The sequence below is a fragment of the Natronorubrum halalkaliphilum genome, from assembly GCF_009834785.1.
GTDB lineage: Archaea > Halobacteriota > Halobacteria > Halobacteriales > Natrialbaceae > Natronorubrum > Natronorubrum halalkaliphilum.
The window spans coordinates 1-55,582 of sequence record NZ_WUYX01000029.1 but is presented as its reverse complement, the minus strand read 5'-3'; the positions used below and the strand labels follow the sequence as shown (position 1 = coordinate 55,582).

Annotated in this window: 57 protein-coding genes and 3 tRNA genes; 22 read left to right on the top strand and 38 right to left on the bottom strand. The window is 64.0% G+C overall.

What is annotated here, in order from left to right; genetic code table 11:
- The first annotated feature begins 207 nt into the window (after positions 1 to 207).
- The 4 genes from GS429_RS09550 to GS429_RS09535 all read left to right on the top strand — a co-directional run bounded on the left by GS429_RS09550 (position 208) and on the right by GS429_RS09535 (position 3,729).
- Positions 208 to 1,284: an Mrp/NBP35 family ATP-binding protein gene (locus GS429_RS09550; RefSeq protein ID WP_160064962.1), complete on the top strand. Its 1,077-nt coding sequence runs from the start codon at positions 208 to 210 to the stop codon at positions 1,282 to 1,284.
- A complete protein-coding gene (locus tag GS429_RS09545) occupies positions 1,281 to 1,631 on the top strand; it encodes a DUF7976 family protein (protein WP_160064960.1) in 351 nt (116 codons plus the stop codon). The genes GS429_RS09550 and GS429_RS09545 overlap by 4 nt, the downstream gene beginning before the upstream one ends.
- A gap of 260 nt (positions 1,632 to 1,891) precedes the next feature.
- Positions 1,892 to 2,911 (top strand): helix-hairpin-helix domain-containing protein, encoded by a 1,020-nt coding sequence (locus tag GS429_RS09540; protein ID WP_160064958.1) that lies wholly within the window; start codon positions 1,892 to 1,894, stop codon positions 2,909 to 2,911.
- 137 nt (positions 2,912 to 3,048) lie between these two features.
- Entirely contained in the window at positions 3,049 to 3,729 is a 681-nt protein-coding gene (locus tag GS429_RS09535) for a uracil-DNA glycosylase (protein WP_328821323.1), read from the top strand.
- A gap of 42 nt (positions 3,730 to 3,771) precedes the next feature.
- Here the strand turns inward: GS429_RS09535 and GS429_RS09530 are convergent, their stop codons facing one another.
- Positions 3,772 to 4,011 (bottom strand): hypothetical protein, encoded by a 240-nt coding sequence (locus GS429_RS09530; protein ID WP_160064956.1) that lies wholly within the window; start codon positions 4,009 to 4,011, stop codon positions 3,772 to 3,774.
- 139 nt (positions 4,012 to 4,150) lie between these two features.
- Between GS429_RS09530 and GS429_RS09525 the strand changes: the two genes are divergently transcribed.
- Both GS429_RS09525 and GS429_RS09520 read left to right on the top strand, forming a co-directional pair.
- Entirely contained in the window at positions 4,151 to 4,924 is a 774-nt protein-coding gene (locus GS429_RS09525; RefSeq protein ID WP_160064954.1) for a hypothetical protein, read from the top strand.
- Between the two features lie 56 nt (positions 4,925 to 4,980).
- Positions 4,981 to 5,064, top strand: a tRNA-Ser gene (locus tag GS429_RS09520).
- Positions 5,065 to 5,272: 208 nt separating this feature from the next.
- Here GS429_RS09520 and citE read toward each other — a convergent pair.
- The 5 genes from citE to glmS form a co-directional block, all read right to left on the bottom strand.
- Positions 5,273 to 6,316, bottom strand: coding sequence for an L-malyl-CoA/beta-methylmalyl-CoA lyase (citE, locus tag GS429_RS09515; RefSeq protein WP_160064952.1), 1,044 nt, complete (start codon positions 6,314 to 6,316; stop codon positions 5,273 to 5,275).
- Between the two features lie 79 nt (positions 6,317 to 6,395).
- On the bottom strand, positions 6,396 to 7,517 hold the full coding sequence (gene mch / locus GS429_RS09510; protein WP_160064950.1) for a 2-methylfumaryl-CoA hydratase: 1,122 nt from the start codon (positions 7,515 to 7,517) through the stop codon (positions 6,396 to 6,398).
- A complete protein-coding gene (locus tag GS429_RS09505) occupies positions 7,510 to 8,793 on the bottom strand; it encodes a methylaspartate ammonia-lyase (RefSeq protein WP_160064948.1) in 1,284 nt (427 codons plus the stop codon). The genes mch and GS429_RS09505 overlap by 8 nt, the downstream gene beginning before the upstream one ends.
- On the bottom strand, positions 8,790 to 10,229 hold the full coding sequence (locus tag GS429_RS09500) for a methylaspartate mutase subunit E (RefSeq protein WP_160064946.1): 1,440 nt from the start codon (positions 10,227 to 10,229) through the stop codon (positions 8,790 to 8,792). Before GS429_RS09500 ends, GS429_RS09505 begins: the two co-directional genes overlap by 4 nt.
- Entirely contained in the window at positions 10,230 to 10,685 is a 456-nt protein-coding gene (gene glmS / locus GS429_RS09495; RefSeq protein ID WP_160064944.1) for a methylaspartate mutase subunit S, read from the bottom strand.
- 139 nt (positions 10,686 to 10,824) lie between these two features.
- Between glmS and mct the strand changes: the two genes are divergently transcribed.
- A complete protein-coding gene (gene mct / locus GS429_RS09490; protein WP_160064942.1) occupies positions 10,825 to 12,006 on the top strand; it encodes a succinyl-CoA:mesaconate CoA-transferase in 1,182 nt (393 codons plus the stop codon).
- Between the two features lie 212 nt (positions 12,007 to 12,218).
- Here the strand turns inward: mct and GS429_RS09485 are convergent, their stop codons facing one another.
- Entirely contained in the window at positions 12,219 to 12,392 is a 174-nt protein-coding gene (locus GS429_RS09485; RefSeq protein ID WP_160064940.1) for a hypothetical protein, read from the bottom strand.
- 361 nt (positions 12,393 to 12,753) lie between these two features.
- On the opposite strand from GS429_RS09485, the gene GS429_RS09480 reads away from it, so the two are divergent.
- From GS429_RS09480 to GS429_RS09455, 6 genes are all read left to right on the top strand, one after another.
- Positions 12,754 to 13,074, top strand: a complete 321-nt coding sequence (locus GS429_RS09480) for a DUF5785 family protein (RefSeq protein ID WP_160064938.1) — start codon at positions 12,754 to 12,756, stop codon at positions 13,072 to 13,074.
- Between the two features lie 96 nt (positions 13,075 to 13,170).
- A complete protein-coding gene (locus GS429_RS09475; RefSeq protein ID WP_328821322.1) occupies positions 13,171 to 13,932 on the top strand; it encodes a GTP cyclohydrolase III in 762 nt (253 codons plus the stop codon).
- Between the two features lie 116 nt (positions 13,933 to 14,048).
- On the top strand, positions 14,049 to 14,663 hold the full coding sequence (locus GS429_RS09470; RefSeq protein ID WP_160064936.1) for a CBS domain-containing protein: 615 nt from the start codon (positions 14,049 to 14,051) through the stop codon (positions 14,661 to 14,663).
- A 139-nt stretch (positions 14,664 to 14,802) separates the two neighbouring features.
- Positions 14,803 to 16,029: a phosphoglycerate kinase gene (locus GS429_RS09465; RefSeq protein WP_160064934.1), complete on the top strand. Its 1,227-nt coding sequence runs from the start codon at positions 14,803 to 14,805 to the stop codon at positions 16,027 to 16,029.
- Positions 15,995 to 16,519 carry a GNAT family N-acetyltransferase gene (locus GS429_RS09460; RefSeq protein ID WP_160064932.1) on the top strand — a complete coding sequence of 175 codons (525 nt, stop codon included), beginning with the start codon at positions 15,995 to 15,997 and terminating at the stop codon, positions 16,517 to 16,519. Before GS429_RS09465 ends, GS429_RS09460 begins: the two co-directional genes overlap by 35 nt.
- A gap of 11 nt (positions 16,520 to 16,530) precedes the next feature.
- Positions 16,531 to 16,604, top strand: a tRNA-Thr gene (locus tag GS429_RS09455).
- A 425-nt stretch (positions 16,605 to 17,029) separates the two neighbouring features.
- On the opposite strand, the gene GS429_RS21815 is transcribed toward GS429_RS09455, so the two are convergent.
- Complete coding sequence (locus tag GS429_RS21815; RefSeq protein WP_201293993.1) at positions 17,030 to 18,655, bottom strand: COG1361 family protein; 1,626 nt, start codon at positions 18,653 to 18,655, stop codon at positions 17,030 to 17,032.
- A 348-nt stretch (positions 18,656 to 19,003) separates the two neighbouring features.
- On the bottom strand, positions 19,004 to 19,630 hold the full coding sequence (locus GS429_RS09445) for a universal stress protein (RefSeq protein ID WP_160064930.1): 627 nt from the start codon (positions 19,628 to 19,630) through the stop codon (positions 19,004 to 19,006).
- Between the two features lie 327 nt (positions 19,631 to 19,957).
- Here GS429_RS09445 and GS429_RS09440 point away from each other — a divergent pair, with 327 nt between their 5' ends.
- Positions 19,958 to 21,538 (top strand): long-chain-fatty-acid--CoA ligase, encoded by a 1,581-nt coding sequence (locus GS429_RS09440; RefSeq protein ID WP_160064928.1) that lies wholly within the window; start codon positions 19,958 to 19,960, stop codon positions 21,536 to 21,538.
- On the top strand, positions 21,538 to 22,338 hold the full coding sequence (locus GS429_RS09435) for an enoyl-CoA hydratase/isomerase family protein (RefSeq protein ID WP_160064926.1): 801 nt from the start codon (positions 21,538 to 21,540) through the stop codon (positions 22,336 to 22,338). The genes GS429_RS09440 and GS429_RS09435 overlap by 1 nt, the downstream gene beginning before the upstream one ends.
- Before the next feature lie 111 nt (positions 22,339 to 22,449).
- On the opposite strand, the gene GS429_RS09430 is transcribed toward GS429_RS09435, so the two are convergent.
- Positions 22,450 to 23,775: a P-loop NTPase gene (locus GS429_RS09430; protein ID WP_160064924.1), complete on the bottom strand. Its 1,326-nt coding sequence runs from the start codon at positions 23,773 to 23,775 to the stop codon at positions 22,450 to 22,452.
- Between the two features lie 207 nt (positions 23,776 to 23,982).
- Between GS429_RS09430 and GS429_RS09425 the strand changes: the two genes are divergently transcribed.
- Positions 23,983 to 24,246 carry a HalOD1 output domain-containing protein gene (locus GS429_RS09425; protein ID WP_160064922.1) on the top strand — a complete coding sequence of 88 codons (264 nt, stop codon included), beginning with the start codon at positions 23,983 to 23,985 and terminating at the stop codon, positions 24,244 to 24,246.
- A gap of 110 nt (positions 24,247 to 24,356) precedes the next feature.
- Here the strand turns inward: GS429_RS09425 and GS429_RS09420 are convergent, their stop codons facing one another.
- The 3 genes from GS429_RS09420 to GS429_RS09410 form a co-directional block, all read right to left on the bottom strand.
- A complete protein-coding gene (locus tag GS429_RS09420; protein ID WP_160064920.1) occupies positions 24,357 to 25,022 on the bottom strand; it encodes an MBL fold metallo-hydrolase in 666 nt (221 codons plus the stop codon).
- A gap of 171 nt (positions 25,023 to 25,193) precedes the next feature.
- Positions 25,194 to 25,409 carry a DUF7130 family rubredoxin-like protein gene (locus tag GS429_RS09415; RefSeq protein WP_160064918.1) on the bottom strand — a complete coding sequence of 72 codons (216 nt, stop codon included), beginning with the start codon at positions 25,407 to 25,409 and terminating at the stop codon, positions 25,194 to 25,196.
- 355 nt (positions 25,410 to 25,764) lie between these two features.
- Positions 25,765 to 25,838, bottom strand: a tRNA-Lys gene (locus GS429_RS09410).
- Positions 25,839 to 26,009: 171 nt separating this feature from the next.
- Between GS429_RS09410 and GS429_RS09405 the strand changes: the two genes are divergently transcribed.
- The gene (locus GS429_RS09405) at positions 26,010 to 27,458 is read left to right on the top strand and encodes a DHH family phosphoesterase (protein ID WP_160064916.1); all 1,449 of its coding nucleotides are present in this window, start codon (positions 26,010 to 26,012) and stop codon (positions 27,456 to 27,458) included.
- A gap of 118 nt (positions 27,459 to 27,576) precedes the next feature.
- Here the strand turns inward: GS429_RS09405 and GS429_RS09400 are convergent, their stop codons facing one another.
- The 13 genes from GS429_RS09400 to GS429_RS09340 form a co-directional block, all read right to left on the bottom strand.
- Entirely contained in the window at positions 27,577 to 27,870 is a 294-nt protein-coding gene (locus GS429_RS09400) for a PRC-barrel domain-containing protein (RefSeq protein ID WP_160064914.1), read from the bottom strand.
- Between the two features lie 92 nt (positions 27,871 to 27,962).
- A complete protein-coding gene (locus GS429_RS09395; protein ID WP_160064912.1) occupies positions 27,963 to 28,922 on the bottom strand; it encodes a helix-turn-helix transcriptional regulator in 960 nt (319 codons plus the stop codon).
- A 291-nt stretch (positions 28,923 to 29,213) separates the two neighbouring features.
- The gene (locus tag GS429_RS09390) at positions 29,214 to 30,344 is read right to left on the bottom strand and encodes a phosphotransacetylase family protein (RefSeq protein WP_160064910.1); all 1,131 of its coding nucleotides are present in this window, start codon (positions 30,342 to 30,344) and stop codon (positions 29,214 to 29,216) included.
- Complete coding sequence (locus GS429_RS09385; RefSeq protein ID WP_160064908.1) at positions 30,341 to 32,437, bottom strand: acetate--CoA ligase family protein; 2,097 nt, start codon at positions 32,435 to 32,437, stop codon at positions 30,341 to 30,343. The genes GS429_RS09390 and GS429_RS09385 overlap by 4 nt, the downstream gene beginning before the upstream one ends.
- Positions 32,438 to 32,699: 262 nt before the next feature.
- The gene (locus GS429_RS09380) at positions 32,700 to 33,839 is read right to left on the bottom strand and encodes a metal ABC transporter permease (protein WP_160064906.1); all 1,140 of its coding nucleotides are present in this window, start codon (positions 33,837 to 33,839) and stop codon (positions 32,700 to 32,702) included.
- Positions 33,840 to 33,842: 3 nt separating this feature from the next.
- Entirely contained in the window at positions 33,843 to 34,583 is a 741-nt protein-coding gene (locus GS429_RS09375; protein ID WP_090306966.1) for a metal ABC transporter ATP-binding protein, read from the bottom strand.
- 132 nt (positions 34,584 to 34,715) lie between these two features.
- Positions 34,716 to 36,095, bottom strand: a complete 1,380-nt coding sequence (locus tag GS429_RS09370) for a metal ABC transporter substrate-binding protein (protein ID WP_160064904.1) — start codon at positions 36,093 to 36,095, stop codon at positions 34,716 to 34,718.
- A 202-nt stretch (positions 36,096 to 36,297) separates the two neighbouring features.
- On the bottom strand, positions 36,298 to 36,879 hold the full coding sequence (locus tag GS429_RS09365) for a hypothetical protein (RefSeq protein ID WP_328821321.1): 582 nt from the start codon (positions 36,877 to 36,879) through the stop codon (positions 36,298 to 36,300).
- Between the two features lie 247 nt (positions 36,880 to 37,126).
- The gene (locus GS429_RS09360) at positions 37,127 to 37,603 is read right to left on the bottom strand and encodes a YbaK/EbsC family protein (protein ID WP_160064900.1); all 477 of its coding nucleotides are present in this window, start codon (positions 37,601 to 37,603) and stop codon (positions 37,127 to 37,129) included.
- A gap of 33 nt (positions 37,604 to 37,636) precedes the next feature.
- Entirely contained in the window at positions 37,637 to 38,059 is a 423-nt protein-coding gene (locus GS429_RS09355) for a DUF7988 family protein (protein WP_328821320.1), read from the bottom strand.
- Between the two features lie 105 nt (positions 38,060 to 38,164).
- Complete coding sequence (locus tag GS429_RS09350; RefSeq protein WP_160064898.1) at positions 38,165 to 39,337, bottom strand: YihY/virulence factor BrkB family protein; 1,173 nt, start codon at positions 39,335 to 39,337, stop codon at positions 38,165 to 38,167.
- Positions 39,338 to 39,442: 105 nt separating this feature from the next.
- Positions 39,443 to 40,465 carry a carbohydrate kinase family protein gene (locus tag GS429_RS09345; protein WP_160064896.1) on the bottom strand — a complete coding sequence of 341 codons (1,023 nt, stop codon included), beginning with the start codon at positions 40,463 to 40,465 and terminating at the stop codon, positions 39,443 to 39,445.
- Positions 40,466 to 40,632: 167 nt separating this feature from the next.
- On the bottom strand, positions 40,633 to 42,102 hold the full coding sequence (locus GS429_RS09340; protein ID WP_160064894.1) for an aldehyde dehydrogenase family protein: 1,470 nt from the start codon (positions 42,100 to 42,102) through the stop codon (positions 40,633 to 40,635).
- A gap of 205 nt (positions 42,103 to 42,307) precedes the next feature.
- On the opposite strand from GS429_RS09340, the gene dpsA reads away from it, so the two are divergent.
- Positions 42,308 to 42,853 carry a DNA starvation/stationary phase protection protein DpsA gene (dpsA, locus tag GS429_RS09335; protein WP_160064892.1) on the top strand — a complete coding sequence of 182 codons (546 nt, stop codon included), beginning with the start codon at positions 42,308 to 42,310 and terminating at the stop codon, positions 42,851 to 42,853.
- 195 nt (positions 42,854 to 43,048) lie between these two features.
- On the opposite strand, the gene GS429_RS21810 is transcribed toward dpsA, so the two are convergent.
- Positions 43,049 to 43,222: a hypothetical protein gene (locus GS429_RS21810; RefSeq protein WP_201293992.1), complete on the bottom strand. Its 174-nt coding sequence runs from the start codon at positions 43,220 to 43,222 to the stop codon at positions 43,049 to 43,051.
- 117 nt (positions 43,223 to 43,339) lie between these two features.
- Between GS429_RS21810 and GS429_RS09330 the strand changes: the two genes are divergently transcribed.
- Together GS429_RS09330 and GS429_RS09325 are read left to right on the top strand one after the other, a co-directional pair.
- Complete coding sequence (locus GS429_RS09330; RefSeq protein WP_160064890.1) at positions 43,340 to 43,879, top strand: macro domain-containing protein; 540 nt, start codon at positions 43,340 to 43,342, stop codon at positions 43,877 to 43,879.
- Between the two features lie 118 nt (positions 43,880 to 43,997).
- Complete coding sequence (locus GS429_RS09325) at positions 43,998 to 44,465, top strand: universal stress protein (protein WP_235920782.1); 468 nt, start codon at positions 43,998 to 44,000, stop codon at positions 44,463 to 44,465.
- 81 nt (positions 44,466 to 44,546) lie between these two features.
- Here GS429_RS09325 and purM read toward each other — a convergent pair whose 3' ends face one another.
- The 7 genes from purM to GS429_RS09290 all read right to left on the bottom strand — a co-directional run bounded on the left by purM (position 44,547) and on the right by GS429_RS09290 (position 51,080).
- The gene (gene purM / locus GS429_RS09320; protein ID WP_160064888.1) at positions 44,547 to 45,542 is read right to left on the bottom strand and encodes a phosphoribosylformylglycinamidine cyclo-ligase; all 996 of its coding nucleotides are present in this window, start codon (positions 45,540 to 45,542) and stop codon (positions 44,547 to 44,549) included.
- Between the two features lie 72 nt (positions 45,543 to 45,614).
- Positions 45,615 to 45,914 carry a winged helix-turn-helix domain-containing protein gene (locus GS429_RS09315; protein ID WP_160064886.1) on the bottom strand — a complete coding sequence of 100 codons (300 nt, stop codon included), beginning with the start codon at positions 45,912 to 45,914 and terminating at the stop codon, positions 45,615 to 45,617.
- A gap of 13 nt (positions 45,915 to 45,927) precedes the next feature.
- A complete protein-coding gene (locus tag GS429_RS09310; protein WP_160064884.1) occupies positions 45,928 to 46,599 on the bottom strand; it encodes a hypothetical protein in 672 nt (223 codons plus the stop codon).
- A complete protein-coding gene (locus GS429_RS09305; RefSeq protein ID WP_160064882.1) occupies positions 46,596 to 47,588 on the bottom strand; it encodes an ABC transporter ATP-binding protein in 993 nt (330 codons plus the stop codon). The genes GS429_RS09310 and GS429_RS09305 overlap by 4 nt, the downstream gene beginning before the upstream one ends.
- A gap of 2 nt (positions 47,589 to 47,590) precedes the next feature.
- Complete coding sequence (locus GS429_RS09300) at positions 47,591 to 48,424, bottom strand: ABC transporter permease (protein WP_160064880.1); 834 nt, start codon at positions 48,422 to 48,424, stop codon at positions 47,591 to 47,593.
- 245 nt (positions 48,425 to 48,669) lie between these two features.
- Entirely contained in the window at positions 48,670 to 49,308 is a 639-nt protein-coding gene (locus GS429_RS09295) for a zinc metalloprotease (RefSeq protein WP_160064878.1), read from the bottom strand.
- Complete coding sequence (locus GS429_RS09290; protein WP_160064876.1) at positions 49,305 to 51,080, bottom strand: TraB/GumN family protein; 1,776 nt, start codon at positions 51,078 to 51,080, stop codon at positions 49,305 to 49,307. The genes GS429_RS09295 and GS429_RS09290 overlap by 4 nt, the downstream gene beginning before the upstream one ends.
- Before the next feature lie 369 nt (positions 51,081 to 51,449).
- Between GS429_RS09290 and GS429_RS09285 the strand changes: the two genes are divergently transcribed.
- Positions 51,450 to 51,896, top strand: a complete 447-nt coding sequence (locus GS429_RS09285; RefSeq protein WP_160064874.1) for an acyl-CoA thioesterase — start codon at positions 51,450 to 51,452, stop codon at positions 51,894 to 51,896.
- 21 nt (positions 51,897 to 51,917) lie between these two features.
- Here GS429_RS09285 and GS429_RS09280 read toward each other — a convergent pair whose 3' ends face one another.
- The 4 genes from GS429_RS09280 to GS429_RS09265 all read right to left on the bottom strand — a co-directional run bounded on the left by GS429_RS09280 (position 51,918) and on the right by GS429_RS09265 (position 54,754).
- On the bottom strand, positions 51,918 to 52,970 hold the full coding sequence (locus GS429_RS09280) for a S66 family peptidase (RefSeq protein WP_160064872.1): 1,053 nt from the start codon (positions 52,968 to 52,970) through the stop codon (positions 51,918 to 51,920).
- Positions 52,971 to 53,089: 119 nt separating this feature from the next.
- Positions 53,090 to 53,326 carry a glycine zipper 2TM domain-containing protein gene (locus GS429_RS09275; protein ID WP_160064870.1) on the bottom strand — a complete coding sequence of 79 codons (237 nt, stop codon included), beginning with the start codon at positions 53,324 to 53,326 and terminating at the stop codon, positions 53,090 to 53,092.
- Between the two features lie 125 nt (positions 53,327 to 53,451).
- Complete coding sequence (locus GS429_RS09270; protein WP_160064868.1) at positions 53,452 to 54,237, bottom strand: HAD-IIA family hydrolase; 786 nt, start codon at positions 54,235 to 54,237, stop codon at positions 53,452 to 53,454.
- A 106-nt stretch (positions 54,238 to 54,343) separates the two neighbouring features.
- Positions 54,344 to 54,754, bottom strand: coding sequence for an SHOCT domain-containing protein (locus tag GS429_RS09265; protein ID WP_160064866.1), 411 nt, complete (start codon positions 54,752 to 54,754; stop codon positions 54,344 to 54,346).
- 159 nt (positions 54,755 to 54,913) lie between these two features.
- Here GS429_RS09265 and GS429_RS09260 point away from each other — a divergent pair, with 159 nt between their 5' ends.
- On the top strand, positions 54,914 to 55,384 hold the full coding sequence (locus GS429_RS09260) for a DUF7992 family protein (RefSeq protein WP_160064863.1): 471 nt from the start codon (positions 54,914 to 54,916) through the stop codon (positions 55,382 to 55,384).
- Positions 55,385 to 55,582: the final 198 nt, after the last annotated feature.

The following is a 55,582-nucleotide window of genomic DNA, read 5'->3' as shown; positions in this document are numbered from 1 at the left end:
ATGTCCCGGAGAACCACAGCGGGTCCTGACTTCGCCAGCGGTAATAGGACCCAGCCCGTATGACTACGGCTGGTTACCGAACTCGAGGACCCATCCCGCGACCGACCGGACAACACGGCTTCGAACGTCGGTGAGACCAACCGCGAGACGACGCGACGGACGGTACGCGAACACAACCCTTTTCGACGCTGGGAAGAACCTACAGGCATGGACGAAGCCGCCGTTCGCGACCGCCTTCGGACGGTCGAAGATCCGGAACTCGGCGACGATATCGTGTCGCTTGGACTCGTCAACGACATCAGCGTCGACGGCGAGCAGGTCGATATCGACCTCGCACTCGGTGCCCCCTACTCACCGACCGAAAGCGATATCGCCGGCGAGATCCGCGAACTCTTCCTCGAGGAGGGCGTCGATCCGGAGCTCTCCGCGAGCATTCCCGACCGGGACGACTTCGAAGGGGAGGACCAGGTACTGCCGAATGTCAAGAACGTTATCGCCGTCGCCTCCGGGAAGGGCGGCGTCGGCAAGTCGACCGTCGCGGTCAACCTCGCCGCCGGCCTCTCACAGCTCGGTGCACACGTCGGGCTCTTCGACGCCGACGTCTACGGCCCGAACGTGCCGCGGATGGTCGACGCCGACGAGCCGCCGATGGCCACCGAGGACGAAACGCTCGTCCCCCCGGAGAAGTACGGCGTGAAGCTGATGAGCATGGCCTTCTTGACCGGCGAGGACGATCCGGTCATCTGGCGCGGCCCGATGGTCCACAAGGTCATCACCCAGCTCACCGAGGACGTCGAGTGGGGTCACCTCGATTATCTCGTCATCGATCTCCCGCCGGGGACCGGCGACACGCAGCTGACGATGCTTCAGACGATGCCCGTTACGGGTGCCGTGATCGTCACGACGCCCCAGGACGTCGCGCTGGACGACGCCCGCAAGGGCCTCGAAATGTTCGCCAAGCACGACACCGTCGTGCTCGGAATCGCCGAGAACATGTCGACGTTCGCCTGCCCCGACTGCGGCGGCGAACACGACATCTTCGGCTCCGGCGGCGGCCGAGAGTTCGCCGACGAACACGAGATGCCGTTCTTGGGGTCGATCCCCCTCGATCCGGTCGTCCGAGAGGGCGGCGACGGCGGGAAGCCGACGGTGCTCGAGGACGAAAGCGCGACGGGTGATGCGTTCCGAACGATCACCGAGAACGTCGCGAACAACACGGGGATCGTCCACCGCCGCGGCGTGTCACAGACCAGACGCAACGAAGCGGTTTCGACCGACCAATGACCACGAACGGAGATTCCGGTGTCGAAGCGGAAGCGAAAGCAGGATCGGAAGCAGAATCGGGATCGGAAGCAAAAGCGGACACGGAAGCGGAACCCGAACCCGAAGACACCGACGCCGCCGATAGCGGCCCCGACCCCGCGTTCGATCCCGACCCTGAACGCGTCGCCGCGCTGCGCGAGGTCGCCGACGATGTCCGCGCCGAGACCAGCGAGAGCAAACAGCTCGCGAACATTCTCTACCGGACCAGCGACCTCTACGACCCCAACGAGGAGACGACGCCCGAAGAGATCATCCGCAACGTCAAGTTCATTCTCGAGGTCACCGAACGCGGCGGGCTCGAGCGCTGAACGCGACGCAACGTTCGACCGACCGTTGACACCGCCACACCGACAGAGGAGTCCACTCTGTCCACCTCTGTCAACCACTGTCCTCTCGACTGATGTTCCGTCCAGTGACTCCTGGGTCGGGACTAAGAACGCTCTGTACCATCGAATGGTCTCTAATGGCAATACAAACCGTTTAGGGGTGTTGCTTATCCTCTATGGGTGTGTTCGTTTGGGTAGGACCCAGCAGCGAGGGACTCACCTCGTCACTGACACCACTTCCAATGACTAATACAACCACACCAATCGAAGCCACGTTCGAACTGCAGCGCCAGTCGATCAAACAGAGCCAGCAACTGTTCGAGCAGGGACTCGAGTTTCAGGAAAACATCGCCGAAACGACCCTGCAGAATGGATTCGCGGCACAGCGAAGCGCCCAGCGTCAGGGCACCGAACTCACCCGACAGTTCTTCGACGCCCACCTCGAGGCCCTCGAGTCGGCGCTCGACGCCGAGACGTTCGACGTTCGCTCGACCGTCGACCAGCAGTTCGAAGACGGAACCCAGCAGACCCAGGAACTGTGGAACGACCAGTTCGAACAGGGGATGAAACAGACGCAACAGCTGCTGAACGAGCAGTTCGAACAGGGGGCGGCGCTGTTCCAGCAGTTGCTCCACGCCCAGTTCGACGCCCTCGAGTCGGCCCTCGACGAGGACGGGGTCGACGTTCGCTCGACCGTCGACCGGCAGTTCGAGGCGTTCGAACGGAACCAGGACGAAGCCTGGGCGGAGTTCGAGTCGGACTTCCTCGAGGCGGTCGATGGCCTCACCGACCAGCAGAAGACGCTGCTCGCGGAGTCGACCGAGTCGTTCCTCGAGGCTCAGCAGGAGACCGAACAGCAGACCATCGAAGGCGTCCGGCAAGCCGAAGAAACCGCCGAAACCGTCCAGCAGCAGACGGAAGAGGTCATGCAGACGACCCAGCAACAGAGCGAGATGCTCGTCGAAGCGACACAGGAGGGGACACAGGATCTCGTCGGTGAGGCGGCCGAAGCCACCGACGAGATGGCCGCCGAAACCGCGGACGCGATCGAAACCGCAGCCGAAGGCGGGACCGAGGTCGTCGAGGAGAATCTACAGGCCCTCGAGGGCGTCGGTCAGACCTACGCCGACCGCCTCGCCGAGGCCGGCATCGAGACGATCGACGACCTCGCCGATGCACAGGCGAGTGCCATCGCGGCGGCCGCGAATATTTCGGAAGCACAGGCGACGAACTGGGTCGAGGCCGCTCAGTCGCAGTCGTAGGGCGGTCGGTCGAATCGCTGTCCGTGCAGTCTGGAGCCTCGATTTCTCACCGTTTTCCTAACCGAATACCAACGGGTGCGTCGTGAACAGGCCGACACGAACGCGTCGCTTTTGGGGCTCTGCCCCGAGAGGCGAGTGTGGACGCGAATCAGCGATCTCGAGCGAACCCCTACGGTATGGACGAGGAGTGCCGGAACTGTCCGGCGCTCTGTGAGACGCGTACGCAGGTCGTCCACGGCTACGGCGACGTCGGCGCGGACTTTCTGTTCATCGGCGAACGACCGACGCCGACCGCCGACGAGGTGGGCGTCCCGCTTGCGGTCTCCGATGATGGGACTGCTGACGGCAGGAATGGCAATGAAAACGGAGACGCCGCCTCAGGAACCACCCTCCGGCGAATGCTCGAACGCCTCGGCCTCTGCGATTCGACCTCGCCGCCGGAGCAGCCCTGTCTCGAGAACGTCTACCTGACGAACCTCACCCGCTGTCGCGACCCCCAGCGGAAGCCGACCGACGAGGAGATCGGCAACTGCGACCCCTACCTCAACGCCGAGATTCGGATGATCAACCCCGAGATCCTGATTCCGGTCGGCGAACGGGCGCTGACGGAACTCGGGACGGAGTACACGACGACGCCGGTCGACGAACTCGACGTGACGGCGGATCACGGACAGCGCATTCGCGGCCGCGGGTTCGAACTCGTCCCCATGATCGACCCGCGCGAACAGTCCGACGCACAGACCCAGGCGTGGCTCGAGGCGTTCGTCGCGCTCATGGCGTCGGACTATCGACAGACGAAGGGGCAGCGAGATCGGTAGTTAACGTGGAGCCGCGTACGATTGGTGCGGAAAAGGTCCGGACTACCAGTAGGGGCCTTCCAGCCACCGCTTGGAGCGCACGCCGAGTGCGATCAGTGTGCCGACGACGAGAACCACGACCGCGAGGACACCGAGCGTCGGGAGGAAGTACTCGCCGCCGGTCTGGAGCAGGTAGCCATCCACGACCCCCCAGAGCCCGAGCACCGCCAGTCCGGCGATGGTCAGGGTCCCGAGCAGTCCGACCGAACCGGGAATCGACCGCGTGACTGATTGATCGTCCATACCGGATGTCTGCCGCCCCATCACTATAATTCGTCCGCCATCGCTCGTCGGTCCGGTCGCTGTTGTCTGATTTCGAGCTATCTACGTAGCGAGCGCCGGAAGCGCCGCGTTCAAGGGTCGCGCACTCGGAGACTGAACCATGATCGTCGTCGTTCCGGTCGATCCACCCCGGGAGGGACTCGTGTCGTCGTCGCTCGTCGACCAAACGCCGCTTTCGGCCGCCGAAGCGCTCGCGCTCTACGAGGCGAGCGTCGTCGACGTCCTTCGGGCCGTCGCGGCCAGCGGCGGCGACCTGCTGGTCAACTACCGCGACGCGGAGACGCTGCCCCGGTCGGTCGCCGACGGCGACGGCGACCCCGAAGCCGAAGTCCGCGCGCTGGCCGTCGACGCCCTCGGCGACTTTGACGAAGACACCGACGCCACGACCGACGGCGGCGTCCGATTCGAACGACAGGTCGGCTCGAGTCGCGCCGCCCGGGTGGGCAACACCGTCACCCACCTGCTCGAGCAAGAGGCGGCGAACAGCGTCGGGGTTCTCGAGCCGACGGCGTCGCTCGTCGGACGGACCCAGGTCGACGGCGCGGCGATGTCGATCCGCCGGAACGAGGTCGTCCTCGGGCCGTCATCGGACGGTCGCGTCTATCTCGCGGCCGTTAGCGAGCCGATCGACTTCACCGACGCGTACGCAGTTCCCGAAATGTCCACGCTGGCTACCCGGGCGGACGCGGCGGGGCTCAGCGTCGGGTTCGCCCCGATGCTTCCGTCCGTGGCGACGCCTGCGGGGCTTCGGTCGACGGTCGCCCTGCTCGAGGCCCGACGGACCGCGGCAAAACCCGGTGCCGAGGCGACGGCCGCATTCGTGGACGAACTGGGGCTGACGATCGGGGACGAAGAATCGCTCGAGCGGGAGTGAGTTCCGCGACGGGAGACCGACAACCCTTTTTGAACGGACGGAAAAGGAAGCGGTGAGGTGGGGTGGCAGAGCGGCCTAACGCGCCTGCCTTGAGAGCAGGTGGCTGTCAAGCCTCATGGGTTCAAATCCCATCCCCACCGTTTTTCCGCGACCAACGCAATGGCCGTAGCCATTCGAGACGGCCGGGGTCGTGAGTATGCAACGAAACGATGGAACTCGAGAGGACGAGTGCCGGCCGTTGTGGCAGGCTTTATAGTCGCTTTGCGCCCGCTCTCGAGGCTGTGTGCACGAACAAAAGCACTGCGAGCGTCGAACCGGACGCCAATCGACGCGAGACGTTATTGGTCGCTATTGATAGGACAACTCGAGGTCGCGCGCTCGGCTCAGCAGCTCCTCGTCGTAGTAGTCCTCGGTCTGTTCTGGCCGGGTCTCGTCTATCGCGCGGACCTGCTGGACCGTGTTTCGGAACACTTTGAACGTGGCCTCGTCGACCATCTGGCCGTCCAGCGTGACCGCGCCGGTGCCCTCGCGTTTGGCCTCGTTGAACCGTTCGATTTTGCTCACGTCGCGCTCGAGTTCGTCCTCGTTCGGCATGTGGATGGTGTTCGCCTGAATTGTCTGTTTGGGATACAGCGACCAGGAGCCGTCGAGACCGAGGTGGGCCTCGTGTTCGACCTGGTCCGCGTAGGCGTCGGCGTTGTAGTAGGTCAAACCGGCGCGCTCCTTGAACAGATCGTCGAAGGGGCCGCCGATACAGAGCAAGTCGCCGGCGCTGGCCTCGTTCGAGAGCGCCTCGAGCAGCCCGTCCCAGCGCGGACGACCGTCGCCCAGGTCTCGAGCGCCGAGTTCGGCCGCGTAGTCGACGGGGCCGAAGACGAGTGCGGTGAGCCGGGATTCCGCGCCGAATTTGGAGATTTCGCGCAGGTCCGAGCGGGCGCGTCCGGTCTCGACGATGATCGAGAGCCGGATCGAGCCCTCGTCGTACCCGTGTGCGTCCTCGGCTTCCGCGACGGCTTCGGCGGCGCGCTCGACGTCCTCGATGCGACCGACCTTGGGGACGACGACGCCGTCGATGTGGTCGCCGATTTCGCCGACGAGTTGGTCGATCTGCTCGCGACCGCGGTCGCGGAAGGAGGCGTCCTCGTAGCTCCACTCGACGCGGGGCCAGATTTCGCCGGCGAACTCGTGTTCGGGGACGAGATCGATCGTGTTCTCGAGGCCCTCATCTTTCATGTTCGGCGCGGTGCCGTCTTCCATGTCGGGGACGAGCCAGTCGGGAGCCTGGAACCCCTCAGCTTCGAGGCCCGAGCGCAGGTACTTCGCCGAATCGTCTTTGGGAACGGCGGCCGGTGCGGTCTGGAAGGTTCGGCAGAGTCGGATGTCTTCGGTCATGGCTTGTGAGTAGGTGTGGTGTGAACGTATGTGTCGTCTGTCGTTTGTCGTCTATCGTCTGGGTGGTAATCGACTGGAGTCAGTTCGGACGCTTCCGAATCTCCGCGGTTCGGGTACCCGAGTAAACTGGTTCGTCGTTCTGGTTGAACGCGATATGTTCGAACCGGACGGTACCGGCCTCGTCGCTCGAGGCACCGCTCTCGGCCTCGAGTACGCGCGTAAAGGCGTAGACGGTGTCGCCCACGGCGACGAACGTGTGGAACGATTCGTCATCGAAGCCGACCTCGCGCCACGTCTCCTCGTCGGATCGGGCGTGGCCCAGCGCGGTCGACCGGGTGACGTCCCCGTAGGTGACGATGTCGCCCGACGGCGAGTCGGCCATGACGTCGACGTTGTGGTGCTGTTTGGCCGTGTTCAACGTTGACAACGGCAGGGAGGCGACGGTGACGTCGTCCTGCGTGCGGCCGCGCTCGTGGCGGTAGGCCACTGCGGCGTTCTCGTCGGCGGCCGTCTCGAGTGCCTCGGCGAAGTCCTCGTAGTAGCCACCGTCGGGAGTAATGAACTCGTCGGAGAGTTCGGGACCGTCGTCTGCCTCGGCGGCAGCAGCACCGCTTCCGTCCGTTGCAACGGGATCACGCCGCGGGATCATGTTCGTGCGCTCGTAGGAACAGAGCACGTCGCCCGTCTCGGCGTCTTTCCCGCGGGTCCGCCAGGAGACGATGCCGTACTCGGGACGGGAACTCGAGGTCGCCCGGTTGACGACCTCGCTCTCGACGTGGAGTTCGGTGCCGGCGTAGACGGGTGCCTCGGGGAACCGGACGTCGGTTCGCCCGAGGAAGTAGCCGCCCTTCTCGCTTAGATCCTCGACGGTGATGCCGAGCGTGGCGGCGGTGAGGTAGTCCGGGTGGATCGGGGGATCCTCGAACCCGCGGGCGCGTGCGGCGTCAGTCCGCCAGTAGGCGGGGTCGTGGTTCAGGGTCTGACTCATCCACTGTTCGTTGCCGAACCGGGTGAGCGTGAGTCCGGGGTCGTGTTCGATGACGTCGCCTTCTTCGAAGTTCTCGAAGTAGTTTCCCTTCTCCTTGGTCTCTGCCTGCTCAAGCGCCTGTGCGAACGTGTCGGGATCTGTCCAATCAATCGATCGCGGTTCGCTTCGCTCTCCGCTCCCGTTGTCGGAATCCCGTTGTGATTCCCTAGTCATCTGCGGTAATTTCGTCGGTGTCGGTCGGCTGCTGTTCGCGTTCGCGGTTCCGTCGCGCGATCGTTCGGCGCATCTCGTTTTCGACGATCATGTACCCTTCGTCGAAGCCCATGCCGGGCTTTGCGAGCACCTGCGCCGCGTTCGTCGCGAGCGCGACGTGGGCGCAGGCACGTGCGGACGTTTCCGTCTCGTTGCAGGTCCCGCCGAGGTAGGCTCGAGTCTCGGTTCCTTCGCAGTAGCGGACGGCCTGCCCACTGCGGTGAATCCCGCCCAGATCGGGGGTCTTGATCTGGACGATGTCGGCCGCCTCGTCGTCGACGAACGCCCTGACGTCCTCGAACGTGTTACACCACTCGTCGGCGACGATATCGACCGAAACGCCCGCGTCTGCGAGCCCCTCGCGGAGTTCGACCATCGCCTCGATCTGCGCTTCGCGGTCGCCGACGTCCATCGGGCCCTCGATCTGGAGCGGGTACGGCGCGGCGGCGTCCTCGAGGCCGGCGAAGTAGTCGACGACCTCCTCGCGATCGTAGGGCGCTCCGAAGACCTCTCCGATCATGCCGTAGACGTCGATGTGGAACCGCGGTTCGTAGCCGTCGGGGCCGAGTTCCTGGGACCGCTCGGTGAGCCACTCGACGTACTCGAGTAAGGTCTCGCCGCGCTCGCCGATCTTTTCGACGCTGTTGATCAGCGCGTGTGGCAGGACGGGGACGCCCTTGACGAACATCTTTTCCGTGTTGTTGTACCGGTCGTCACCGGACTGGCCGAAGACGGGCACCGGCTCCGTCGCGGGGTCGGTGCCGAGCGCGTCGGCCATCACGTCCGTCTGCGTCGTGTTCTCGGCTTCCGCTGCGGCGGCCAGAAGCGCCTGCGAGACGCCGTACCGGATCGCCGTGTGGAGCCGATCACCGTCGACCTGCAGCTCCTCGAGCAGTTCCGCGTTCGCGAGGAACTCGGTCGCATCCCGCCCCTCGAGTTCGTCGGCGACGGCTCCCCCGATGACGGGAGCGTACGCCTCGGCCTGAAACAGCGGATCGCGGCCGCCGGTGCCGGAGTACTGGACCGCCGCGCAGTCGCCGCGGACGACGGTGCTGTCTGCGAGTTCGATATCGACGATAATCGATTCGCCGGCCTGGCGAATCTCGTCGAAGCCGTCGGTGACGGGCTCGCCGTCGTAAGTGAACCCGTCCTGCTGTGCGCCCTGCTTGATCGCGCGCTGGTCGTCGAAGAAGAACCCGGAGAATCCGGGCGTGGCGTGGACTCCTGTAATCTTCATAGTTTGAGCTCTCCCTGCGGTCGGCCGATGAGTTTTCCGTCGCTGATCGCGTCGACGTCGTCCGCGACCATGCGGAACGACTGTTCGCGGCCCTCGGTATCCGCACGCTGGGACAGGCGGGCCTTGTGAATCTCCTTGATATCGTCGTCCATCGCGAGGTCGGCCCACTCGAAGATTCGGACGCGACCGTCGTCGTCCCGCGCCGGCAACACGGCTCCCGCCGCGCTGTCGCTGGGGGCAAAGGGCACGTCGAGCGCGCCGGAATCGAACGCCTTGAGCGTCCCCTGTACGACGTCGCCGTCGCCGTGCTCGAAGATGGTGTCCATCAGACACCGCGTCTCGCGTTCGATCAGGTCCTGTTCCTCGGCGATGCCGTCGATGTCGATCTTCTGCTCGATCGCCATGTCGATGACCTGCCGCGTGGTTCGCAGGCCGGCGGAGTTCGCCTCCTTCGTCGGGACGCCCTGGAACTCCTGGGGGGACTTGGTGATGACCTTGTCCGGTTGAGCGATGGCGGCGGTCATCCCCCCGAGGCTGATGACGCCGTTGGCGCGAGCCTCGTCCGGCGGGAAGCCGCCCATCCACTCGTGAAAGACCGTCGTGACGCACACCTCGTCGGGCAGGTACTCGTCGCCCAGCTTCTTCAGGGCGTTTAGGGCGGCGACGTCTTGGACGACGTTCCCGACCTGCCCGTAGCCGAGCGTGATCGAACGCACGCCCTGGGTCGCCGCGAGCTGGCCCTCGACGATCATGATCGCGATCGCGATCGAGGGCGGAACGAGGGTCCCCGTGAGCGGGCCGAACGGCTCGCGGTTGATCCGAACGCCGCGTTCGGTGTACGCCCCCGCGAGCCGATCGACGAACTGCCACTTCTCGATGGTCTCCTCGAGCCCGTGGCGTTTCGTGTACGGAATGTTGTACGAAATCGGACCGCCCTCGAAACTCTGGAAGCCGCCCGCGAAGGTGATCGCCGCGAGGAGGCGTGCGTCCGGCGTCCCGTGGCGCACCTCGATCGGCGCGTCGATCGCGTCGATTAGCTTCCGGCAGCCGTCGATGCCGTGGTTGACCGCCGGAAAGCCGTTGAGCGTGTCGTCGCCCGTCTCGCGGGCCTTCTCGAGGCCCTGCTGGGCTTTTCCGTACTCGTTGTCGCGCGTGTACGAGTCGATCGTGGTCGGCAGGAGATCGGCTTTCCCCTCCTCGTGGAGGTACCGGAGGAGTTCGATCTGGTCGTCGAGCCGGGGAACCCCGGCTCGTGGTTGCAAGAGCGGTTTGTCGGCCGACTCGAGGACGTCCGCGAATCGCTTGTGTGCGGGCAGCGATTCGTGGTACTCGATAGCGTCCTCGAAGTCGACGTCCGCGCCGGTATCCCAGCCGGACCGAATTTCTTCGTCGATGCGCCGTAGCTCGTCGGACGGAATACGTTCGTCTCGTATCATCTAGGAACTGATAGTAGCACGTTCCGACTCGGTCGGTGTGATCTGGAGGTCCTGCCGGAGCGCCTCGATGGCGTCTTCGGGATCGGTCTCGGAATCGAAGACGCGATCGAAGCCCAGCTCCCGGAACGTCCGCCGGGTCTGGTCGAACTCGTCTTGCCCGACGGCGAGGTTGCCGCCGATGTAGGTGACGGCGTCGACGTCTGCCGCCTCGAGAACCTCGTGGAAGCCCTGGCAGTCCTGCTCGGCGTGGCCGTAGAGCGAGGAAACCAGTACGGCCTCGGCGTCGTGGTCTACCGCCGCCTCGGCGAACTCCTCTTGGGAGGTCTGGACACCGAGGTTGATGACGTCGAAGCCCGCTGCGCTGAAGGCCTGCTCTAGGATTGTGATTCCAACGACGTGGGCGTCGGAGCCGATCACGCCGAGGACGACCGTTTGGGACATCGTATTCGGAATCATGATGGATGGGGCTATAAAGTTAATGATCTTCCATGATAATACTCCTTAAACATCCTAACAGCGTCCCTATGTGACACTGTGTCAAAGTTCATGATCTATGGTAAAGGTTTAGGTACTCTCATCTGAAACGGGGCTGTACATGGGAGCGCTTTCGAACCTGCGCGTGCTGGATCTGACTCAGGTGCTCGCCGGGCCGTACTGTACGATGCTACTCGCCGATATGGGTGCAGACGTCGTCAAGATCGAGCGGCCAGGCGGAGACATGATTCGCTCGAACCCCCCCTTCGTCGACGACCCCGAGGGCGAAGCCTACGGCGGCTACTTCCAGAGCGTCAACCGGGGCAAGAAGAGCATCGAACTGAACCTCGGCGACGAAGACGATCGCGCGGACTTCCTTTCGCTCGTCGAAGAAGCCGACATCGTCGTCGAGAACTACCGCTCGGGGACGATGGAGAAGTACGATCTCGGTTATGAAACCTTGACCGAGTACAACGAGGAGCTTATCTACTCCTCGATCCGCGGCTTCGGCGACCCGCGCACGGGCGAGACCCACCGACAGGGCCAACCCTCCTTCGACCTCATCGCCCAGGCGCTGGGCGGCGTCATGGAGACCACCGGCCAACCGGACGGTCCACCGACGAAAACCGGCCCCGGCGTCGGCGACCTCTTTACGGCCACCCTGAACTGCATCGGCATCTTAGCTGCGGTCAACCACCGCGAACAGACCGGCGAGGGCCAGTACGTCGACACCGCCATGTACGACTCGATGCTCAGCTTCACCGAGCGCGCTATCTACCAGCAGTCCTACACCGGCGAGGCCCCCACCCGCGGCGGGAACTCCCACCCCACGCTGTTTCCCTACAACGCCTTCGAGACCGACGACGGCTACGCCGTCATCGCCGCCTTCAACAACAACCACTGGGCCGAACTCTGCAACGTGATGGACCGCGAGGACCTGGCCGAGGCGTATCCGACCACGCCCGAACGACTCGAGAACCGCGACTCCCTCCGGGCGGAACTCGCCGACTGGGCGGTCGAGCAGACGAACGAGGAACTCGTGAGCAAACTCGAGGGGCGCGTGCCCGCAGCCAAGGTCCAGACCACCGAAGAAATCTTCGAGGATCCACACGTTCACGCTCGAGACATGCTCGTCCCCGTTGAACAGCCCGGCGCCGACCGCGAGGTCGAGATCGCCGGGAATCCGATCAAGATGAGCGAGACGACGCCACGGCCGCGCGGACGGGCGCCGTTACTGGACGAACACCGCGAGGACGTGCTGGGTGAGAGCGAAGAGAAGGCGGAGACGACGGCGGACGACTGATACGGACTGCTGTCCCGATTTTCCGGTGCGACCCAGGACGGTTGCGGTTGAACCGGCACTGGCGGATGGCGGCCGGACGAGTCGACTTCGGGCGTTTTTGTAACTGCTGCCAAAGCCGGAGATCAGCCCGGATCAGCGAGACGAACACGAAAGAGCCGCCGGACCTGGAGACGGAAAATCGAACAGCAAGACACGCTCCCTCGAGCCCGCTGCTACTCGGACTCGAGCGTCTCGGGACTGACTCGGCAGCCGCAGGGACTCGCAACGCCCTCGAGCGGTTCGCTGACGGTCACCGTCACGACGGGGGATCCGCAGGCCGAACAGACGGGAAACGAAGACCCGTCGGATTCGTCGACTGATGACTCCTCGGAGGTCTCGATGGTCACGTCCGGTCACCGCCGGGAGCACTGGTGAGTGGTGAACCGAGAGTGCGAACGAACTGCCGTGCGGGATGAGTATCTCCCGCCGTATTGGCTGTGATCATGGCTTCGAACGGTCGGACTGAAGCGGTGCGTCTCAGCGCTTCCCGTACCCGACAGGATTCGGTCCCCTCGCCGCTCGAGGAGTGGCGTCCGTTCTAATTGCTGACTTGTATTAACTTATATCCACCGCTAACTGTTCGGAATCCGTAAGGAAAAGTCGGACCCGTTTCCAAATCGACGGCGAACGCGGAGCGGCCACCGGTCCGAATCCGACTCGCGGCTGCGGAGAGTAATCCTTTTGCGGGACCCCTACGCACGTCGAGGTATGGACTGGCCACACGATCCCGACGGCGAGGAAGGGAGCGAAGGGATGCGCAAGTACGATATGCGGATCATCGCCGACAAAGTCGACGACGAGGAGGACTTTCCGCTGAACCGCGACGAGTTCGTCGAGGAACACGGTGACGACCCGATCCGAATCAACTACCAGACGGTCGTCCCGATGCGTGAGATCTTCGACTACGTCGAGGTCGAGGAGTTCGAGACGATTCTCGACATGCACAAGGCAGTCGGCAAGGCGATGCGCGCCGGTGACTTCTGGGAGTACCACCCGAAGGGTGCAGACCCCGAAACGAAACACGCGTAACTACGCACTCGACGCGGAAACCGCAGCTTTCTCGACCCCATCACGAATCTGGATTACGTATCGCTTATACGATGGCGTTCGAAAGACTCAGTCACCGTGACTAATACGCAGGTTACGCTCGTTCAGATCGACAACTACGGGCCGTGGACGGTGACCCCGGAACCTCGCAGAGAGGCCGACCTCCAGACGCTGCAGTCTCGGCTCTACGCCGACATCTCCCAGTTCGTCGGTAACCGCGACGGCTACGTCTTCTTCACTCGCTTCGACAACATGATCGCCGTCACGAACGGTTGCTCGCTCGAGGACCACGAACTCCTACAGGAGTCCGTCGGCAACCGCTACCCCGTAACGCTCAGCCTCGGCGTGGCGACCGGCACCAGTCCGGTACAGGCGCTCGCCGACGCGACCGAACGCGTCCAGGCGGCCGGCAGCGCACAGGACAAGGACCGACGGGAGTGTCTCGACGGCCGAGTCATCGAGGATCCCCACCGAACCGACGAGGACCTCCAGATCGCTCACTTCGATGTCGTCAACGCGACGGGCAACTACACGGACGAACTCAACGCCTTCGACACGTTCATCGAAATCGAGCAGGGGTACGCCGAACTCATGCGACACATGCGCTACGCCCACGATAGCCTCTCCTTTTTCGTCGGCGGCGACAACATCATCGTCGTCTGCCCCGACCTCGAGGAAGACGACTACGAGGAGGCGATCCACCACGTCGACGAGGCCGTCGACGTCGAACTGCAGGTCGGCGTCGGCCGCGGGAAGAGCGCCCACGACGCCGGCTTCGCCGCGAAACACGCCCTCGAAACCTGTCGGGCCGACGGCACTCGAGTCGAACTCGAGTGGTAACCCGCCCGCGACTCGGCCGATAGACGACTCGAGACGTCGAATTACCAATCTTCGATCTGGATTTGCTTAAGTGTGGCGGGGGTAGCTTTTAGCCTGTCTGTGGGTAATGTTCACACATGGAATCAGAACTGTCGGTCAGGGACGTCCTGACGAACGAATACGTCGGTGTCAGCGAGTCAGACACCGTTCGCGGCGCAGTGTCGCTCATGCGCGAGGAACGAGCGAGTTGCGTACTCGTCGTCCGCGGGTCGGAACCGGTCGGCATCATGACCGAGTGGGACGTACTCGGCGTCGTCGACGACGCCCACGACCCGGGTGAGACGACCGTCGGCGACGTGATGACGTCGCCCGTTATCACGTTCGATCCGAACCGGTCGCTGACCGACGCGGCGAACACGATGGCCCGCGAGAACATCCGTAACGTCGTGGTCGAGGGCGACGACGGCGTGTTGGGACTGGTCACCCAGCGAGACGTCATCGCCGCTGCGGGTTCCTTCCAGGCTACCATGACACCGACGCGCTCGAACACGCCGCCGATCGAACAGGACCGACCGGCCGACGAGCGCGCGATCCAGTCCGCGGCATCCCCCGAAGACGTCGAGACACAGGTGCTCCCGAACGGCGGCGACGAGTACACGACGCAGGGCGTTTGCGAGGCCTGTGGCTCCCTGGCGGATTCGCTGTGGGACGCCAACGGCCAACTGGTCTGTGCGGACTGTCGGACAGTCTGACAGGTCTGCCTACAGAGTGTCGGCGCCACCGCGGCGTTTTTTGCTCGTCTTCGGAGGGGTCAGACGCGATATCACCAGCTACCGACAGCGATTTCTCCGATGGAAAGACCTTTCGGGTACGGCGGTGGACTGGTCGATAATGATCGATACCCTCGACGACTTCGACGTCGAAGGGACCACCGTTGGCGTCCGCGTCGACGTCAACAGCCCCATCGGTGACGACGGCACCCTCGCCGACGACGCGCGACTCCGCGCCCACGTCGACACCCTCTCGGAACTGCTCGAGCGTGGCGGCCGGGTTGCCGTGCTCGCTCACCAGGGCCGTCCCGGCGGTGACGACTTCGTCGCTCTGGAATCTCATGCCGACCGACTCGCCGAGTTACTCGAGCGGCCCGTCGACTACGTGGATGCGACGTTCAGCGACGCCGCCCGCGAGACCGTTCGCAACCTCGACGACGGCGACTGCGTCGTCCTCGAGAACACCCGCTTTTACAGCGAGGAGTACATGGAATTCGAACCCGAGCGCGCCGCCGAAACCCACCTCGTGGAGGGGCTCGCGCCGGTGCTCGACGCCTACGTCAACGACGCCTTCGCCGCGGCCCACCGCTCACAGCCCTCGCTCGTCGGCTTTCCGACGGTCCTGCCGGGCTACGCCGGCCGCGTCATGGAGTCGGAACTCGACGTTCTGGGCTCGATCGAGGCCACGCCGGAACCGCGCGTCTACATCCTCGGCGGGGCGAAAGTCTCCGACTCGATCGACGTCGCCTGGTCCGTCCTCGAGAAGGGCCTCGCCGATCACGTCCTCACCGCGGGCGTCGTCGGGAACGTTTTCCTCATCGCCGACGGCGTCGACCTCGGCGACGCGAGTTCCGATTTCATCTACGATCAGGGCTACTGGGACGAGATCGACCGCGCCGCCGACCTGCTCGACGCCTACGGCGAACAGGTCGCCCTCCCGCGGGACGTCGCCGTCGAGCGCGACGGGGATCGACACGAACTCGGCGTCAACGCGCTCCCGCCCCAGGACGGCGAAGCCGCTATGGACATCGGCAACTCGACGCTCGCCTACTACCGGCGGATTCTCGAGGACGCCGAAACGGTGATTCTCAACGGCCCCGCCGGCGTCTTCGAGGACGAGAACTTCGAGCAGGGGACCCGACAGCTCTACGGTGCCGCGACGGCGGTCGAGACGAGTATTGTCGGCGGCGGCGACACCGCCTCTGCGCTGCGCCGACTCGGCGTCGACGGCTTCTCTCACATCAGCACCGGCGGCGGCGCTGCCCTGCGGATGCTCACCGCGGAACCGCTCCCCGCCGTCACCGCTCTCGAAGATGGACCCCAACAACAACAGCCGGCCGACGATTGAACGCGCCACGCAGGACGATATCGACGCCGTCGCCGATCTGTGGGTTCGGCTGGCTCGCGATCAGCGCGAGTACGAGTCGTTCGTCCGCGCCGCCGACAACCGCGAGACGATGCGAGAGACGCTCGCCGCCCATCAGGTCAACGACGGGCTGCTCGTCGCCCGCCTCGGCGACAGTATCGTCGGCTTCGCCTCGTTTACCATCGAGCGCGGCTCGCTCGAACTCGACGCTACGCGCGGGCTTCTGTCGAACCTCTACGTCGACCCGGCCTACCGTGATCACGGGCTCGGAACCGCCCTGCTCGAGGCCGCCGAGGAGACGCTCACCGAACGAGGCGCGGCGGTGATGGTCCTCGAGGTGATGGCCGCGAACGAAGCCGCCCGGCGGTTTTACGAACGCCAGGGGTACGACACGTACCGAGTCGGGATGAAGCGCTCGCTCGAGAACGACGCGTCGTCCAAAAACGATACACATTCAAAGGAGGACGGCTAATCGAAAACTGCGCCAGGGGAGCATGGGCGGTTCATGCACTCGACTTGTAATCGAGACTCCCGGGGTTCAAATCCCCGCCCTGGCTTAAATTCTCAGGTTCAAACCTACGCCTGAGCGACGACTTTCCTCTTAATTCGTTGTGTGCAAAAATGCCAGCCGGTGACGGCTGACGTTGGAACAATTGATGATCGGGTGACGAGAGGTGATGTCTCAGAGTTGAACCCCCGTTCGTGGCAACGACAGGTGTTCGACTCTCGTCATTGCTATGAAGGTCGCTGATAGTGAAAGGTTTATTCCCAAATTATGTAGGTGGCTTCGCCACCGGTAGCGTACTCTCGAGTCAGTGACGCGCCAGACCGGCCGGTATCGGCCGACAACCGTCGGCTTACGGACTGGTCTCCGTCTCATCGCGTCCCTCACTGGAAGCCACTCCACTGCACCCACAATACGGGGACGACGTCGTCCGTTCACCAAGCGTTCAGCCGGCGACGGCGGTGGACCCGCCGTCGGCTACCCGCCGGTTCCCCACACCTGAACGGTGCGTTCGTCCGTGCTGCCGTCGGTTTCGACCCGCACAGGGAACGACTGATCGTTCGGTACGGGAGCCGTCTCGAACTCGAGGACAACCGTTTCGCTCCTTTCGGCCGCGACGGTCACGGACCGGCTATCGACCAGTGTCGGGTCGTGGCCGACGATGAGATCCACCGACCGGGTGAGTTCCTGATCCCCCGCGTTCTCGCAGTCGACGGTCACCTCGAGCAGCTCGCCCGCGTCGACGGGGTCGTTGACCCCGGTGATGGTTACGTCCAGTTCCGGCGCGGCCGCCTCGGTACCGATCACTTCGACCGTTCGCTCGTCCGAATCGTCGGGACCCTCGACGCGGACGGGGAACGTCTGCGTCCGCGAGACCACCGCCGTTTCGAACTCGAGAACCACCGTTTCGGTCGCCCCGCCGTCGACGGCGACGGTTCGGGTATCGACCCGCTGGGGATCGTGACCGACGATCAGGTCGACCGACTGTTCGACCGGCTCGGTGCCGGTGTTCTCACAGTCCGCGGTCACCTCGAGAATCTCGCCCGCGTCCACGGGATCGTTCGTCGCCGTGATCGTCAGATCGAGTTCGGCGTCACCGGTACCGATGGTCGGATCGACGGCCTGCCACACCGAGTCGCCGGCGAACGTTCCGTCGCTCGTGATCACCCATGGGATGATGTGGCAGGTGTGACAGAACCCGCCGTCGACGGTGAGCGTCGCCGTATCCGTGGCCCCCGAGACCTCACTCTCCCCGAGGATGACGTCCGCCTGGCTGAGCCACCAGACGACGCGCTCGAGGTTCTCGTCCGGATCGGCGACGTCGACCTCGAGCGTGGTGGTTTCGTCGCGGTCGGCTTCGAGCGTGCCGGGCTCCGGTCTCGCGCCCTCGATGGTGGGCTCGGCGAGACCGTCCGGCGTGACGGTAACGGTCCAGCTCGCTCGGTACTGTTCGCCGTCGATTTCGACGCCGGCGACCACGTCGTGTGTTCCCGCCGTGTCGAACGTCTCCTGCCAGTAGTGGGCGGCTTGCTCCACATAATAGACGGCCTGCCACGGACTCGCCAGCGTGTCGCCGACGCGCTCGCCGTTGACCCACCAGACAGTGGTCTGGGACGCGTCTGGATCGGTCCCCCCGACTTCGAAGTGGACCGTCGTCTCCGGCTGGACGGCGAGTTCTCGGTCGGGGAAGCGCCGTTCGCCGTCCAGTTCCTCGACGCCGAGCAGTCGAACGGTCCGTTCGTCCGCGTCGCCGTTGGCTTCGACGCGGAGCGTCACGTCCTCGTCACGCGCGACGGGCTCGGTCCGATAACTCGAGGAGAACGGTCGTTCCGTCTCCCCGGGGTCGACCGTCAGCGTCACGCTTCCCGCCGGGTCGCCGTCGACGAAATACTCCAGCGTCGGCCGGGCCGACCGGTCCGTCTGGTTCTCGACTTCGACGGTCCACTCGAGCAGGTCCCCACCGGCGACCGTCTCCGAGGCTTCGACGATTCGGACGGATACCGGCGTCTCGTTGCTCTCGGATGCTACTGCTGCGGTTCCGACGTAGGTGGCCGGGACGATACTTCCAGCCGCAACCCCTCGCAAAAGCGTTCGTCTGTTCACGTGTCTCCCTCAACCCGTCGCCAGCCCGAATCAGACCAAAAGTACGTGCGACCGTTGTACAACCAAATTGGATATTTGAGTCATGTGATTACTCCTGTAGCTTTGATGGGAGCCGTTACCGGACTGTTGGCACCGATTAACAACGAGAGCAGGACTACACCGGTCGCCGCAGCGAAACGGTCGCGTCGGAGCGAACGGGGGCGGAGTCGAGTCGAGGATACGACTCGAGTGATTGCTCGGGACGATCGAACCGGCGTGCGAGGGCAACGGATCGGGAGTCGAGAGTCGTGGGTCGAGAGTTGCGAGTCACGAGGGTCCCACCGAGTCGCCCCGCATAGCGGGCGGCGGCTATTCGGGTCGTCTCGCGATCCGCGCGTCGCCGGACAGCGCGTCGACGTGAACGTGGACGGTGCCCGACTCGGTCTCGAACGGGACGATCCAGGAGGCGCTGGTTCGATGCGGTTCCTCGAGGAGCGTCACGCCGTCCGCATCGGTTCCGGGTTCGTCCGCCGTGAGCGCCTTTCGGGCGATCCCTTCGGCTTCCGCGGCGTCGTCGATCCGGATCTCGTCGGTCAGGCGAACGGTCACGACGGGTACGTCGGCCATGCGGACGACCCGTTCGGTGACGCTGCCGACGAGCACGCGGTCGAGACCGGTCCGCCCCTGGGTCCCCATGACGATTATATCGATATCGTTCTCCTCGGCGTACTCGAGGATCTCCTCGTGCGGGACGCCCTGCTCGACCGCCGTCACGGTCTCGACGCCCTCTCCGGCCGCCTCGGTTTCGATGCGCTCGACCGCTCGGTGGGCTGCGGGGACTGCAGCATCGTTCTGCAGCGTGCCGAGTGGCCCCTCCGGCACGATCGAGAGGGCGTGGACCGTCGCGTCGAAACGATCCGCGATCGTCAGGCCGTGCGAGATCGATTGGCGGGTCCCGTCGCTCCCGTCCGTCGGAATGAGAACGTCCTGGTACATAGTGGGCGTATTGGATATACGGACGTATATAGCCTCGAGTCGCGTTTCACTGGACTCGTCCCGACGGTCGTCATCAGACAGGCCCTCGGCGTGATCGTCCGGACCGCTCTCTGCCAGTACGCGACCACCGGCGAACACGTCGGGCCGCTCGAGGCCCTCGAGCCGGAGGGCATCTTTCCGGATAACTGATCGGTCGACAGCGACAAACGCCGCCGGACTCGAGTTCCGGACCCGACGGACAACCGCCGAGCAGTTTCCAATGATTAGGCAGCCCTCTCAGTCTTTAACAATCTTTTTTACGGTACACGAAAACGTACCGCACGGACTATGACAAATCTTGTCACTAATCTCGCGGCCGCCGTCGAGGAACACGGCGCGAATACCGCGGTTGGATTTCAGGGGTCCGAAACGAGCTACGAGGAGTTTTGGGGGCAAACCGGTGCCTTTGCGACGGCGCTCGAGGAGCGCGGCATCGAAGCCGACGATCGGGTCGCGATCTATCTGCCGAACGTCCCGCCGTTTCTGATCGCCTTCCACGGAACGCTTCGGATGGGCGGGACAGTCGTTCCGATGAACCCGCAGTACAAGGCCCGCGAGATCGGCCATCTGCTCGGGGACAGCGAGGCGAAAGTGGTCGTCGCGCTGGCCGATCTCGTGCCGTTCGTGACCGAAGTGCAGGACGAGACGAGCGTCGAACACATCGTGAGCGTCGGCGGGGACGCCGAGGGCGCGACCGAGTTCACGGAGTTTCTCGAGCCCGGCGATCCGGATATCGCCGACCGGGCGGACGACGACGTCGCGGTCCAGCCCTACACCTCGGGGACGACCGGACAGCCGAAGGGCGTCCAGCTCACCCATGAAAATCTCGCGTCGAACGCGAACGCGGCGTCGGAACTGATTCCCGACGGCATCAGGTCCGACGACAAGCAGCTCGGGGTCCTCCCGCTGTTCCACATCTACGGCATGACCGTCGTGATGAATTCCACGCTGTTCCACGGCGGCGCGTACTACCCGATGCCCGAGTGGGACGCCCAGAAGGCGATCTCGCTCATCGAGGACGAGGAACTCACGCTGATGCACGGCGTGCCGGCGATGTACAACGACGTTATCAACCAGCCAAACGCCGAGGAGTTCGACCTGTCGTCGGTGCGGCTGTGCGGCGTCGGCGGCTCCGGCATCCCGGTCGAGGTCCTGCGCCGGTTCGAGGAGCTATACGAGCCGACGGTCTACGAGGGGTACGGACTGACCGAGACGAGCCCCATCACGCACTTCAACAGCCCCGTCGAGGGCCGTCGGGTCGGGAGTATCGGCAAGACCGTTCCCGGCGTCGACTCGAGGGTCGTCACCGACGACTTCGAGGACGTCCCACCGGTCGAGGAGGGACCGATCGACGAGGACGAAGCGGATCTCGACGAGATCACCGGCGAGATCGTCGTTTCCGGGCCGAACGTGATGAAAGGCTACTACGGCCTCCCCGAGGCCAACGAGGAGGCGTTCACCGAACGTGACGGAAAGCGGTGGTTCCACACCGGCGATCTGGGCTATCGCGACGAGGACGGCTTCTTCTACGTCGTCGACCGCGAGAAACACATGATCGTCACCGGCGGCTACAACGTCTACCCGCGGGAAGTCGAGGAGTTGCTCTTCGAGCACGAGGCCGTCGCCGACGTCGCCGTCGCCGGCATTCCGGACGAGCGCCGCGGCGAGACCGTCAAGGCGTTCATCGTCCCCACGCCCGACGCCGAGATCACCGAAGACGAGATCAGGGAGTACTGTCTGACCAACCTCGCGGAGTACAAACACCCCCGCGAGGTCGAGTTCGTCGAGGAACTGCCCCGAACCACCACCGGCAAGGTCCAGAAGTTCAAGCTCCGTGAACAGGACGACGCCGAAACGGAGGCCGAATAATGGCTCTCGGCGAGGCAGTTCTCCTCGAGATCGAGGACGACGGCGTCGCGCGGATCACACTGAACCAGCCCGACCGGCGAAACGCCCTCTCGGCGGAGATCGCCGACGGCATCCTCGCCGCGCTCGACGAGATCGAGGATAGCGACGCCCGCTGTGTCCTGTTCGAGGGCTCCGGCGGCGCGTTCTCGGCCGGCGGCGACATCGAACGGATGGTCGAAGGGATCCAGAACGAGGTCCCGGCCGATGATCGAGTGCGTCGCCTCGAGCGGTCCACGAACGCACTGATCGGCCGGGTCGTGGACGTGCCGGTCCCGACGATCGCCCTCGTCGACGGGCCCGCCGTGGGTGCGGGTGCGAACCTCGCGATCGCCTGTGACGTGCAACTGGCCAGCGAAAACGCCGTCTTCGGCTTCGTGTTCCGGCAGGTCGGGCTGAGTGTCGACGCCGGTACCTCCTACCTGCTCCCCCGGATCGTCGGGGAAAACGTCGCCAAGGAACTCGTCCTGACCGGCGACATCATCGACGCGAATCGAGCGAAGGAGCTCGGACTCGTCAATCACGTCTACGACGAAGCGTCGTTCGACGACGAGGTCGAGGCGTTCGTCGAGAAGATCGTCTCCGGGCCGCCCATCGCGTTGCGCCACGCCAACCGGCTCGTCGGCGAGGGTCTGGAGAAGTCACTCGAGCAAGCAATGACCGACGAGGCGACGGCTCAGGGGATTATCTTCGAGACGGACGACCACGAGGAGGGCGTCAACGCCTTCTTCGAGGATCGCGAACCGGAGTACGAAGGACGGTAGTCGGGACGCCCTCACAGCTGACCGCGATTCTTTCGGATGCCGAACGGAGACGGACAAAACGAACGAGATGAATCACCGTTTTTCGCGCAGTACTCGCCAGGAGCCAGCCGACTACGCCGTCGGCTCCGATTTCGACGGCTTCGACGGATCGGCGTCCGTCTCGAGTTCGAGTTCGATCAGCCAGCCCTCGTGTCCGAGGTCGTCGACGGCTGTCCGGGCGAGCGAGCGCCCGTCGAACTCGAGTCGATCATCGACGACGTCGATGAGTTCGTCCGGGTTCCCGCGCATCAGCATCGACACCGGCGAGTCGCCCGCGACGCCGAACTCGGCGAGCGCCTGTTGTTGGGTCGCCGCCGGCGGGAGCCCGCGGAGGTCGACGGCGTCGGCGGGCGCTTCGGAGCCGCTGGCGTCCGCGAGGTACTCCCGGACGGTTCCGGCGAGCGATTCGATCGCGGTTTCGCCCGGCGTCGACGGCTCGTCGAAGTCGATCGCGAGCGGCTCTCGGAGCGACGGATCGAACGGAATCGGCTCGATCGATTCGGTCGCCACGTCGACGGACTCGATATCGTCCGCGAGGGATCGGCCGTCGCCCTCGAACGGCGACGCGGCATCCTCGGCTTCCGTCGCGACCATGTTCGGAACGACGCCGATGGTCGGGACCTCGTAAGCGTCGAACAGCGCCCCCGTGCGCTCGGTTGCGCGGGCCCCCTCGTCGGTCGGCGTACTGACGAGCAACGCGCCGTCGAGGGGTGCCTGCTGGACCAGCGTCGTGACCGCTTCGCCGATTCCCGGCGGGAGGTCCACGAGCAAGACGTCCCGGTTCTGCCAGACGGCGTTGCCGAGCAGGTCGGTCACGACGTCATGAACCATCGCCCCGCGCCAGGCGACCGGCCCGTCCTCGGCAATGAGTTCGATGCTGATGACCTCGATACCGTCCGCGTTTACGGGCATCGGACTCCCCGACGGCGTCGACTGAACCGGGCCCTCGGCGTCCAGCAGGTCTGGCGCATCGGGCGCGTGGACGTTCGCGTCGAAGACGGCGACGTCCAACCCTGCCGCGTCGAGCGCTCGCGCGAGGGAGACGGTGACCGTCGTCTTCCCGACGCCCCCCTTCGCGCTCCCGACGGCGATCATCGAGTCGACGCCGGTGACGGGCAGCCCCGTCTCGGGCGCTTCGGCGTCAACGGCTTCGATTCGGGCGTGTTCGACGCCCTGCGTTGCGAGCCCCGCACCGTGTAACTGATCGGTGACGCGATCCGCCATCGCCTGATCGAGCCGGCTGAAGGCCACGACGAACGTGACGACGCCGTCCTCGACGGTGATGTCCTCGAGCAACTGTTCGCTGATCAGGTCACCCCCCGGTATCTGGACCTCCCGCACGCGGTCGACGACCGCTCGCTTGATTTCGTCGTCGGTCTGTGGTGGCTCGGCTGTCATAACTGCTAGTTCGTTCCGAACCGGTATTTCACCCGTCGGGAGTTCCCAGGGTGTGGGAAGAGTGACCGCGCCGATCGTCCGACCGGTGTCAAAACCGCGCCGGGTGTCTCGGTGATCGGTACTCGCCCCCGTCCGTCTGCCCTTCGTCAGACACGCGTCAGTAGACGAACACCTGGTTTTATGTGTCGAAGTCTGGCAGCGGCGGGTATGAGCCAGGAACGGCCGATCAGTTTCGAAGTCGCCCAGCAGGTCGCCGACCGCGAAGGCGTCCCCGTAGAAGAGCTTCGACCACCGCTTCACACCGCTATCGATACGGACGCGCTCGACTCGCTGTTCCGGTCGAACGACCCGGATCGACGGCCCACGATCGAGTTTCGCTACAACGGCCACACCGTTCGCATCGACAGTACCGGCGAGATAACCGTCGGAAGCGCTCCCGCCGTCACCGAACCCGAGAGACAGACCGTCTGATACGGTCTCCTATCCGTCAGTACCGGCGCGACCGCACAACTGCTCGCGGTCTCCGGTAGACGGGGACAGCAGACTGTATGAGTGATCGCAATCGGATCCTCGAGACGTTCTCAGAACAGTTCGACGCGAATCCCGTCCGCCTCGAGATCGGCGACGAACGCCTCGGCGTCGGTCTCGATCGCCTCGAACGTGTCATAGTGTTCCGGCAGCACGAGTTCGGGATCGACGCTCCGGGCGAACTCGGCGGCCTCGTGGCGATCCATCGTGTAGTGGCCGCCGATCGGCGGGACGAACACGTCGGCGCTGATCGCCTCGTGGTGCTCGAGGAAGTCCGTATCCGACGGGACGAAGACCGTCGTGTCGTCGATCGTCAGGTGAAGGCCGATCACCTCTCCCTCGGCGTGGAACGGGTTTCCGTCGTCGTCGACGTGCTCGCCGTCGGACTCGTTGTAGGCCGGGACCGTCTCCACCGCGATCCCGTCGACGGTCGTCTCGCCCGCGTGCGGAAGATCGACGACATCGCGCTCGAGGTCGCTGGTGTCGACAGCCTCGAAGACCGCGACGGTGGCGTCGTCGCCGGCGACGGCCTCGATCGCCTCCGGATCGTAGTGATCGAAGTCGTCGTGGGTGACGAAGACGATGTCGCCGTCGCCCGGTTCGCCCTCGAGGACCTCATCCCACGGATCGATGTAGATGACGGTCCCGTCGCCGGTTTCGAGTCGGTTGCTCGCGTGGCCGAGTCGCTCGAACGTGATTCCCTCGTAGGTGACGGACATGGTCGCTCGAGAGCTACGAGGTGCGTCGCCTTATAACTCGCCGTGGTATCGCTTCGCTGTTAGACTCGACGTGACTGTCACTGCGAACGGCGATCCGTTTCCGGGGTCCCCCGTCTCGGTCTGTCGTCCGGCAACGAATTGCGACCAAAAAACGCCTTCTCGAGTCACCGATCAGTCTTCTTCCCAGTAATACAGGTCCTCTTTCGGAGCCGCGCACCCGGGACATTCCTCGGGCAGCGTTCCATCGAACTTGCCCATCTCGCCGCAGCCTCGACACCGCCACATGTTGGACTCTCGGCGTTCGGGTTCTTGCGGTTCACCGATCGGGATTTCGGTTTCCTCCTTGTTGCTCAGTTCGCTCTCGGCGGAGTCTTGGTCGTAACTCATTACGGATCGTTCTACGCCATGTGCTATGTTAAACTACACCATTAATTAGGGAGAAGGTGTGTTTTCTTGGTGAATTGGCGACGAATCCGTCCGCTCGAGTCCGGTTATCGAGGCCCCTCGAGCAGTAAACCGGCCGAGTCGCTCGAACGCGGCCGTGGTCTTCGCAGACGTAGGCTCGAGTAACCCGTGGGATTCGCACACCCTCATAGATCGGGCCCGGACTCGAGCAAGTAGGGCGCGATTTGAACACACGGTCGTTCCCGTTCGCTCCGCCTTCGGCGTCGCTCACCTTCCACTCCCTGCGTTCAAATCGCCCTGGCCGCTTTACTCCTCACGAAATTGTTCGTCGCAAAAGCGGGCCGGGCGCGATTTGAACACGCGACCGTCTGATTAAGAGTCAGACGCTCTGCCGAACTGAGCTACCGGCCCTGTACCTGCGACTTTTCGGTGGGAAGTGAAATACGTTTCCCTTGGTGGGCGTTGTGGCAGTGACGGACACACGTTCGCCGTCTCACAGATTTCCCCGCGCTCTCCCCTGTGATATTCGCGATGTAACAATCTTCGGGAGCGTTAAGTGTGGTCGGTCCGACCACACGTTCAATGAGCACGGGGGTTACGATCTCATCGATCTCTGACTACGCTATCTTGGGCTGTGGGAGCGTCGGCTACGCCGTCGCGGAGGAACTCGTCGAGCAGGGGAAAGACGTCCTCATCATCGACCGGGATGAGAGCCGCGTCGAATCGCTCCGCGATCAGGACTTAGACGCCCGCACCGCAGACATTCGCGAACCCGAAGCCGCGGACCTCGTCGCCGACCGCGACGTCGTCCTCATTCTGGCTTCGGACGTCGAATCGAACAAGCGGGCCGTCGAACACATCCGCGCCGTCGACGACACCCAGTTCGTCGTCGCGCGGGCGAGCGATCCCGTCTCCGGGGACGAACTATCCGAACTCGGCGCGGATATCGTCATCAACCCCTCCTCGGTGATCGCCGAGTCGGCGCTTCGGGCGCTGGAGTCGGGCGAACTCGAGTACAACGCGGGGAAACTCGCCCAACTGTTAGAAGAAACCGGCGAACGGCTGGCGATCGTCACCCAGGACAGTCCGGATCCGGACTCGATCGCCAGCGCGGCGGCCCTGCAGGCGATCGCGACGCACCTGGGAATCGAATCGGATATCATCTATCTGGGCGACGTCGGCCACCAGGAGAATCGGGCGTTCGTCAACCTGCTCGGGATCGACCTCGTGCAGTGGGACGAAATCGAAGACCATTCAGTGTACGACACCGTCGCCCTCGTCGATCACGCGACCTCGACCGAGATGGAGCTCTCGGTCGACATCGTCGTCGACCACCACGAAGCCGACGAAGAGTACGAACCCGAGTTCGTCGACATCCGGCCCAACATGTCCTCGACGTCGACGATCATGACGAAGTACATCCAGGAGTTCGACATGAACGTCTCGGAGGAGGTTGCGACCGCGCTTCTCTACGGTATCCGGGCCGAGACGCTGGATTTCAAACGCGACACGACCCCCGCCGACCTCACCGCCGCGGCGTATCTCTACCCCTTCGCGAACCACGACACCTTAGAGCAGGTGGAGTCGCCGTCGATGTCCCCCGAGACGCTGGACGTCCTCGCCGAAGCCATCGCCAACCGGGACGTACAGGGGAGTCATCTCGTCTCCAACGCCGGCTTCGTTCGCGATCGCGAAGCCCTCACGCAGGCCGCGAGCCACCTGCTGAATCTCGAGGGGGTCACCACCACCGCGGTCTTCGGCATCGCCGACGAGACCATCTTCCTCGCCGGCCGCTCGAAGGACATTCGCATCAACATCGGCAAGGTTCTCGAGGACGCCTACGGCGAGATGGGCGAGACCGCGGGCCATTCGACGCAGGCCAGCGCGGAGATCCCGCTCGGCATCTTCACTGGGATCGAGATCTCGGAGGACACCCGGGATACGCTGCTCGAGTTGACCGAGGAAGCGGTCAAACGGACGCTGTTCGACGCGATGGGTGTCGAAGGGACTGAAGGCTCGAACGGGAGTTAACGGAACTCGAGCGAAGAAGGGGTCGGAGAGAAGAGCCGTCGGTTCTCAGACGGTCCGCTGTCACAGTCACAGGTGGATCCGCTGAGCGACGCAAGGAACACCGGAACGGAGGTCTGGCTCAGGCGATCAGTTCGTCCTCTTCCTCGTCGGGCTGGCGCACGCGTTCGACGACGTCGTTGATCAGGATCACGTCGCCGACGGCACGGACCCATCGATAGGGAACGATGACGCCTTGCCCGCCACGGGCTGCGTCTGTAAACAGTTCGGTGTTCAGATTGCCGAGTGCGAGTCCGGTCACGGTTTCGCCGTCGACGTTCAGCCGCAGATCTTCGACTTCGCCGACGAACACGCCGTTATTCGAGTACACCTCACGTCCAACGAGAGAGGTAATCTCCTGGGGAGTATCGTCCATGTCTGGCCTCATGCGTGGTGGACTCTTAATTCTTGGTCAGACATAACAGTCATCGATTCGTGATCGGGTGGGATCGACTTGCGGCGACGAGATCAGGGATTGTGCGGCGCTGAGAGGGACTCTGTGTCTGCCCAAACTTCGTCGAGACGCGTTCTCGCCCACTCGAGTGCGTCGGCATCGTCCGTAACGATCACACCCCGAACGCCGCTTTCGTCACAGACGGCGAGTACGATGACGGGGTCGTCACCGATGTCGAGTTCGGCTGCGCTGTCGTTCCTATCCCTATCCCTATCGCCGTCGCCGTCGTCACGCTCGATCACCGCGAGGCCGTGGGGAAGCGGCTCGGGCGTCTGGAAAAGCGCCACTCGTCCGGTTTCGAGCGCAGTTCCGGCCGGCTCGCGAAACGTCGTCACCAGGGTTTCGACGGCGTCGCCGGGCAGTGCGAATTCGACCTCGAGCCCGTCCGATCCCGTCTCCGTACTACAGATCGCGTCGCAAACGGCGGTCACCAGGTCGTGCTCGAGCCCTGGGGCGACACCGCGAAGGCGGGTCCCGGTCTCGAGCAGGGACTTGAACACCTGCTGTGGGTCGGTCGGCGACTCGGAAGTGTTGGTCGCGGTTTCGGCGGCTGTCTGACGTTCCCCCTCGCTCTCACCGTCACTTTCACCGTCACCCCCTCCCCTTGCAGAGTGATCTGCGGCCGTCGCTCCCGCGTGGACGACGGTCGCGTTTTCGAGTACACTCGGATCGAGCGACACGGCAGCCGGGATGGACGCGAGGAGGTCGCGGGAATCGACGAGCGCGTCGAACTGTGTACTCAGCCGGTCGAACTCGGCGAGCGCGAGCGTTCCGGCGTGGGAGAGTCGGTAGCGCCCGCCGGCTTGCTCGACGAGTCCGATACGCTGGAGTTCGGACAACCCCCTGTCGACCGTCGACCGGGACGCTTCGAGGTCCGCGGTGAGATCGTCGGGACCTGCCGGCTGGTTTGCCAATCGCTGGAGGAGCGTCTCACGACTTCGAACAGCCTCGAACACCGTCGGCTCACGGCCCATATAGTAATCGAACGGAGAGCCGGTTACAAGTAATTCGGGGCGAAACGGGATACGACTGTGTTGGCGAACGAACCGAATTAACTGTTCCAGAGTACACCACCCGGCCCTATTTAAATGCCCACAGTCTTTATATATGGCCACCGGACCCTGAGTCCCGGCGCGACGAATGCAGATATGCGCGATGCGAGTGAACGGACTGGTGCCGGGGTGCCTCTGACAACCGGCACGTCCCGGGATGTGACTCGGCTGGAACCTCCCGGGACTGCTACTTCGGCACGTTACCTCGAGTCGCTAGCCGCCGGTCTCGAGGACGGCGTCGACCGCCGCGTGATCGGTCAGCAGTCCTTCCATCCGATCAATGGTCGACGCGTCACGAGCCCGCCCGCTTCGAACGACGTCTTCGGCCCGTTCGATGGTCGTGAGGGTATCCGTCTGGACCGAGAGGATCGGTACGCCCTTCTCCGTCGCCTGTCCGACGACCGCACCCGACGGCCGATGGCCGCCAGTGAGGATGAGACAGCGGACACCGGGGGCCTCGAGCGCAGCGGTGTGAATCTCGGCTCGATCGCCGCCCGTAATTACGGCAGCGTCTTTGGTCCGCCGGAAGTGTCGAAGGGCACTGTCCGCGCCCATCGCCCCGACGGTAAATCGTTCGACGTACGCGTCCGTTTCTCCCTCGACGAGTACCGTGGCACCGAGCTCCGCTGCGAGGTCGGCGACCGTCACACCCGAGAGCGTCTGCTCGCTCGGAACCACGCCGAAGACCGGGATGCCGCGCCCTTCGAGGAACGGAACCACGTCGGTCTCGAGCGGATCGTACGCCGCGTCCGCGATGTCGTTGAAGATGACGCCGGCCAGTCGGTCGCCGAACGCCTCAGCCGCAGCGAGCAGGTCGTCGAGGTCGCCGGGGATCGAGTACGGTGCGACGAGCACCACGCGAGCGTCGAAGAGGTCGGCGAGGTCGACGTCGGTGAGGTCGACGATTCCGCCGGTGTCGTACTCGCCGCCGCCCTCGAGGAACATCCGGTCGTGATCCGCCGCGAGCGTCTCGAAGGCCTCGCTTACGCGCTCCCGGAGCTCTGCCGGGTCTTCACGGCCACGGATCGCCTGCTCGATGAACGTCGGCGAGTAGACCACGGGCTCTAAGTCGTGCATCTCCGCGTCGAGGTCGAGTAACTCCCGGGCGAGCAGCGGATCTTCGTCCATGGTTTTGCCGACGTTGCTCTGCAGGCGGGTCCCCTTCGGCTTCATGTAGCCGACGCTGTCGCCTTCCGCCTCCGCGAGACGGGCAAGCGCCAGCGCGATGGCTGTTTTGCCGGTGCTCTCCTCGAGCGAACTGACGAGGATGGTGTCGGCGGCCGTGGATTCGAGTTCGGATTCGGTGTCGGTATCGGTATCGGTGTCAGTATCGGTATCGGTCATAGTTCCTCCGTATCGACGGTGAGTCTGAGATCGATCGCCTGTACGCCATCGGGGCCCGCAACGAGCGGGTTGACGTCGAGTTCGAGGATCGCCGGGAAGTCGGTTACCAGCTGTGAGAGTCGCTGGACCGTCTCGACGACCGCCTCGACGTCTGCGGGTTCGCGGCCGCGAGCGCCGCGCAACAGCGGCGCGGCCCGAATCTCGTCGATCATGTCGCGGGCTTCACCTTCGCCGATCGGGGCGACCCGAACGGACGTATCTTCCAGAATTTCGACGAAGATTCCGCCGAGGCCGAACAGCAAGAGCGGCCCGAACTGCGGATCCCGGTTCATGCCGACGATCGTCTCCGTGGCCGTTTCGAGGTCGAGCATCTCCTGGATCTGCACGCCGAGGATCGTCGCGTCGGGCTGGTAGTTACGCGCTCGAGCGACGACGTCCTCGTAGGCGTCGTAGACGTCCTCGTCGGCGACGCCGACTTTCACGCCGCCGATGTCCGACTTGTGGGAGATATCGGGGCTGACGATCTTCATGACGACGTCGCCGTCGATCGACTCCGCGACGTCGCGTGCCCGGTCCGGATCGTCGACGATCTCGCCCTCGGGCGTCGGAATGCCGTAGGCCTCGAGCAGGTCCATCGACTCGACGCCGAGGCGGTTGTCGTCTCGGCGGGTTGCCCGGTCGAGAATCTCGCGGGCGCGCTCGCGGTCGACATCGAACCGTTCGGGGTCGTCGATCGTCCGCTCGCGAATCTCGCTGAATCGCGCGAGCGCGTCGAGACCCGACACCGCCCGTGCGGGGTCGAAGTAGTTCGGAATGCCGAACTCGCGCAGGACTTCCTCGGCCGCGCGGGCCCGCTGGCCGCCCATCAGGCAGGTGACGACGGGCTTGTCGTGATCCTCGCGTTTCTCGATCACCGTCTCGGCGAGTTTGTCGTACTCGAGGACGGCCGTGGGCGCGCTGACGACCACCGCGCTGCCGACGTTGGGATCGCCGAGCGCGATATCGAGCGCGTCGCCGAAGCGCTCGATGTCGGCGTCTCCGATGGCGTCGATCGGGTTGTAGACGTTGGCCTCGTCGGGCATCGCCGCGGTCAGATCGTCGATCGTCTCGTCGGTGAACTGGGCCATTCGGAGTCGCGAGTCGCCGACGGCGTCGGTCGTCAACACGCCGGGGCCGCCCGCGTTCGTCACCACGGCGACGCCCTCGGAGTCCGGTTCGGGGAGTCCCGACAGGGCTCGCGCGTAGTCGAACAGTTCCTGGACGGAGTTCGCGCGGATCACGCCCGCCTGCTCGAGGCCCGCTTCGTAGGCCCGCTCGCTGCCGGCGATCGCCCCGGTGTGAGAAGAGGCCGCCTGTGCGCCGGCGTCGGTACGGCCCGATTTGACGAGGACGATCGGCGTGTCGTCGGTCACCTCGCGGGCCGTCTCGACGAACTCGTCGCCGTGGTCGATCCCCTCGAGGTAGCCGATAATGACGTCGGTATCGGGGTCGTCACCCCACTCTTCGACGAAGTCGGTCTCGTCGAGGACGGTCTTGTTGCCGAGCGAGACGACGTCCTGAAAGCCGATCTCCTGCTCGTTGGCCCAGTCGAGGACGGCGGTGATGAACGCGCCCGACTGGCTCATAAAGGAAATCGATCCTTCGCGGGCGTTTTCGGGACCGAACGTCGCGTTCATCCCGTTCGGGGTCGACATGATCCCGAGGCTGTTCGGCCCGACGATGTTGAGATCGTACTCCGCGGCGATCTCGCGTAACTCCCGTTCCCGTTCGGCGCCTTCGCCCCCGGTCTCGGAGAAGCCGGCCGTGATGACGACCACGTGTTTCGTTCCAGCCTCGCCGATCTCGCGAATCGCCTCGAGGACGACCGGCGGCGGTACGACGACGACCGCCAGATCGGTCGGCGGTGCACTCGACATGTCTGCGTAGCACTCGAGCCCGAGCACCTCGTCGCGACTGGGGTTTATCGGCACGACCTCGCCTGCGAAGCCGTCTCGCAGGTTCTCGAGGATCGCGCGGCCGACGGCACCCTCGCGGTCGGTCGCACCGACCACGGCGACAGTCTCGGGTTCGAAGAGCGCGGATAACCGTCCCATCGTTCGATGAGTCAGCGCGTAATAGATTAAAACCGATCCCTGCCTCCCATCCGTTGGGCACGGGATCGCGTTCGATTCAGCGGACGACACCGGCAGCAGACTCATACGGATTGTTGTAACTATGTACCCCCGATCACCAGGGACGGGGTCGGTGATCGGCGGTAATTGACTACAGGAAACCGTATGAGACGGTCCGATGCAACTGTGGCACTGGAGCGAGCCGGGCTCGCGGTTCTCCGGTACTGACTGACAGCAGTCCCTCTCAGTGCATCGAGAGCGCGGGCGACCGGTCGGAGAGAGCGATCGCGAGGAGATATATCGCGATAGCGACGACGATGATCGAACCGCCCGAGGGCAGGCTCTGGCTGATCGCGAACGCGAAGCCGCCGAGCACCGACACCTGTCCGATCAGGATCGAGAGGTACAGCGTCTCTCGGAAGCTGCGAGCGATCTGCGAGGCGGCCGCAACCGGGATGACGAGCATCCCGGCGACGAGGATCACGCCGAGGACCTGCATCGCGCCGACGACGACGACCGCCGTCATCACCACGAGCAGGGTGTTGTACCACCTGACGTTGAGCTGGGCGACCCGTGCGGCCTGTTCGTCGAACGTGATGAACAGCAGCTGTTTGTACGTGAACGCGACGATTGCGACGACGGCGACGCTCAACACGGCCATCATTCGAGCGCCCCCCGGAGTGACGACCGCGAGCGTCCCGAACAGGAAGCTCTCGATGTCGATCGTCACCGCAACCGTGCCTCGAGCCCAGCTAATGAGCAACGTCCCCACGGCGAAACTCCCGCTGAGCATGATGGCGATCGGCACGTCCCCGAACGTACTTGTTTGCTCGGTGAGCCACTGGACGGCCAGCGCGCCGATCACGCTCACGATGAGTGCGACGAACAGCAAGGAGCCGCCAAATCCGGTAAAGCCGGTGACGAGGATACCGACCGCGACGCCAGCGAACGCCGTGTGGGCGAGCGTCTCCCCGATCAGTGCCATCTGACGGTGGACCAGATAGGTGCCGACCAGCGGAGCGACGACACCGATGAGGACGCCGGTCGCGATCGAACGCCACATGAACGGATGCTTGAAGACGTTTGTTCCAAGGTAGTAGTCCATCCACATGCCGACGATCATGAGTTGATCGAAGAGCCGTCCGATTATGGGATCGATCCGCGTCGCCGAGTACAGCGATTCGACGAACGGGTAGCTGTCAGCGTACGGATACAGGCGGAGCCAGTCGAGCGCGATGAAACCGACCATCACTGCCGCCAGCACCCCGACCAGTCCGATGCCGACGAGCTCGAGCGTCCGTACCGGATCGGAGGACGCGACGTGGGCCGAACCACCGGTGTTCGAGACATCATGGTCGACGGCGGTGTCTTCAGGCTGACTCATCGATTAGTGGTGGTGGTGGACGACCGTTCCCGTCGTACCGTAGGCTTCGCTCAGGGCGTCGCTTTCGACGAACGACTCGGTGTCGCCGTGGTGATACAGTTCCGTATTGATACAGGCGATACGATTCGCACGGTCCGTGACGACGCCGATGTCGTGTTCGATCAGCACGATGGTAATCCCGGCATTGTTCAGCGAATCCAGCAACTGGTAGAAGGCGTCTCGAGAGTCGGCATCGACGCCGACGGTCGGCTCGTCGAGTGCGAGCAGGTCGGCCTCCGAGGCCAGCGCCCGCGCAATATACGCTCGCTGGCGCTGGCCGCCGGACAGCTGGTTGACTCGACGATCCGCGAGATTCATAATATCGACCGTCTCGAGAGCCTCCTCGGCGATCCGGCGGTCCTCGTCGGTCAGCCTCGAGTGGCCGACGTGGGCGAACCGGCCCATCCGGACGCACTCCCGGACGGTGACGGGCATGGTGCCGCCGCGGCTGGTCGCCTGCTGAGAGACGTAGCCGATCCGTTCGCCCTGGTCGAAGGAATCGACGGACTGACCGAACAGTTCGATCGAGCCGCTGTCGGGCGAGAGCAGGCCGAGCATGAGATGCAACAGCGTCGTCTTGCCCGAGCCGTTGGGGCCGATCAATCCGAGGAAATCCCCTTCCTCGATGGTCAAAGAGACGTCATCGACGGCTGTCTGCTCACCGTAGGCAAACGAGACGTTCTGAATGTCGACGACCGAACTCACTGTGTATTCACTCCGTGCTCAAACGCGCGTGCGCTTAGTTCTTCCAGTTTCAGTTCCATCGGCTTGTCACGTAGTTGCACGGCCTCGGCGAGTTGTTGGTCGACGAGACCACTGTTTTCGAGAACCGATCGACTACTCCGCATCGAGTGCCTGCCGAAGCGACGGGAGGTTCAACTCCTCCATCTGTTCGACCCAGCCCCAGTCGTCGTCGCTCCACTCCTCTGTCGTTCCCTCGACGGGACTGATCGGTTTCGCGTCGCTGGCTCCGCTCCCCTCGAGTATGAGTTCGGCGGTGTCCGGGAGTTCGCCATCGGGGCTCTCGAACGGATCGTAAAGGATCGTCTCGATACCGTGTTCGTCGACGAGATCGATCGTCTCCGCGACGTCCTCCTCGGTGATATCGGCGTCGGGAGAGATGTTTACCGGCGTGTGTAGCTCGAAGTCGTACCGGTGCTCGAGATACTGGAACGAGTCGTGGCCGGCGAGGATTGCGAGGTTCCGATCCGCGTCCGCAGCCAGTTCCTCGAACTGCTGGTGGATCTCCTCGAGTCGTTCGTTGTACTCGGCGGCGTTGTCGGCGTACAGCTCGGCGTTGTCCGGATCGACCTCCGCGAGACCGTCGGCGATAGTCTCGACGACGTCCTGTGCGAGGACGGGGTCGACCCAGACGTGCGGGTCGTAGGACTCGGGTGGCTCGGCGTCTTCGACAACGTCGACGCTCATGTTGTCCGCGCTGGTGTCCCAGACGACTTCCCCGTCGGCGACCAGTTCGAAGACGATCCGTGTGCGGCCGGTTTCGTGGCCGCGGAACACGATGTGATCGCCACGACTTTCGATAGTGAGGACGTCCTCGTCCGCGCCATCGACGACGCGAGCGTCGATCTGGAACGGTTCGTCCTCACCGAGCGGGAGGACGCGACCGTCATCGTCCTCGAAGATGCCGTCGATGGCGACGCTGCCGTCGACGGCAATTTCTGGTACTGCACCGTGCCAGTGATCGTTGTGCCAGTAGGCGACTTCCGTCCCCGACGAGCGGTGGTAGACGTCGAATCCACCGACTGAAACCTCGGTCGGATCGCCGTCGTACTCGTCCGGTTGACGATCGGCACCGTCACCTTCCTCATCTCCCAACGGGAGCAACTGGCTCTCGAGTCCCGCCATCCCGTCGATCAGTTCGACGTGGTCGTAGTCGATCTCGAGGTCGGCGGCGACATCCTGTGCCCACGCGAACTCGACGGTTTCGAGGTAGACGAACGCGCTGGATTCAGCGATATCGCGCTGGAGGTCGCCCGGCGGCTCCCAACCGTGTCCCATCTCGCCTGCCGGAACCGGATTTTCAAAGCTCATTTCGTCGCCGGCGATCTGTTCGGCCCAATCCTCGAGGGTGAAAAACGCCGCGTATCCCCCATCCGGGTTGTCCCCGTTGTCGGGCTCGCTCAGACAGCCAGCGAGCGTACTGATCGCGAGCGCCCCGGCACCTGTTTGTAGCACCGAACGGCGTGACAGCTTCATACGCGACAGTACGGATGAGTGGGTAAAAGGATTATTATTCTCTTACCAGATGTTAATAACCTGTGGCGCTTAGCTCGGTGTGAACTAGCAAGGGTCGTTGGACGGTCGATCAACTGAAAGGTGCCGGAGGACTTTCGGGAGCGGTGGGGGTGGAAGTAGAACCTCGAGCCCCCGAATCAGCGGTTACCGGTCAGGGACGAGATCAGTGATCGTCGTCGTGATCGTGGTCGTGGTCGTCGTCGTGATCATGGTCGTGGTCGTCGTCGTGATCATGGTCGTGGTCGTCGTCGTGATCATGATCGTGACCGTCGTCCGGGTCCGTGTACTCTTGCTCGCCGTCACCGACTTCGACCTCGAGCGGATGTCCGTCGGGCGTCTCGTAGACGACCTCGCCGTCCTCGACGAGGTGGAAGATGAGATCGCTGAACCCTTCTTCGGTTCCTTCGATGTGGAGATGATCGCCGTGCGAGTCGATCTCGAGGATGTCGTTTCCGTCTTCCTCGGCCTCGAGTTCGAGGCCATCGCCGAGTTCGATCTCGTGGCCGTCGTCATCTTCGACGTATGCACCGACCGAGACGTAGTCGCCCTCCGGAACCATCAGCGGACCGTGATCCCAGTGGTCGCCGTGGACGTACGCGATGACGTCTTCGTCGTGGTCTCGGTCGAGCAGATGGAACTCCTCGACGTGGAGGTGGTCGTCATCATCGTCGTGATCGTGGTCGTCGTCGTGGCCATGATCGTCGTCGTCGTCTCCGTTTCCGTCATCGTCTTCGTTACCACCCACACAGCCGGCGAGACCAGCCAGTGCGATCGAACCGGATGTTGCGAGCAGTTTTCGGCGAGTTGCCGATCGTCGGTTTGCGGTCATGATAGTTACCAGCCGAGAGTTACGACTCGTTAGTAATGAAGTTGACGATCTTAATAATCTGAGAACAAGACAACTAGAGGAGATAACAGGCTTCAGCAAAACAGGGATCCGAGGACCTAGACCCGAAAAATCGTGCCGGAGCAGTGCCGACGGATATCGCTGTTCACTCAGTGACGACCGTCGGCTCGGCATCCGCGAATCGGCGTAGCTCGCTGGGGTCGATCGGAAAAACGGCTTCCGGCGTTCCCGCCGCGGCCCAGACGGTCTCGTGCTCGAGCAGCGTTTCGTCGATGACGACCGGAACCGATCGATCGTGACAGAACGGCGGCACGCCGCCGATCGACCAGCCGATTTCCTCCTTGATTCGACCGGCGTCGGCCATCGAGACCGCGTCGGCGGAGACATCGAACGCAACGCCGAGTGCACCCTCGTCGACGCGGTTCGCGCCGCTGGTGACCGAAACGACGAGCGAGCCGTCGACGTCGAAGACGAGCGAACTGGCGATCTGAGCGACGTCACAGCCGACCGCTTCGGCGGCGTCAGCCGCCGTCTTCGTTCCCTCTGGGAACTCCTCGACGTCCGGTTCGAATCCGTACTCCTCGCGAGCGCGTTCGACGAACGCTGTTGTGCGCGGATGCATTGCCCTCCCTTCTCGAGGCGACGACAAAAACGTTCACTCCAGCGAGACGTCGAGCCGAACCCCGTTTCGGCGCCGGTACGCCGGGAGACGACCGGGATCGCCGTCGCGGACGACGTCGAAGACGTCGAACCGAATCACCAGGCGACCGGGATCGATCGTCGCCCGCAGGATCGGTCCGCGGCTCGTGATGACGACGTACGGCGGTGCCGCGACCGGCTGGGCCCGTAACTGATAGCCCGTCGCGTCGACGACATCCGCGAGAACCAGCGGCAGTTGCTCGAGCAGGCCGGTCGACTCGAGCGCCGCCCGAAGGCTGTCGGTGACGGCGTTCCGATCGGTGGTCCGGGCGGTGTCCCAGGGCTCGGCGACCTGCGCTGCACAGTGGTCGATCCCCTCGACGATTGCGACGTGTTCGTCCTGGATCCGACGTCGAGCGTCTCGTACCGGGTAGGACACGGGTATGAGTGTGCGGGGGAGTTACTAAGGTGTCTCGACTCCGTTCGCGGCGGTGTGATCGATTCTCCACGGCAGTTATCGGTATCGCTGGGGCCTGCGATCCCGTTACTCCCGCCGGCGTTCGACGATGCCGACGTTCAGCGTTCGGACGTGACCGAACACCGTTCGCATCGCCCGTCGCCACGCCGGCTCGTCTTCCGTGGCTCGCCGTCGGTCCTCGAGTTCGCGTCGCAAGCGCTCGTTTTCGTCCTCGAGTGCCCGACTGGTCGTCTCGAGGCTGTTGACTCGATCCTCGAGGCGGTACCGACGTTCGCGCTGGGCCCGCAGGTCGGTTCGAAGCTGATTGCGCTCGCGCTCGAGACCGTTCGCGCGGTCGACGAGCCGTTCGCGTTCTCGCTGGCGGTCGTCGACGAAGGGGTCGCGATCGGTTTCGGCGATCGACTCGTTCGTGAGCACCGATTCGTCCTCCTCGCTTTTGGAGTCCGCCCCGGGCTCGAGATATCCCGTGCCGACGGCGTTGACGACGGCCCCCGAGAGCAGGATCAGGCCGCCGAAGTAGAGCCAGGTCAGTAGGAGCAAAATCGCTCCGACCGCCCCGCCCCCCTCGTCGGCGGCGAGTGCGACGTAGACCCGGAAGAGCGATTGGAGAGCGGTCCAACCCACGGCCGCGACGATAACGCCGGGGATAACCTCGCGCTTGGAGATCCCTTCGGCGTCGGGGAAGTAGTAGTACATCGGATAGAACGCGGCCGTGAGGACGACGACGAGCAGGAGCGACTGCAACACGCCGAAGCCGGGAACCTCCGGCAGGAAGGCGAACGCGATCCCCATCCCGGCCGCCGTCAACAGAGCGCCCCCGATCGCACCGAAGACGAGAACGGCATCACGAAGCTGTTCGATGAAGGAGTTGTCGCCCGTCGTCCCGTAAATCTCCGAGAAGGCCGTATCCAGCCCTCTGAAAATTTTCAGCGACCCCCACAGGAGAACGACGAGTCCGATGATCGTCGACCCCGCCGTCGCGGGTGAGTCCTCGAGGGACTCTTCGATCAACAGTTGGCCGCTCTCGGGGAGAAAGCCCTCCGTGGTCTCCGTGACCTGCGTCGCGAACTCCTCGTCTGGAACGAGCGTGACGAGGAAGAAAACGAGGACGAGCAACGGGATCAGCGAGATAAACGCCTGGTAGGCGATGCTCGCGGCCATGAACGGGACGTTCCGCTCCTGGATACCGTCGACGACGGTCTTCGCGAACGAGAGGCCGTCCCGAACGTCGGTGGACATAGCAAACGAAGGGGACTGGAAAACGTTAGCTGATTGGCTTGCAGGCCCCGTACTGGTTTCCGTCAGCGACCGTTGATCGATCTCGAGGGCTCTCGTACGGCTGTCCTACGAATCCGGCACGTCCTCGAGCATCGACTCGACGGCGTCGCGGGTCGGCAGGGCGGCCATCGCTCCCGCGTCGGTCGTCGCCGTCGCGGCGACCGCGTTGGCGAACTCGAGGGTGCCCGCGAGCGACCGGCCGTCTCGCAACGCGGCGATAACGCCCGCGACGAACGCGTCGCCCGCGCCGGTCGTATCGACGGCATCGGCTTCGAATCCACCATGCGCCACTTCGTTCGATTCCGGATTCGACTTCGTCCCGAGCTTCGATTCCGGCCCCGAATCCCACAGCGCAGCCGCCGAGGCGACCGCGAGCGCTCCCTCGCTTCCCCGAGTGACGAAGACGGTGTGGGGACCCGCTTCATCGTCGCCGTACTCGAGGACGGCGCGGGCGAGCGCGTCGGGTGAATCGCCGGCAAACCCCAACGCCTCGAGTTCCTCGACGGTCGCCTTACAGACGTCGACGGCTGCGAGTGCCTCGCGGCCGACGCGCGCGAACGTCTCCGCGTCGGCCCACAGCTCCGGTCTGAAGTTCGGATCGAACGAGGTGGTACACCCCGCCGTAGACGCTCGCTCGAGGAGGTCGAGCGTCGCCTCGCGGGACGAGCCGCCCGCGAGGGTCACGCCGCCGACGTGGACCCACTCGAGGTCCGCGAGCGTCGCGTCGTCGACTCGGCCGGGATCGAGGCGCGTATCCGCGGTGTCGTCGCGGTAGAAAGTGAACTCGCGGTCGCCCGACTCGTCGTGGGTGACGAACGCGAGCGTCGTTTTCGCATCGGGATCGCGCTCGACGAATTTGGTCGGAAGTCCAGCGTCCGAGAGCGTCGACTCGAGGTAGCGACCGAACGGGTCGTCGCCGACGCGGGTCCAGAACAGCGGCGCGTGCTCGAGGCGAGCGAGTGCGACGGCGACGTTCGCCGGCGCACCGCCGGGACGTCGATCGAAGCCCGAGACGTCCTCGAGCGAGCCCGGCCGCTCGGGGAGGAAGTCGATCAGTGTCTCGCCGGCGACGAGTACGTCGTGCGTCATAGCTGTCTCTCTCGCAGCCGACAAGTTAGGCGTACCTTTGTCGGCCGATCGCTCTCGAGGATGGCGGCGTTGGACGGGGACGAACGAGAGAGGAGCGGTCGCAAGCGGTCAGCGGGAACGTGCCGACCGATGTGGAGCGCGGACGGGACGGTTCGTGTGCGGACGGATCAGAGGACGATGCTCTTCTTGCGAAGCATCTCGTGAATAGAGGCGTCGAGCCCTTCGCGCCCGATTCCGGAGTCCTTGTTGCCGCCGAAGGGGATGTCGCCGAGACCGTGGCTCGGCGCGCCGTTGATTCGGACGGCACCGGCATCGACGCGGTTTGCTACGTTCATCGCTCGCCCGTGGTCGTTCGTAAAGACCGCAGCGTCGAGCGCGAGGTCGGAGCTGTTGGCGATATCGATAGCGTCGTCCTCGTCTTCGAAGGTGGTGACGACGGCGACGGGACCGAACTGCTCTTCGTCGATGATGCGGGCGTCACGGGGGACGTTCGCGAGCAGCGTCGGTTCGAAGAACTGGTTTCCGAGTTCGTCCGGAACTCCCTCAGGTGCGCGGCGCTCGCCGCCGCGGACGAGGTCCGCACCCTTGTCGAGCGCGTCCTCGACCAGCGTCTCGACCCAGTCGGCCTGCTCCTCGGAGATGAGCGGGCCGAGGGCGGTGTCCTCATCGAAGAGGTTACCGGCTCGCCAGGCGTCCATCTGGCCGTCGATGAGATCGACCAGTTCGTCGTGGACCGACTCGTGAGCGAGCACGCGGGAGACGGCCGAGCAACGCTGGCCGGCGTACTTGAACGAGCCCTTGGCGCAGTTGCTTGCCACGTCCGCGAGATCGGCGTCGTCGAAGACGATCGCCGGCGCGTTGCCGCCCAGTTCCATGTGGAGGTTGACCATCCCGCTCTCGCCGGCGACGTGTTTGCCGGCTCCCGAGGAGCCCGTCATAGCGATCGCGTTGATGCGATCGTCGCCCGAGAGGATATCACCGATCTCGCTGGCCTCACCGGGAACGAAGTTGAACGCGCCGTCCGGAATCCCGTCGACATCGGCGATGACCTCCGCAAGGATCGCCGCCGAAATCGGCGTCTTGCTCGCGGGTTTGAGGAGAACGCTGTTACCCGCGGCGAGTGCAGGGGCAACCTGTAATGCCGTGGTAGCCAGCGGGTAGTTGTACGGCGTGATACAGAGCACCGCACCGATCGGCTCGTGTTTGACGATCGCCTGCCAGCCCTCGTGGCCGTCGGTCGACCCCTCGCGGAACTCGCCTTTGCTGACGATGTTCCGCGCTTCCTCGGCGGCGCGGTCGAACCGTTCCGCAGCCTGGCCGACCTCGCCGCGAGCCGACGAGATCGGTTTGCCCGCCTCGCGGACGATGATCTCCGCGAGTTCCTCCTCGCGCTCGCGGAGCCCATCGGCGATCGTTTCACACCACTCGGCGCGCTCGACGACGGTCGTCTGGCGCAGTTCGGGTTTGATCTCGTGGGCCGCTTTCAGTGCGGTCTGTGCTGCGGCCGGATCCGCAGCGGCGACCTGCGCGAAGGTGCCACCGTCGGCGAGATCCGAGACCGAAAGCACGCTCTCGGTCTCGAGCCACTCACCGTCTACGTAAATCTGCTCTCTCCGCTGTGCGACTCTCGTTGCCATACCCACCACTTGGACCCCCACACTGAAAATGTTTACTCACCCACGAAAAAACAAAATCATGTTGGATGTAAACATCAGACGTGGGATAACTAGCACCACACCCGAAATATAACGGGGTGTTTCGGGAACAGATATTTCTATATACGGAAAAAATATTTTCTCATGGGAAGGTTTTAAGTGGAAAGCGCGTGTAGCAGATAGTACGATGAGCACCCAGAAAACCGTCCGTCAACAGGCAGACGTCGTCGAAGAGAACGAGCTTCGGCTCGAGCAGGAGAAGGCCGAACAGATCGTCGACGCGCTGAACACGGAGCTGGCGAACTCGTACGTGCTGTACCACCAGCTCAAAAAGCACCACTGGGTCGTCGAAGGTGCGGAGTTCCTCCCGCTACACGAGTTCCTCGAGGAGGCCTATGAACACGTCGAGGAGGGCGCAGACGTAATCGCGGAGCGCGCCCAGGCGCTCGGCGGCGTCCCCGTCTCGGGTCCGGCCAACCAGGAGCAGCGCGCAACCGTCGAGTTCGAGGGCGAGGACGTCTACGACGTCCGGACGATGTTCCAGAACGACCTCGAGATGTACGGCGACATCATCGAGTCGATGCGCGACAGCATCGAACTCGCAGACAACCTCGGCGACTACGCGACCGCCGAGATTCTGCGGAATATCCTCGTCACGCTTGAGGAAGACGGCCACCACTTCGAACACTACCTCGAGGACGACACGCTCGTCCTGGAAGAAGCGACGAAGTAACGGACGAACGTCACGCAGCGCCGAAATCGAATTTTCCCATCCGCACAACGACCGACCCACCCCGAGCGGCGGCTATCTTCGTCTACGGCCGTTGCCGAACGGAGTCGAACTGACGCGATCGGGGGAGAAAGACGGTCAGTACGAACGGGCTCGAGCAGCGATCTGTTGATCCTGAACGCGAGCGAACGAAGCGCGTTATCGCTCGAGGTCGACGGCGAGATCGGTCGCGATCCAGCCGTCGCTGTTGTTCTGTTCGGTAAAGACGACCTTGCCGGGGCGGGTCTCGTGACTGGTCACGACCGCCGCCGGCTCCTCGAGTGCGTCGTCGTCGTCGAGTTCGGAATCCTGCCTTCGGGCGGGTACGTCCATTAGGTGAAGTTAGGTGAGCCTAATTCTAAAAAGGTTTTGGTCGGCCTAAGAAGATGGGAACGCCGATCGTGATCCCTCGGGATCAGTTTCAAACTGATGGCGGTCGTACCCGCGCGTATGGAGTTCGACGTTGTTCAGGGAGATATCGCCGCACAGTCGGCGGATGCGCTCGTCAACGCCGCCGGAACGAGCCTCGAGATGGGGTCCGGCGTCGCCGGCGCACTCAAGCGAGGCGCGGGCGCGGGGATCAACGAGGAAGCCACCGAGAAGGGGCCGGTCGACCTCGGCAAGGTCGCGGTCACCGACGCCTACGACCTCGACGCGGAGTACGTCATCCACGCCGCAGCGATGGCCCACTACGGCTCCGGGGAAGCGACTCGAGAAAGCATTCGAGACGCGACGCGAAACGCGCTCGAGCGCGCCGACGAACTCGGCTGTCGGTCGCTCGTGATTCCGGCCCTCGGCTGTGGCGTCGCCGGCTTCGACCTCGTGACAGGGGCCGAACTCATCGGCGAGGAGATCGGCCGGTACGAACCGGAGACGCTCGCAGAGATTCGGTTCATCGCCTACAGCGACGACGAGTACGAGACGATCCGCGCCGCAACCGGAACGGCCGAACCGTCGGGGATGGACGGCGAGAGCGAGTCTGATCGATAAGGGGTGCCAGCAACCGGTGGTCCGTAAATGAGATCCCGGTGCTCGTCGACGGTAATTCGAGTCTCGACATTTACTCGGAAACGAAAAAGTATATACTGACTCTGGATAACTCGAGTACATGGCACACGTGTTGGTCGCGATGGGGCCGAGCGAATCGTCGGCGGCGGCCCTCGAGTACGCGTTCGAAGAATACCCCGGCGCGAGGGTTTCCGTGCTCCACGTGACCGACGCGAGGAGTTCAATCGGACCGTTCGGGGGCCGCGATCCGTGTGAGTACGTCATTCCGGACTCCCTCGAGGAGAACGAAGAACTCTGTCCCTCCCCGGATCGGTTCACCTGGGCCCAGCGACGACGGGCCGAGCGCGCGCTCGCTCGAGCGCTCGAACTCGCGGACCGAAACGACAGGGAGATCGAACTGGTCGTCCGATCCGGGAACGCGGCCCGTGAGATCGTCGACTACGCGGAGGAACAGGCCGTCGATCGGATCGTCATCGCCGACCATCCGCAGACGACGCTTCGCCCGCTGTTCCGAAGCGTCCCCGATTCGGTCGCGGACACCTCCAGCAGGCCGGTTACGACGCTGTAATCGCCTCGCGTTCGTTTTTCGCAGTGTTGGTTCAGTTCGACGTCGAGTACGGGTGGGAGGTCGTTCGGCGCGGAGCCGGTATCAGGACAGCGAGAGCCCGCGGATCTCGACTGAATTTCCGCCCTCGACGCGGCCGATAACCCGGCCGTCGGTCGCGGCGACGAGTTCCGTCGCGCGGTCTTCGGGCAGCGCAACGACGAAGCCAGTGCCCATGTTGAACGTGCGGTGCATCTCCTCGTCGGTCACGTTCCCCTCCGTCTGCACGAACTCGAACACCGACTGGGCGGGGAACGGATCGTCGATCACGTACTTCCGTTCGCCCATCCGGAGCAGATTCGTCCAGCCGCCGCCCGTGATGTGGGCCGCCGCCCGAACGTCGTGGTTGCCCATCGGCTCGAGCAGGTCCGTATAGAGCCGCGTCGGCCGTAACAGTTCCTCGCCGATCGAGCGCTCGGGGTTCGGCGGGAACGGGTCGGTGTACTCGTGCTCGCGCGTCACCGCTTCCCGGGCCAGCGTCAGCCCGTTCGAGTGGATGCCGTTCGAGGCAAAGCCGACGAGCACGTCGCCGACCTCGGCCTCGCCTTCGAGCACGTCGTCTTTGCCGGCCAATCCGACGCAGGTCCCCGCAAGGTCGAACCCTTTGACGACCTCGGGCATGACGGCCGTCTCGCCGCCGAGCATCGTCAGGTCAGCCTCCTCGAGGCCGACTGCGAGCCCCTCGCCGATCTGGTTGGTGAGCTCCTCGTCGGGTTCGTCGATCGCGAGGTAGTCGACGAAGGCGACGGGCTCGACGCCCGCTGCGGCGAGATCGTTGACGTTCATCGCGATGCAGTCGATGCCGATCGTCGAGAAGTCCTCGACGGCCTCCGCCACCAGCAGCTTGGTGCCGACGCCGTCGGTCGCCAGCGCGAGATACCGATCGCCGATGTCGATCAGACCCGCGTACTCGGTTCGAAGGTCGCTGCCGAAGGCCTCGAGCAAGGCTGCGGTTGCGTCCTCGCTAGCCTCGATATCGACACCGGTCTCGGCGTAAGTGAGTTGCTCAGCCTCGGACTCATCGTCCGCTGGATCGCTCATGTGGGAACGACTGCGTGGGGCGAGCAAAAGGTCACCGGTCCTGCAGAGCGGCCGCGAGTTATTTCGACCCGCTTACCCCGCGTCGTCGCCCTCGAGTTGATCGAGCAGCGTCTCGAGGGTGTCGACGTGGGATTCGAACGTCCGTCGGCCGTCTTCGGTCAGTTCGTAGGTGGTCTGTGGCCGCCGATCGACGAACTGTTTCTCGACGGCGACGGCGTCGGCGTCCTCCATCCGCTGGATGTGGCCGGAGAGGTTGCCGTCGGTGATATCCAGTTCGTTCTGGATTTCCGAAAAGGTCGCCCGTTCGTGACGGTAGAGATACGCGAAGATTTGCAACCGGGTCGGCTGGTGGACGAGTTTGTCGAACTCCATGATGAGTCACAGGTCAGTCGCTCAGGCGGTAGGTCAGCAGGTAGTACGTTCCTGCGCCGTGAAGGAAGAAGAGGATTCCGAACAGGCCGTAGCCGACGTACTGCAGCCACTCGACGAACGGCATGACCGTCGCGAACGCCAGGATCCACGCGCCGTTGACGTAGAACGGATACCGGTCGATGGCGCGAATGCGGTAGGCGCGCAGAATCGTGCCGGCGAGGAGATACCCCATCCCGAGGACGGCGAAGGCGAGACTGAAGAAGAACGCCCCTCGGAGAACACTCTCGACGTCGGCGAGTACGGGGTCGACGATCGCCGTTATGACGAATAGTCCGGCGACGAGCGTACCGAAGACGATCGTCCAACTCGGTTTCGGAGCGGGGTCGTCGACGGCGGTTCCCGCTCGTGCACTCGTCTGCCACTGGGTGAACCCGACCAGCGCGAAGACGGCCGCCCAGACGAGAATGTAGACGTACTGCGGCCACGGGTAGACGAACATGACGTTCGTGAGCACGCCGGCGAGACCGACGACGACGCCGTGGACGAGCCACAGCCGTCGCTGCCCGGGGTACCGATCCTCGATGGCCATTGCCGATTTGATCTGGCGAATGTCGTCGCGCAACGCGTCGACGTCCGGTTCCGAATCTCTCGGCGGGTCGTCCGTGTGGTCGATGTTGTCAGTCATCGGTCCGTAACCGTAGCGTCGCGTCGATCTCGAGTCGATTCGGTATCGGTCGCCATCGTTTCCGCATCGCGAGTCGGCTGGACGTACGTGTAGTAATTGAACAGGTCCGTGTACGACGGCGGGTCCCGCTCGACGGTCACGCGGTTCCGGCCGGAGTCGATCGCTCCCTCGATCGTCTCGAGGTCGGTCTCCGGAGCGAGAAAGCCCCTGATTTCGTCGCCGCGCTGGAACACCCGGTCAGCGAGAAATGCCGACTCGGGGGCCATTCCACCGCGGACCCGGACAGTCGGTGGGAGGTCCTCGAGCAGCGCCGAGGGGCGATCCGTCGCGACGACGCGTCCCTGCTGTACGAACGCGATCCGGTCGGCTATCTGAGCGTCTAGGGGCGCGTGGCTCGTCATGAGGATCGTCTTTCCGTCCCCGCTGTACTCCAGGAGGAGGTCGTGTACCGTCTGAATCATCGCAAGGTCCAGTTCCGCCGTGGGTTCGTCGAGCAGGTACAGCTTCGCGTCGACGGTGAGCGCGATCGTCAACTCGAGTTTGCGGGCCATGCCGCCGGAGTACTCCCGAGCCGGTCGGTCGAGGTCGTCGGTCAGTTCAAGCCGATCGGCGATCTCCCGCCAGTCGTCGGTCGCTCGTGGATGCAAGTCGCCGTAGAACTGCAGGTTCTCGCGGCCTGTCAGGTCCGGATCGATCGTCTCTCCCTGTAACGCGACGCTCGTTTCCGAGCGCGCTTCGGTCGGCGAGAGCCCGTCGAACAGTTCGATCGTGCCGGCGTCGGGGTCGGTGCTGCCGGCGAGACACGACAGCAGTACGGACTTGCCGACGCCGTTTGGCCCCATCAGCGTGAGGAGTTCGCCCTCCGCGACCCTCAGGTCGATCCCCTCGAGAACCGCGCCGTCGCCGAAGCCTTTCGCAACATCCCGGGCATCGAGCACCGTCTTTTGAGCCTGTGCAACCGTCTCGGTCTCCGTGGTTTCGGTCGGCATCGTTAGGGCTCACCTCCGTAAGCAAACCGGCGCACGATCGCGACGGCGACGGCACAGAGTCCGACGGCGTAGCCGACCAGGAGGGCCCCGTACTCGAGGGTTAGCGGCGCCGCCGGCGGCGTCATAAAGTCGACGTTGTCGGAGCCCGCCCAGGCGGCGATCTGCATCCGGGTCGCCAGCGAGTTCGGCAAGTAGTTGACGAACGTCGGATCCTCGGCGATCAACTGGGGGACCGTGCCGTTGAACCCCGTCAGGTAAAACGCCATCAACACGACCACGACGGCGATCGTCGTCATGTGTTCGGGCTTGGTGATGACGAGCGCCAGGAGCAACGCGAGCGCCATCGCGATCGCGCAAAACAGAACCAGCGTGAGCGCGAGTATCGCGAGCGTCGTCGGGCCTAGATACTGCAGTTCGAAGGTCCCGCCATGGGCGTATGCCGCGAGGATCGTCGCGAGGTAGGAACAGGCACCGAGTGCCGTCCCCGCGAGGAACCGACCCGCGAGATCCGCGGTCGGCGAGACTGGCAATGCGCGCAGTTTTCGGTACCGGTCGCCCTCGAGGTCGCGTGCGAACTCCCCCGCGAACACCGCGACGGTGACGGTAAAAGCACCGAACAGGCCGTAGGTGATCCCGTTCGAGGCCTTTACGTACCCCAACTGTCCGGAAGCGGGTTCCTCGATGAAAAACGCCATCGTCAGGAAGTACCACAACACCGGCCAGCCGACCGCGAGCGCGACGATCAGTTTGTTTCGACGTAACTGCTGTACGTGTCTCCGTGCGAACGCTCGTGTCTGTCCGGTCCAGGGGACCGATCGAGATGTCGTTTCTGGCATTGTGACCACGCTCTTTCGTCCCACCACTCCGTCGACGACGCCGGCTCCGACTCGTCCTGATACTCGAGTTACAGGATGAAAACCTTTTCCAATTAGATTACTCTACAGCACAAAGCATAGTGTGAAATATTCTACCGGACATGGCCGACTGAACCATCACCTCTCTCCCGATGATTGTGCTGATACCCGTCCGTTGACCCGTCTCAGACGAAAAGAGAAACCGAGTAAATCGAATCGAAGGCCGGTCAGAACAGCCCGAAAACCATGTAGAATCCGACGGTCAGGGCGAGGCTCACCACGAACACGACGGCGAACACTGGCTTGTTCCACTCGAGGACGGACTTTCCGTCGAGCGGACCGAACGGAATCATGTTGAACGTGGCGAGGAAGAGATTGATCAGGACGCCGAGGTGGCCGACGGTCCCGATGATCCCGGGGAAGATCATGAGCGGGAAGAACATGAGCGCGAGCAGGTGGTTCGTAACCGGGCCGGCGAGCGCGATGTGGCCGTTCTGGCGTTTCGTGATCCGACCCTGATGGTAGACGGCTCCCGGTGCGGCAAAGAGGAAGCCAACGAGCGCGCTCATGATCGCCAGAAACAGCATCTGGTAGTCCGCCCGGAACTCGGCGATCTGGCCGTACTCGATCGCGACGACCTTGTGGGCGAGTTCGTGTAACAGGAAGGCGACACCGACGGTGACGAAGCTCAACGCGACCGTTGCACCGAAGTATCCAGCGCCGATCTGCCCCCGGTGAATCGGCGCCAGCAACAGCGCGAACGCAACGGAGAGCGTGATCCACGCCAGCGCAAGATCGAACAGTTCCTTGTCGCTGAAGCGCAGTTCCGGCCCCGACTCGGACTCTCGCCGCGTCCGATAACTCATGCCAGGAGTCCTCGGATCAGCTCGAGGCTGTTTTCGGCCCCGCGGATGAGTTCACCCATCAGCGCATCGACGCCGCCGACCTCCTGGCCCATCCAGGGAACGACGACGACGAAGAACAACAGCGTCGCGATCATGCTGCCGATGTTCGTGAGCGCGACGATCATGATCAGCCGGAACAGCGGGACGTCGAACATATCGGTCAGGGCCTCGCCCATCGGCCGCTCGGTGTCGCCGACGATTTCGTTGAGCGACTGGATGTCTCGGACGTTGACCGGTCGGTGTTTGAGTTCGACGTAACCGGCGAACCAGCCGGGTGCCAACAGCGGATTGATGCTGGTCAGCCAGGCGACCGACCCGCCAACGCCAGCACTGGTCCAGTGTGCACCGGCGAGTCGCGCGAGCGTGAACGCGAAGACGCCGTTGAACAGGAACCACGCGCCGAACAACTGCAGGAGGAAGGTGTCCTGAACGCCGGCCATAATCAAGAGGAAGAAAAAGCCGATGAAGCCGAACATGATCAGATAGCCGATGATTTTCACCGGCGAAAACCGCCGTCCGGAGGCGGTTCCCGAGATCGACTCGAGGGAGGGAATCCCCGATGGGTTCTCCAGATGACGTTCGATACCGGCCTTGTGTCCGGCGCCGACGACGGCGAGGACGTCGTACCCCTGCTCGCGGAGTTGGTGGAGGTTGTGGGCGATGTAGGCGTCGCGCTCGTCGATCAGGGCGTTTGCACCGCGCGGGCTGAACTGCCGGAACTCCTCCATCATCGCGGCGACGACGTCGCCGTCGGTCATCTCTTCGATGTCGATTTCGTCGATATCTTCGACGTCACCGCTGGTGGTGCTCAGGAAGAGGCCGACGACGGCGCCGATAGCGACGCCGATACCGAGTCCCGCGAGGATTCCGATCGTCCCGCGAACGGCGTAGATGCCGGCGCTCTCGAAGGCACCGGCCGAGAACGGCCCGACGAAGGTCTCGGTCGCGACCAGTGTGAGGCAGGCGGCGATCCCGAGGACCAGTCCGGCGAGGATCCGTACCGAGAAGCCGCTGAGAACTCCGCCGGAGGAGTCGCCGGCCGTCTCCAGGGAGGGCAGAAAGACCAGTCCGACAAGCGCGCCGCCGATCGCGCCGACGGCGACGGAACCGATGTACTGGAGCGTCGTCGGGGCGGTGATCCCGAGCAACAGGAGGTCGCCGAGGCCCAACAGCGGGGCGAGAAACGCGGCGAAGATGAGGCCGACGAAGATCCCGGCGACGGCACCGAAGGTGAGCCCGATGGTGCGGGGATCGGTAATGCCGAGGGCGAGTCCGCCGACCATCTTCAACTTCTCGGTGAACGATAACCGTCGCCAGAACCGCTGTATCGTCACCTGAATGTCTCGGTCGACGAGCGCAACGCCGCTGCCGTTACGTTCGGCGGCTTCGATGGCGGCGCGCATGTCCGCACCGGGTTCGATGTCGAACTTCTCGCCGAGCCGTGACTGGACGTAGGAAAGCATCCAGTAGGCCAGAAACTGAAAGACGGTGTTCCCCGAGAGCAGATCCTTCGCCTCGATATCTTCCGGGGCACCGCCCTGCATCTGGCGGTATCGGCCTTCGTCGAGTTCGACGGCGACGACGTCCGGGTCTTCGCGATCGATCGTTTCGTGTACGTCGTCGACGCTCGCCTGCGAGACGTGTGCCGTCCCGAGGACGTGAACGGAACCTCGTCCCTTCTTCGTGGACGGCTCCGGGGGCTCCGGCACGTCGGCGTCGCCTGCATCGCTCATTAGCGGGTCAACTCGGCGACGACTTTTACCAGTATCGGACTCAGGAAACTATCTCGAGCCGTACTTTCTCGACGTCGGTCGTGTCCACAGCAAATCGCTTGGGGGCGACTGGTTCGAGATCCCAGAGACGTCCCGTCGCTCCGCGGGATCGAAGACCTGCGAGGGCCGCGACCCCGACGGCCTCGCTCGCGGAGGGGGCGCTCTTCCGAACGACCCCGGTGTATTCGGCCTGCACCTGCCGTAGAGAACGATGTCGGCGGCCCTGGAGTCCGAGTCCGTCGGCGTTCACCGTGGCGTCAACCGGTATCCGTCCGTCGCTCGGCCCGCTGAACGACAAGAGTGATTGCGCTCGTGGCGCAACTCCGACCGATGACCGATCTCATGGAGACCCTGGTCGAGAACCGCGAGATGGTGCAGCCGAATCACGCGAATATGCTCGAGGTCGCCCACGGCGGAAACGTCATGAAGTGGATGGACGAGGTCGGGGCGATGTCCGCGATGCGGTTTTCCGGTGAGACCTGCGTCACCGCTCGCGTCAACCGGATGAACTTCGAACGGCCGATTCCCGTGGGCGATACCGCATATATCACGGCCTACGTCTACGACGCGGGCACCTCGAGCGTGAAGGTTCGACTGGTCACCGAACGCGAGGACCTGCGGACTCGAGAGCGCGAGAAAACGACCGAATCGTACTTCGTGTACGTCGCGATCGACGACGATAACACGCCGACGCCGGTTCCGGAGTTGACCGTCGACTGCGAGGAGGCAGCGCAGCTTCGAAAGACCGCGATTGAGGGAGAGAACGGCGGGAACTAACCGCAGCTAGCCGGGTGGCCGTTACTCGAATCGAATCGTCTCGCTCTCGGGATCGATCTCGACTCGACCCCCGATCGGAATCGGGGTCGTCGGCCACGTGTGACCGAAATCGACGTCGAAGACGATCGGTGCCGTCGGATTGTACGTCTCGAGGACGCCCGAGATCGCATCTCGTTGCTGGGTTCGATACCGCTCGCGCTGTTCTGGTGGCCTGTCTTCGAGATGCGATCGCGTCGCCGGACGACCGACGAGCACCCCGTCGAAGCGCTCGAGCAGCCCCCGTTCACCGAGCGCGCGAAGTACACCCGCGACCCAGGTGTGGGCCGGCACCTCTTCGGACGTCTCGAGGGCCAGGATCGTCCCCTCGAGGTCGCTGTCCTCGGGGAGGTATCGATCCGCGAGCAGCCGTTGATCGATGCTCTCCAGACAGCCACCCCAGACGCGGCCTTCGACCGCTGTCTCGCCGCCAGCCCACGTCCAGCCCGGGTTCGGCTCGGTTTCGCGAGGCTGGTCGAGTGAGTCGGGATCGGTCCAGTCGCCGGGTTCGTCGGTGAACGCCTCGGCCGGCTCGAGGGCGCCGAACGATTCATCGAAGAACGCTCGATTCGTGTACTCGACGGTGTGATCGAACAGGTGGCCGTCCATGGCGAGTTCGACCATCACGGCCGGTCCGTAGTAGGAGACGAGTCCGAGGTTCCACAGGTACAGCGCGAGTTGGGTGTTGTCGCTGTAGCCGTAGAATCGCGTCGGGTTCTCTCGGAGCACGTCGGGATCGAGGTGCTCGAGGATCCGGATCTGGTCGTTGCCGCCGATGACGCTGATGACGCCGCGGATGTCCGGATCGGCGAAGGCGTCCATCACGTCCCGTGCCCGCGCCTCGGAGTGGTCGATGAGGTACTCGGTTCCCTTCGACGCGGTCGGATACTCGATCGGCTCGAGGTCGAAAGTCGTACGCAGGCGCTCGAGTCCAAGTTCGTAGACGTGCGGGAACTCGACGGCGGCGTTCGACGACGGTGCGACGACGGCGATCCGATCCCCGGGTTCGAGCGGGGGCGGGGTGACGAACTCAGTCATACGTCGTGGATATCACTCATATAATAAATTCGTTCGGGTCGCTTATGATCAGAAGCAACCGTTCGAAAACGGACCCGGTTCCGGCCGGATCGGACGAAAACGACGGTCGGGCCGCCGATTCAGTGCTGCTCTTCGTCGCCCTCGGACAACGGGCTAAACTCCTTCTCTTTGGCCTCGTCGAGGAAGCTACTCGCGCTGTCGCGGGTGTCTGCCACGGTCGCGCCGATGAGACCGCCGATCGCGCCGCCGGTACTCGCCGCGTTTCGACTGAAGACGGATCCGATTGCGGCCCCGATCGCGGCGCCGATCGCCGCGTAGCGGGCCCGAAGCAGGACGTGTTTGATACGGGATTTCATACTTCGACGTTCGTGACTGTCACTGATAAATATGACTCTCGGACGCACGATTTGCAGTGCAGGGACGGCGATCCCCCGGCGAATCCGCGACGACCGGCTATCGGTTTCTCTCCCAGAGAAGCGCTTCAATCCTCGAGGAGCGTCTCGATTTCGGCGAGCGAGTCGAGGACGTAATCGGGCTGGACGTCCGCGTCGTCGATATCGGAACGGTCCGTCACGCCGGTGAGGACGAGCACGGTCGTCATTCCGGCTCGATCTCCGAGGGCGATGTCGGTGTTCAGTCGATCGCCGACGACCAGCGTTCGCTCGGGGTCGGTCCCGAGGCGGTCCATCGCAGCCGTCGCAGCGATCGAAGAGGGCTTTCCGAGAATCGCGTCGGGTTCGCGGCCGGCGACGGCTTCCATCGCAGCGAGGATCGCCCCGGAGCCGGGGATCTGTCCGTCGTCGACCGGGATCGTCGTATCCGGGTCAGTACCGTAGAACGGGACCTCGCCCTCGAGCGCTCGCAGCGACTCCCAGAGCGAGCCGTACGAGAAGTCCGTATCGAACGAGCCGAGGACGACGTCGGCCGCCTCCGGCTCCTCGGCCAACTCGACTGCCGCATCCTCGAGAATCGCCTCGAGTCGGTCGCTACCGACGAGGTAGACTCGTTCGCCGGCGTGAGTCCTCGCGAGGTAGTCCGCCGAGACCGTCGCCGAGGTGAGGACCGCCTCGGGGTCGACGTCGATCCCGTGTGGCTCGAGCATCTCGCCGTAGTGACCGCTGCCCCGCGTCGGATTGTTCGAAAAGAGGAGTCGGGCGATGCCGGCGTCCTCGAGCGCGTGGAGTCCGTCGGTCACGTCGGGGAGCAACTCCTCGCCTCGAACGATCGTCCCGTCGACGTCGAGAATCGCGGCCTCGTAGTCGGTCATGGCTCGAGGATACGACCGGCCGTCGATTCAGTGTTGGGATAGCGGGAAAGCAAGCGGTACCGATCCGAGCGGCGGTCGAGACGTCGATCACACCGTTCGTTCGGCTTCACTCCGATCGCTCGAGTTCGAGTTCGAGTTCCGCCGTGTCGATCCCAGCAGCGTCGGCCCGTTCGTTGGATTCGATCAGTCGGCCGAGTTTCGCTTCGAACTCCTCGTCGGAGAGTTCGCCGGCGGCGTATCGGTCCTGCAGTTTCGTGACGGGATCGCGGTCGGTCTCCGCCCGCTGGGCCGTGGAATCGGTTTCACGAGGCGTCTCGGTATCTGCCGTCTCAGTTCCGGTCCGCTGGGTGAGATACCAGATGAGGAACGTCGTAAACACGAACAGCGCCGTGATCGCGACTGCGTACAGCGGCCCCGCTAACAGCAATGCGGCGATGATCAGGATATCGGCCAGGACGAACTTGATAGCGAAGATTTCGGTGAGACTGTACTCCCTCCCACCGCTCTCACTGCCCATAGCCGTCCGTACGATCCAGACGAAAATAGTTGTAGGGATTCTATCGGATTTCGATCGACCGACACCGACCCGGTACCTCTCGTCACGGCGAACGCGTCCCGATACGGCCAACGTGACGAGGTGGGAATTCTTATCCGCGAACCCGTCCTACGTCCGTCCATGACACTCGAGGTCGAAGCCACCGACCCGCCTGAACTGGAGTTCGTCGATCCGAACGAGTACGACGATGCAACGATCAGCGCCGACGACGGCGACGAGATCGACTACCGCCGCGAGGAACTTCAGGCGTTCCTCGAGGAGGGTGCCTGGGAGGAGGCCTTCGAGGAGTGGCGAGCGGACACGGATCTCGAGCAACGGGAGTTCAATATCGCTCGCGACCTCGATCTCTTTGCGGAGTTCGATTTCTTCTGGGACGACTTCGCGGACCGCGTCGGCTATCACGCACCCGGAATTCCGGAGGACTGGCAGACTCGAGAGTATCACCCCGAACTCGACACCTGGGGCACGGTCTCCTCGATCAACGCCGAACTGACCGAGTTCGGACAGGTCGTTTCGGTTATTCTCAAAGAGGAGTACATCGACTGGGAGGCCGAGTACGAGCCGCCGGAGGATCTGCCGGACTTCGACTGAACTTCGCCTGATACGGATTGCTGTAACTATGTACCGCCGATCACCGACCCCGTCCCTGGTGATCGGCGGTAATTGCCTACAGTAAACCGTATGTAGGACCTGGAACTGGGGAGCGCGTATGTGTTTACCCCGAGGTCTCGACAGCCGGCACAGCGTGAGCCCGTGAGATCATCTCATTGCTGCTGACGACTCGGCGAA

Bases quoted from the DNA above. Each gene is read 5' to 3' on its own strand.
- GS429_RS09550 (WP_160064962.1), top strand. From the start codon at position 208: ATGGACGAAGCCGCCGTTCGCGACCGCCTTCGGACGGTCGAAGATCCG.
- GS429_RS09545 (WP_160064960.1), top strand. From the start codon at position 1,281: ATGACCACGAACGGAGATTCCGGTGTCGAAGCGGAAGCGAAAGCAGGA.
- GS429_RS09540 (WP_160064958.1), top strand. From the start codon at position 1,892: ATGACTAATACAACCACACCAATCGAAGCCACGTTCGAACTGCAGCGC.
- GS429_RS09530 (WP_160064956.1), bottom strand. From the start codon at position 4,011: ATGGACGATCAATCAGTCACGCGGTCGATTCCCGGTTCGGTCGGACTG.
- GS429_RS09525 (WP_160064954.1), top strand. From the start codon at position 4,151: ATGATCGTCGTCGTTCCGGTCGATCCACCCCGGGAGGGACTCGTGTCG.
- citE (WP_160064952.1), bottom strand. From the start codon at position 6,316: ATGACCGAAGACATCCGACTCTGCCGAACCTTCCAGACCGCACCGGCC.
- mch (WP_160064950.1), bottom strand. From the start codon at position 7,517: ATGACTAGGGAATCACAACGGGATTCCGACAACGGGAGCGGAGAGCGA.
- GS429_RS09505 (WP_160064948.1), bottom strand. From the start codon at position 8,793: ATGAAGATTACAGGAGTCCACGCCACGCCCGGATTCTCCGGGTTCTTC.
- GS429_RS09500 (WP_160064946.1), bottom strand. From the start codon at position 10,229: ATGATACGAGACGAACGTATTCCGTCCGACGAGCTACGGCGCATCGAC.
- glmS (WP_160064944.1), bottom strand. From the start codon at position 10,685: ATGATTCCGAATACGATGTCCCAAACGGTCGTCCTCGGCGTGATCGGC.
- mct (WP_160064942.1), top strand. From the start codon at position 10,825: ATGGGAGCGCTTTCGAACCTGCGCGTGCTGGATCTGACTCAGGTGCTC.
- GS429_RS09480 (WP_160064938.1), top strand. From the start codon at position 12,754: ATGGACTGGCCACACGATCCCGACGGCGAGGAAGGGAGCGAAGGGATG.
- GS429_RS09470 (WP_160064936.1), top strand. From the start codon at position 14,049: ATGGAATCAGAACTGTCGGTCAGGGACGTCCTGACGAACGAATACGTC.
- GS429_RS09465 (WP_160064934.1), top strand. From the start codon at position 14,803: ATGATCGATACCCTCGACGACTTCGACGTCGAAGGGACCACCGTTGGC.
- GS429_RS09460 (WP_160064932.1), top strand. From the start codon at position 15,995: ATGGACCCCAACAACAACAGCCGGCCGACGATTGAACGCGCCACGCAG.
- GS429_RS09445 (WP_160064930.1), bottom strand. From the start codon at position 19,630: ATGTACCAGGACGTTCTCATTCCGACGGACGGGAGCGACGGGACCCGC.
- GS429_RS09440 (WP_160064928.1), top strand. From the start codon at position 19,958: ATGACAAATCTTGTCACTAATCTCGCGGCCGCCGTCGAGGAACACGGC.
- GS429_RS09435 (WP_160064926.1), top strand. From the start codon at position 21,538: ATGGCTCTCGGCGAGGCAGTTCTCCTCGAGATCGAGGACGACGGCGTC.
- GS429_RS09430 (WP_160064924.1), bottom strand. From the start codon at position 23,775: ATGACAGCCGAGCCACCACAGACCGACGACGAAATCAAGCGAGCGGTC.
- GS429_RS09425 (WP_160064922.1), top strand. From the start codon at position 23,983: ATGAGCCAGGAACGGCCGATCAGTTTCGAAGTCGCCCAGCAGGTCGCC.
- GS429_RS09420 (WP_160064920.1), bottom strand. From the start codon at position 25,022: ATGTCCGTCACCTACGAGGGAATCACGTTCGAGCGACTCGGCCACGCG.
- GS429_RS09415 (WP_160064918.1), bottom strand. From the start codon at position 25,409: ATGAGTTACGACCAAGACTCCGCCGAGAGCGAACTGAGCAACAAGGAG.
- GS429_RS09405 (WP_160064916.1), top strand. From the start codon at position 26,010: ATGAGCACGGGGGTTACGATCTCATCGATCTCTGACTACGCTATCTTG.
- GS429_RS09400 (WP_160064914.1), bottom strand. From the start codon at position 27,870: ATGGACGATACTCCCCAGGAGATTACCTCTCTCGTTGGACGTGAGGTG.
- GS429_RS09395 (WP_160064912.1), bottom strand. From the start codon at position 28,922: ATGGGCCGTGAGCCGACGGTGTTCGAGGCTGTTCGAAGTCGTGAGACG.
- GS429_RS09390 (WP_160064910.1), bottom strand. From the start codon at position 30,344: ATGACCGATACCGATACTGACACCGATACCGATACCGACACCGAATCC.
- GS429_RS09385 (WP_160064908.1), bottom strand. From the start codon at position 32,437: ATGGGACGGTTATCCGCGCTCTTCGAACCCGAGACTGTCGCCGTGGTC.
- GS429_RS09380 (WP_160064906.1), bottom strand. From the start codon at position 33,839: ATGAGTCAGCCTGAAGACACCGCCGTCGACCATGATGTCTCGAACACC.
- GS429_RS09370 (WP_160064904.1), bottom strand. From the start codon at position 36,095: ATGAAGCTGTCACGCCGTTCGGTGCTACAAACAGGTGCCGGGGCGCTC.
- GS429_RS09360 (WP_160064900.1), bottom strand. From the start codon at position 37,603: ATGCATCCGCGCACAACAGCGTTCGTCGAACGCGCTCGCGAGGAGTAC.
- GS429_RS09350 (WP_160064898.1), bottom strand. From the start codon at position 39,337: ATGTCCACCGACGTTCGGGACGGCCTCTCGTTCGCGAAGACCGTCGTC.
- GS429_RS09345 (WP_160064896.1), bottom strand. From the start codon at position 40,465: ATGACGCACGACGTACTCGTCGCCGGCGAGACACTGATCGACTTCCTC.
- GS429_RS09340 (WP_160064894.1), bottom strand. From the start codon at position 42,102: ATGGCAACGAGAGTCGCACAGCGGAGAGAGCAGATTTACGTAGACGGT.
- dpsA (WP_160064892.1), top strand. From the start codon at position 42,308: ATGAGCACCCAGAAAACCGTCCGTCAACAGGCAGACGTCGTCGAAGAG.
- GS429_RS21810 (WP_201293992.1), bottom strand. From the start codon at position 43,222: ATGGACGTACCCGCCCGAAGGCAGGATTCCGAACTCGACGACGACGAC.
- GS429_RS09330 (WP_160064890.1), top strand. From the start codon at position 43,340: ATGGAGTTCGACGTTGTTCAGGGAGATATCGCCGCACAGTCGGCGGAT.
- GS429_RS09325 (WP_235920782.1), top strand. From the start codon at position 43,998: ATGGCACACGTGTTGGTCGCGATGGGGCCGAGCGAATCGTCGGCGGCG.
- purM (WP_160064888.1), bottom strand. From the start codon at position 45,542: ATGAGCGATCCAGCGGACGATGAGTCCGAGGCTGAGCAACTCACTTAC.
- GS429_RS09315 (WP_160064886.1), bottom strand. From the start codon at position 45,914: ATGGAGTTCGACAAACTCGTCCACCAGCCGACCCGGTTGCAAATCTTC.
- GS429_RS09310 (WP_160064884.1), bottom strand. From the start codon at position 46,599: ATGACTGACAACATCGACCACACGGACGACCCGCCGAGAGATTCGGAA.
- GS429_RS09305 (WP_160064882.1), bottom strand. From the start codon at position 47,588: ATGCCGACCGAAACCACGGAGACCGAGACGGTTGCACAGGCTCAAAAG.
- GS429_RS09300 (WP_160064880.1), bottom strand. From the start codon at position 48,424: ATGCCAGAAACGACATCTCGATCGGTCCCCTGGACCGGACAGACACGA.
- GS429_RS09295 (WP_160064878.1), bottom strand. From the start codon at position 49,308: ATGAGTTATCGGACGCGGCGAGAGTCCGAGTCGGGGCCGGAACTGCGC.
- GS429_RS09290 (WP_160064876.1), bottom strand. From the start codon at position 51,080: ATGAGCGATGCAGGCGACGCCGACGTGCCGGAGCCCCCGGAGCCGTCC.
- GS429_RS09285 (WP_160064874.1), top strand. From the start codon at position 51,450: ATGACCGATCTCATGGAGACCCTGGTCGAGAACCGCGAGATGGTGCAG.
- GS429_RS09280 (WP_160064872.1), bottom strand. From the start codon at position 52,970: ATGACTGAGTTCGTCACCCCGCCCCCGCTCGAACCCGGGGATCGGATC.
- GS429_RS09275 (WP_160064870.1), bottom strand. From the start codon at position 53,326: ATGAAATCCCGTATCAAACACGTCCTGCTTCGGGCCCGCTACGCGGCG.
- GS429_RS09270 (WP_160064868.1), bottom strand. From the start codon at position 54,237: ATGACCGACTACGAGGCCGCGATTCTCGACGTCGACGGGACGATCGTT.
- GS429_RS09265 (WP_160064866.1), bottom strand. From the start codon at position 54,754: ATGGGCAGTGAGAGCGGTGGGAGGGAGTACAGTCTCACCGAAATCTTC.
- GS429_RS09260 (WP_160064863.1), top strand. From the start codon at position 54,914: ATGACACTCGAGGTCGAAGCCACCGACCCGCCTGAACTGGAGTTCGTC.